Source organism: Malikia sp. (assembly GCF_028687635.1).
Classification (GTDB): Bacteria; Pseudomonadota; Gammaproteobacteria; order Burkholderiales; family Burkholderiaceae_C; genus Malikia.
On record NZ_JAQTZS010000014.1, the window covers coordinates 1 to 57,671 of the forward strand.

The window sequence follows — 57,671 nt, forward strand, 5'->3', positions numbered from 1 at the left end:
CGGGCATGAAGGACTCCAAGGTGATCGTGGCGATCAACAAGGACGCCGAGGCACCGATCTTCTCGGTGGCCGACTACGGGCTGGAGGCCGACCTGTTCACGGCCGTGCCGGAGCTGGTCAAGGCGCTGTAAGCCGCAGCGCGGTCTCGATCACCGCCAGCGCCTGCTGCATGGCGCCTGGCTGGTCGCAGACCACCACGCTGCGCCGCGGCATGCCGCGCAGCCAGGTCAGCTGGCGCTTGGCGAGCTGGCGTGTCGCGAAGATGCCGCGCTCGCGCAGTTCGGCCAGCTCCGACGCGGCCAGTTCCTGGCGCCCCGCGCGTTCGGCGCCGTCCAGCGCCTCCCAGGCCTGGCGGTAGCCGACGCAGCGCATGGCCGGCAGATCAGGCGACAGGTCGCCGCGCGCGCGCAGGGCCTGCATCTCTGCCATGAAACCCTGCGCCAGCATCGCGTCGAAGCGCTCGGCGATGCGGCCATGCAGCCAGGCCCGCTCGACCGGCTCCAGCGAGAACAGCAGCCCGGGCTGGCCGTCGACCTGCAGCGGGCGGTTCGCCTCGGCCGCCTTGTCGCGCGTGTGGAAGGACGAGATCGGCCGGCCGCTGGCGCGCCAGACCTCGAGCGCGCGCCCGATGCGCTGGCTGTCGTTGGGCGACAGTCTGGTCGCCGTGACCGGATCGACTTCGGCCAGCTGCGCGTGCAGCGCGGGCCAGCCCAGTTGTCCGGCTTGCGCCTCGATCTCGGCGCGCAGTTCGGGCTGGGCCGCCGGCATTTCGTCGAGTCCCTCGAACAGCGCCTTGAAATAGAGCATGGTGCCTCCGACCAGCAGCGGCAGGCGACCGCGCGCGCGGATTTCGCCGAGCAACTGGTGGGCATCGCGCACGAACTCGGCCGCGCTGTAGGCCTGCAGCGGGTCGCGGATGTTGATCAGGTGGTGCGGCGCCGAGGCCAGCTCCTGCTGGCTGGGCTTGGCGGTGCCGATGTCCATGCCGCGAAACACCAGCGCCGAGTCGACACTGATGATCTCGACCGGCAGGCGCTGGGCCAGCGCGAGCGCCAGCGCGGTCTTGCCCGAGGCGGTCGGGCCGGCGATCGCCAGCCAGGCGGGCCTGGCATCTGGTGGGGTGTCAGGGGTGCGGGTCATGTCGGGTCGCTTGGGGTCGGATCAGCTGTGACGTTTCAGTGGTGCACGCACCTCGCCGTAGCGCTGCACGGCGGTCCAGGCGTTGAGCGCGACCAGCACGGCCCAGAACAGCACCCCCCAGCCCAGCGCCTGGCGCGGCGTGACCCAGTCGTGACTGATCAACCAGCCCAGCGTCTGGCCGTTGCCGAAGGCCAGCACCATGGCCAGGCAGCCGCTCCAGGCCGAAGCGGCCCCCGCCGCCTGCGGGAAGGGCGCGACCGAGCCGGTCTGGGCGCAGGGCTGGTGGATGCCATGCGCCATGATGTAGAAGCCAAACGGCAGCGCCACCGCCCAGGTCGATGCGAGCTCCAGCCAGGTGCCCAGCGCCAGCCCCAGGCCGCCCGTCAGGCTCAAGGCGGCGGCGACCGCGATGGTGCGGCGCAGCCCCAGCCGCGTCAGCAGCCGGCGGCAGACGAAGGTGCCGGTGATGTAGAGCAGCGACATCGAGAACATCACCAGACCGAAGGCCGACTGGCTCAGGCCGAAGTCGCCGACCAGCACGAAGGACGACAGCGACAGGAAGGCGAACAGGCCGCCGAAGGAGAAGCCCGAGATCATCGCCTGGCACCAGAAGGTGGGGTGGCGCAGGATCACGCCCCAGTTGGTCAGCAGGCGGGCCGGTTGCAGCGCCTCGCGGTCGGGTTGCTCCAGTGTCTCCTGCAGGCGCCACAGCAGCATCGTCAGCACGACGGCGCCAAACAGCGCGACGCCAGCCAGTGCCGCGCGCCAGCCCAGGTGCTGTGCCAGCCAGCCGCCCAGCGGTCCGCTGAAACAGGCGATCAGCCCGAGACCGCCGAGCGCCTTGGACATCACGCGCGCGGCGTCCGCCGGCTGATACAGGTCGCGGATCACGGCGCGGGCGCCCATCATCGAGGCGCCCATGGCCAGGCCCTGCAGGCAGCGCCAGCCGATCAGCGCGTCCATCGAGCCCACCTGCGTCGCGCCGACCGAAGCCAGCGTGAACAGGCTCATGCCGATGATCAGCACCGGGCGGCGACCGAAGCGGTCGGACAGCGGCCCCCAGACCAGCTGCGACAGGCCAAAGCCCAGCAGCAAGGCGGTCAGGGTCAGCTGGGCCTGCGCCATGCTGCCGTTCAGCTGGCGCGTCAGGTCGGGCAGCGAGGGCAGGTAGAGGTCGGTCGCGATCGGCTGCAGCCCCATCAGCAGGGACAGCAGCAGCACGACGAGGGTGGGCGACATGCGCCGGGAGGCTTGGGGGGTCATTTTTCAGCGTCCGCGCAGGAACAGCGCATCGAGTTCGCGCAGGGCGAGCTGGCGCCAGGTCGGGCGGCCGTGGTTGCATTGGTCGCTGCGCTCGGTCGACTCCATCTGGCGCAGCAGGGCGTTCATCTCCTCCAGCGTGAGGCGACGGCTGGCGCGCACCGCGCCATGGCAGGCCATGGTCGCGAGCAGCTCGTTGCGCGCGCGCTGCACCACGGTCGAGGCGTCGTACTGTGCCAGTTCGGCCAGCACGCCGCGCGCGAGCTCGATGATGTCACCCTGCGCCAGCGCGGCGGGCACCGCGCGCACCGCCAGCGTCCGCGGCGAGAAGGGCGAGATCTCCAGCCCCAGCCGGTGCAGCGCTTCGGCGCCGGTCTCGGCGCTGGCGATCTCGGCCGGCGTGGCCGCGAAGGTGGCCGGGATCAGCAGCGGCTGGCTCTGCAGCCCGGCGCCGTCACTGGCGTCGAACTGCTGCTTGAGCCGTTCATAGACGATGCGCTCGTGCGCCGCGTGCATGTCGACCAGCACCAGGCCCTGGGCGTTTTCCGCCAGGAGGTAGATGCCATGCAGCTGGGCGATCGCGCGGCCCAGCGGCCAGTGGCCGGCGTCTGGCGGCTGCGCTGCGTCGGCGCTTGATGCTGGGGTGGCGCTTTCCTGTGCGGGCTTCCAGGCCGTCGGTGGCCGATCGGCCGCCGCGTCTCCGGCTTGTCCGCCTTGTGGTGCTGGAGTCGAGTCCAGAGCGTGCCCAGGCTGCCAGAGCAGTGACAGGTCCTCGACCTTGTGGCCGACCGGCTCGGGCCGGCTCCAGGGGGCATTCCAGTTCTTGCCTGCGGCTGGCGGCGGGTGCTGGATGCCAAGTCCGAGCTGAACCCTAGGCATGGCCAGCGCGGGCGTGGCTGCCGGCGACTCAGCGACGCCGGTGCGGCTCTCCGCTGGAGGGTTCCCGGTCGTCAGGTCATGGCCGGCCTGGCCAGCAGGCTTGTCCGCCGCCGTCGAGCGCGGCGCGGCCAGCGCGTTCTCGATCGCGTGGCGCACCGCCTGATGCACCTCGCGCCCGTCGCGAAAGCGCACCTCGATCTTGGTCGGGTGCACGTTGACGTCGACCCGGGTCGGATCGATCTCGATGAACAGCGCGTAGGCTGGCTGGCGCTGCCCGTGCAGCAAGTCCTCGTAGGCGCTGCGCGCCGCGTGCGCGATCACCTTGTCGCGCACGAAGCGGCCGTTGACATAGGCGAACTGGCGGTCGGCGCGCGCGCGGGCGGCGTCCGGCAACCCGGCGCGGCCCCAGGCCCGGATGCCCTGGCTCCGCCAGTCCAGCGCCAGACTCTGCTCGATGAAGTCCTGGCCCAGCACGTCGCCCAGCCGCTGCGTCAGCGCGGCCTGGGCATCATCCTGGTGGCAGGCGCGCCACTGCTCGACCAGCTTGCCCTCGTGCCAGACCGCGAAGCCCACATCGGGCCGGGCCAGCGCATGGCGGCGCACCGCTTCCAGGCAATGCGCGAGTTCGGTCGCGTCGGTCTTGAGGAACTTGCGCCGCGCCGGCGTGGTGTAGAACAGTTCGCGCACCTCGATCGTCGTGCCGTGGGTGCGCGCCGCCGGCGACAGCTCGCCGGTGCGCCCGTGCAGCATCCAGGCGTGGCCGTCCTCGCTGCCGGCCTCGCGCGACAGCAGGCTGACGTCGGCGATCGAGTGGATCGCCGCCAGCGCCTCGCCGCGAAAGCCCATGGTGTGGACCGATTCGAGCTCCGCCAGGTTGCCGATCTTGCTGGTCGCGTGGCGCTTGAGCGCGGAGCCCAGCTCCTCGCGCGGGATGCCGCTGCCGTCGTCCTCGACCGAGATCAGCCGCACGCCACCGGCCAGCAGCCGCAGCGTGATCTGGCGCGCGCCGGCGTCGAGCGCGTTGTCGATCAGCTCGCGCACCACCGAGGCCGGGCGCTCGACCACCTCGCCGGCGGCGATCTGGCTGATCAGCTCGTCGGGCAGTTCGCGGATCGGGCGGCGCGGTGGCGCGGCGGCGGCAGGGGGGGCAGAAGCGGCAGAAAAGGCTGTGTCTGGCGGGGGGCGGGCGCTGTGGCTGGAATTCACCCCTGGATTGTAGGTGGGCGGCCGCTTCGCTGCCGCCAGCCCGCTTGGAACGGATAATCACGTACCATGGACATCATTCCCTTTCTGATCGATTTCATCCTCCACGTCGACAAGCATCTGCAGGCCTTCGTCGCCAGTTATGGCGCCTGGGTCTATGCCCTGCTGTTCCTGGTCATCTTCGTCGAGACCGGCCTGGTCGTCATGCCCTTCCTGCCAGGCGACTCGCTGCTGTTCATCGTTGGCGCGCTGGCCGGCGCCGGCCTGATCAGCCTGCCGCTGGCGATGGGCCTGCTCGCGCTCGCGGCCATACTCGGCGACCAGCTCAACTACACCATAGGACGCTATTTCGGCCCCAAGGTGTTCCAGTGGGAGGACTCGCGCTTCTTCAACAAGAAGGCCTTCAACCAGGCCCATGCCTTCTACGAGCGCTATGGCGGCATCACCATCGTGCTGGCGCGCTTCATGCCCTTCATCCGTACCTTCGCGCCCTTCGTCGCCGGGGTGGCCGCGATGTCGCGCCCCAAGTTCAGCGCCTACAACGTCGGCGGCGGCCTGCTCTGGGTCTGCGGCCTGACGCTGGCGGGCTACTGGTTCGGCAACATGCCCTGGGTGCAGGCCAACCTGAGCAAGATCATCTGGGCGCTGATCCTGGTGCCGGGGCTGATCGCGCTGTTCGGTGCCTGGCGCGCCAGCCGCCAGCCCGCCTGACCGGCGCATCCACCTTTCACGGGAACGGGTCGGTTCAGGATTTTTCGTCTGTATCTGGCCTGGGGCTAGCGCAGCGGCCCCGATTCCGGTAAGTTATGGCCATCCGATGATCATTTTTGCCTTATCAACCAAGGGGGACGAACATGACAAAGCACCATAGCCCGGCCGACCAGCAGGAGCCGCACGCGCGCAAGGTCGAGAACGACCACAACAAGATGGGCGAGCAGGATGCCACCCAGCTCAACCAGGGCCACCGCACGCCCGAAAGCCGCAGCGACCGCGAGTCGAACGTGGGCGGCAGCAACCAGACGCAATCGCGCCGCCACCCGTCCGGCGGCGGCCACTGATCCAGCCTGTTCAGACGCCAGGGGGCGTGAAACCGAAAGGGGCTGCCGCAGGCAGCCCTCTTCGTTTCTGGCTAGAACCCGCCGAGGTTCTCGATCGCGTCCACCACCATGCCGGTGCCGATGATCAGCAGCAGGATATCGTTGTCCACCCGCACATACTCGTAGCCGGCGGGCGGGCGGCCGAGCTGGCGTCGCAGCTCGACCGGCAGCGGATAGCGCACCAGATCGCGCGGCAGTTGCTGGCCCAGCGCCCATTTCCTGGCCTGGCCGGGCGGCAGGCAGCCGTTGTTCTTCTTGGCCAGGCCGGGCGGACAGCGGCCGGCCCTGACCCGGGGCTCGAAGTAGTCGCGCACCGACTCCCGGTGCCGCTCGCCGAACCGCGCGCCGCTGGCGCCTGGATGGCGCGCGCGGCCATCTTGAGCGTCCTCGCGTCGAGCGTTGCGCCCCCGGTCCTGGTCCGCGCCGTAGCCGGCGGGATCGTGCTCGCGCATCTGTTCTCGCATCTGTTCGCGCTTGTGCCCCTGGCCACCGGCCCAGTCGGGCTTTTCAGCCCAGCTTGAGAGGGTGACGGCACTGGCGCACAGTGCCATGGCGGCGATCTTGGTAAAACTCATGATCTTCCTTCCTAAATAATCAGGCAGGATCATTAGGCCGCAATTGCCGTCCCCGTTCAAGGCCGGAGCGGGTCCTGGCTTCAGTCCCGTCCCAGGGCCTGCAGCACCCGCTTGAAGGCGGCGATGTCGGCCTCGGCCATGCCGTCGAGCTTGTCCTTCATGTAGTGGTTGGCGGAGCCGGCGATCGCGGCCTGGCGCTCACGCCCCGCCGCGCTGAGCTCCCGCAGTCCGTCGGCGCGCAGGCACAGCAGCCCTTGCTGCATCAGTCCAGCCAGTCCGTCCGCGACCTCGTCTTGCTCCAGGTAGGTCGAATGCGCCAGCTCGGCGGTGCTGCAGGGACCTTGCCGCAAGCGGGTGAGCAGGCGCGACATCGGCATCGTCAGACCCAGTGCCTGGCGGTGCGATTCGAAGTCCAGCGAGAGCTGCTGGCTGGCGTAGACCAGCTGGCGCAGCAGCTCGGAGTCGGTCAGGTTCGGGCCGATCGCCGCCTCGGACGAGGCCGCCGCCTCGGCCAGCGCGGGGTGTTCCTGCGCGACCCCGTAGCGGCCCTGCGTGAACAGCAGCGGCGCGCCTTCATGGCGCGCGTAGCGCTCGACATGGCCGACCAGGATCAGGTGGTCGCCGCCTTCGTGGACCTGTTCGAGGCGGCACTCCAGATGGGCGATCGCGCCGCTCAACAGCGGCGCGCCATGCCGGCCAGCCTGCCAGGGCGCGCGCTCGAAGCGCTCGGGGTGCGAGGACCCGAACAGCTGGGACAGCTCGACCTGATCGTCCGCCAGCACGCTGACCGCGTAGTGGCCCGCCCGCAGGAAGTCCGCCGCGCTGCTCGATTCGCGCCGGATCGACCACAACACCAGCGGCGGCGCGAGCGAGACGGCGGCGAAGGAGTTGACGGCCATGCCGACCAGCCGCTCGCCGTTGCGCGCGGTCACGACCGTCACGCCAGTCGGGAACTGGCCCAGGCAGCGCCGCAGCGCGCGCCCGTCGGCTGCCGGGTCGCCGGCCTCGATCAAGCTGCGCGCCGCAGCGTCATGCACCGCTGCATCGCGTGACAAATTTGCGCTGGCCTGGCTCATGGGGTGGTCTCGGTGTCGGGGTGAAGGGGGGGACGGAATCATAGCGGCTGATCCTTGTCCTCCGCAGGCAATGGGCTGCTTGGCTCGGCGCCATACCGCCCCGACTATACTGACGCCCCATGCCTGCCATCGACCGAATCCCACTCGTCAGCGACGAACTCGAACGCCTCGCCGCCGTGGCGCGCTGAACGCCGCACTCCAGCATGGACCTTGCGCAGCAGATCGCCTCGACCGGCCAGAGCCATCGCGTGCTGCGGCGCATGGGCTGGGCCTTCGCTGCCCTGATGCTGCAGTTGCTGCTCGGCACGCTGGGCTTCCTGTACTTCGGCGCCGCGGGCACCGATCCGTTCGACGCCTTCTACATGACGGCGATCACGATCACGACCGTGGGCTACGGCGAGGTGGTCGATCTCGCGCACAGCGATGCCGGCCGGCTGTTCGCCGCCTTCGTGTCCTTCGCGGGCTTTGGCACGCTGACCTTCATCTTCTCCAGCCTGACCGTTTTCTTCCTCGAAACCGACCTCAACGAAGCGCTGCGCCGACGCCGAATGGAAAAAGCCATACTCAAGCTCAAGGATCACTACATCTTGTGCGGCTTCGGCCGTGTCGGGCGCAACGTCGCGACCGAGCTGATCGCCTCGGACCACCGCTTCGTCGCGATCGAGCCCAGCGCCGACGAGCTCGGGCGCTTCCTTGAGCTCCAGCCCGGGCTGCTCTACATCCAGGGCGACGCCTCCAACGACGACTTCCTGCTGCGCGCCGACATCGCCGATGCCCGGGGCGTGTTTGCCGTCACGGGCAACGACAGCCTCAACCTGATGATCTGCCTGACCGCGCGCCAGCTCAACCCGGCCGTGCGCATCGTCGCGCGCTGCCACGAGATGCGCAACGCCGGTGCCGATGTGGTGGTGTCGCCCGACTTCACCGGCGGCATGCGGATCGCCTCCTCGATGATCCGGCCCCATGTGGTGTCCTTTCTCGACGAGATGCTGCGCTCGGAGCTCAACACGCGCATCGAGGAGGTCAGCGTGCCCGAGGGTCACGCACCGGCTCGACTGAGCGAACTGGGCCGGCGCAGCGCGGACTACGTGCTGCTGGGCGTGCGTGTCGGCGGACGGCTCGAACTCAATCCAGGCGACGATTTCCAGCTCGGGCCCGGCCAGGTCCTGCTGATCATGGGCAATGCCGGCGGGCGTCAGGAGCTCGAGCGCAGGCTGGCCCCGCGCTCCTGATCCGCATGAGTCGCCCGCTCGTCGCTTCCAGGCCGGTCATCTGGCTGATCGGCTTCTTTGCCTTCGTCAACGTCTACTCGATGCAGTCGGTGTTGCCGCTGCTGATGGCCGAATTCGATGCCACGCCGGTGCAGGCGGGCTTGACGGTGGGGGCCACCATCCTGGCGGTGGCGCTGCTGTCGCCCTTCATGGGCATGCTGTCGGACGCCTGGGGGCGCAAGGGCATCATCTGCGGCTCGCTGTTCGCCATGGCGCTGCCGACGGCGCTGATTCCGCTGGCCGACAGCCTGCCGCAGATCATCGGGCTTCGGTTCCTGCAAGGGCTCGCGGTGCCCGGCATCGTGGTGGTGGTGCTGGCTTACGTCGGCGAGGAATTCCAGGCCTCGGGCGGTGTGGCGCGCATGATCAGCACCTATGTCGCGGGCAGCGTCATGGGCGGCTTCTCGGGCCGTTTCATCGCCGGCTACGCCGCGCACTGGTTTGGCTGGCAGGGCGCCTTCGTGGCCCTGGCATCGCTGAACCTGGTGGGGGCGCTGCTGGTGCTGTGGCGGCTGCCCCGGTCGCGCCACTTCGTGCCCAGCCGCGACCTGCGCAGCGCGCTGGCCGTGCTGCGCAGCCATTTGAGCAACCCCCGCCTGCTGGCGGCCTGCGCGGTGGGTTTTTGCGTGCTGTTCTCGCTGGTGGGCAGCTTCACCTATGTGAACCTCTATCTGGCCGGCGCTCCATTCAGGCTTTCGCCCGCCGGTCTGGCCAATGTCTTCACGGTCTATCTGCTGGGCGTGCTGGTGACGCCGGTCGCGGGGCGGCTGATGCAGCGCCACGGCTTCCTGCGCGTCCTGCTGATTGCGCTGCTGCTGTCTGCTGCCGGCCTGTTGCTGACGCTGCTGCCCTGGCTGCCGGCGATCATCCTCGGCCTGGCCATATGTTCCTCGGCCATCTTCGTCTGCCAGGCCTCCACCATCAGTTTCATCGCGAGCCAGGTGAGCCAGGGCCGCTCGCTGGCGACCGGGCTCTACAACATGAGTTACTACGCCGGCGGGGCGGTGGGCGCCCTGGTGGCCGGCCTGGCCTATGAAGGCCGGGGCTGGATCGGCGTGGTGTCGGTCATGCTGCTGGTGCAGGCCCTGGCCGCCCTGTGGGCCGCGCTCGGCTGGCGCCAGGCCCAGGCGGCCCGGCCCTGATCCGTGCTCAGGGCCGCTGCTTGAGCTCGGCCAGCGCGGCCGCGAAGTCGAATCCCCGCACGGCCTGGGCCACCTGTTCGTAGCGCTCCCCCAGCGCCGCGCGGATCTGGCCGGCCTGTGCCTCGAACAAGGACAGGCAATCGGTGTCGCAGGCTTCCAGCAGGGCCAGCAGCCGGGCGCGCAACGGTGGCCATTGCGCGGCATCCAGCGTCTCGGCATTCCCGGCCTGCTCCGGTCTGGGCAGGCAGGCCGAAATCGCTGCGTTCAGCTGCGTGAGCTGCTGCACGGCTGGTTGCAGCAACCGCTCCAGCGCGGCGGCGGGCCGGCGTTCCCGTAGCGCCTGTTCCAGGCGCTGCGCTGCCTCGCGCAGCGGCAAGGCGCCGATCTGGGCCGAGACCCCCTTGAGCGTATGGGCCACGCGCTCGGCCTCGCTCCAGTCCGACGCCGCGATGGCCCGCGCCAGCCGGTCCGGCGCGGCGGCCTGATCCGCGACGAACTTGGCCAGCAGGCTGCGGTAGAGCGGCCAGCGCCCGGCGGCCTGGCTCAGCCCGAGCCGGGCATCGAGCCCGTCGACCCGTGCGAGCGCCGTCCAGCCTTCCTTGTCCTTGTCCTTGTCCTTGTCCTTGTCCTTGTCCTTGTCCTTGTCCTTGTCCTTGTCCTTGTCCTGCGCCGGCTGGCGCGTGGCCTCGGCGCTGCGTGCCGCCGCGCTGGCGGCACGCCCGGGCGCGGGCTTGACCCAGCGCCGCAGCTTGGCCAGCAGTTCCTCCGGCGCGATGGGCTTGGCGATATGGTCGTTCATGCCGGCCTCCAGGCAGCGCTGGCGGTCGCTGGCCATCGCGTTGGCCGTCATCGCCAGGATCGGCAGGCCCTGCAAGCCGGGCAGCCGGCGGATCTCGCGCGTCGCGCTCAGCCCGTCCATCACCGGCATCTGCATGTCCATCAGCACGACGTCGTAATCCTGACGCTGGACCTGGCGCAAGGCGACCGCGCCGTTCCCGGCCAGATCCACCCGCAGTCCGAGCGCTTCGAGGAACTCGGTCGCTACCTCCTGGTTGAGCTCGTTGTCCTCCACCAGCAAGGCGCGCGCGCCCTGCAGTTCGGTGGTGGGCGACAAGGCTTGCAGGCCCGTCGGCTCCTGGTCGTGCGCGACCCGGGGCTTGAGTCCGCGCCGTTCGCTCCTGACCCCTGGCCGCCTCGGGCTGGCATGGTCCAACTCCAGGCAGGCGGTGAACCAGAAGGTCGATCCGATGCCGGGACGGCTGTCCACGCCGATCCGGCCTCCCATCAATTCGGTCAGCCGCTTCGAGATCGACAGGCCCAGCCCGGAGCCACCGTACTTGCGGGTGATCGAGCTGTCGGCCTGCTGGAAGGTCTGGAACAGCAGGTCCTGCTGCTGCTGCGACAGTCCGATGCCGGTGTCGCGCACGGCAAGATGCAGCACCACCTCCCCGCGATGGTGCTCCTGCACCGAGACGCTGATCGCGATCTCGCCGCGCTCGGTGAACTTGACGGCATTGCTGACCAGGTTGATCAGCACCTGCTCCAGCCGCAGCGGATCGCCCACCAGGTCCATTGGCACGTCGTCGGCGACCTCGATGATGAGTTCCAGTCCCTTGCTTTCGGCTTTTTCCGCAATGACCGACGCCACGTCGTCGAGCACCTTCTCCAGCCCGAACGCGACCCGTTCCAGCGCCACCTTGCCGGCTTCGAGCTTGCTGATGTCGAGGATGTCGTTGATCACGCCCAGCAGATGCTGGCTCGACGACTGGATCTTCTGCAGGTAGCCGCGCACCCTGGGGGGCGGATCGGCCCTGAGCGCCAGCAGCGTCATGCCCATGACGGCATTCATCGGCGTGCGGATCTCGTGCGACATGTTGGCCAGGAAGGCGCTCTTGGCTTCGCTGGCGGACTCGGCGGCGAAGCGGCGCACCCGTTCGCGCAGGCGCTCGACGCCGAACGCCACGTTGCGAGCCAGTTCCAGCAGCAGTGTGACCTCTTCGGGCGAGAAGGCGTCGGCCTCGCGGGCGTAGAGCATCATGGCGCCGAAAGTACCGACTTCCGGCAGGATCATGGGCAGCGCGATGCTGGACTGGTAACCGTGCCGGATCGCCATCTCACGCCAAGGCGCCATTTGGGGATTGTCCAGGTAGTTCTGGTTGACCTGCGGCAGGCCGCTGCGGATGGCCTCGCCGGTCGGGCCTCGGCCCCAGGGCGAAGCGGCGTCCCAGCTGATCTGGATATCCGCCAGGTAGCCGTCGTTCGCGCCCCAGGACACCAGCGGCCGCACGGTCTTGCCGGCGTCCGGCTCGGCACTGCCGATCCAGGCCATGCGGTAGCCGCCGGACTCGACGACGACGCGGCAGATTTCGGTCAGCAGTTCGGTGTCGGAGTCGGATCTGGCCATGGCGAAGTTGCAGTCGCTCAGCAGGCGCAGGGCGCGCTGCACTTTCTGCTCGGACTGCTCGGCCTCGATATTGCGCGTGATGTCGCGCGCCACCCCGAACAGGCCGATGATCTCGCCGTCCTGGTTGCGGATCGGGTATTTCCGGTTGTCGACCCAGCCGGCTTGGCCGTCCTTGGTGAGGATGCGCTGGACCTCGTGCGCGACAGGCAGGCCGGCGAAGACCTGCTTTTCGAGGCGGTAGTAGCTGTTGGCCAGCGTCTCAGGGAACACGTCGTAGTCGGTCTGCCCGAGCAGGTCGGTCCAGTGCGCGGCCGGACTGCAGATCGTCACCAGCGTCTGGCTGGCGCCGGTGAAGACATGGTTGCGGTCCTTGAAGTAGATGAAGTCGTCGGTGTTCTCCATCATGGCCTGGAAATTGGCCGTCAGCGACGCATCGTCCAGCGTGCGCGGCAGGCTCTTGGCGTCCTGCAGCCGCAGCTCCAGCATGATCCCGCTGTCGCGTGCCGGGGATCTGGCGTAGCTCGCCCTGACGCAGCGGACCCGCCCGCCCGCCTGGCGCAGGCGCAGGCTGAGCACTCCGGACGATCGGCCGCCATCGGCCGAGAACAGCACTGCGGCCAGGTCGCTGTCGTCCGGGTGGATCAGGCCCGGCAACGAGATGCGCCCACTCACGAAATCATCAGTTCCGTAGCCCAGCAGCGGCAAGATGCCTGGGCAGGCTGACAGCACCGACCAGTTCGCGCGCCGCAGCAGGCAGATCTTGACTTCGTTCATAAGATTTTATTTTCACCATCTTCATGGTGGCCGGCTCATTGCGTTCGATCCTGCCTGCTGGCATCGTCGTCGTCAATGAAAACGCTAACGCTGCGGTCTGATCCGGTCCCAGTAGCGCGCGACGGCGGGAGGCAGCCAGGCCCGGTAGTAGGCGGCGGTCTGCTGCTGAAGCGCTGGGTCGTCCATCAGCGCATCGACGCGGCGGATGAAGGCTTCTCCCTCGGGGGAACGCGAGCAGGCCAGGTACGCCGGCAACAGCAGGGGCTGGCCGGCCACCGGCAGGAAGGTAAAAAGGTGGGGGCCGATGTCGAGCTGGCGCACGTAATATTCAAATTCGACCGCATAGCCCAGGTAGCCGTCGAAGTCAGCCCGGTTCGTCGCCATGGCCTTGAGGCTGCTGGTGAGCGTTCTCTGCTGATGCTGCCGTACCACCGCGCGGTCATGGGCCGTCAGTGCCTGGTCGATGGCCGCGCCGTAGCTGCGTTGCACTTGCGCGGCGATGCGAAAGCGCCCCGAGCCGAGCAGCGCGTCGAGCCTGAGCTGGCCGGACTTGTCCAGGAAGGGCTGGAGGAAGTCGAGCTTCGCTTGCGTGGTGATCATCCCGTTGGGCAGCATCTGCAGGTAGGGCCGGCTGTAGACAAACAGCGCCTCGCGCTCCGGCGTCTTGAGGAAGGCCGGCGAGCAGATGTTGGGGCGGGTCTTCATCTCGTCCATCGCGCGCTGGGTCGTGGCGGTGACGTGGTGGTAGCGGTAATCCGGCAACCGGCCCTCGACCAGGGCCAGCCAGCGATCGACGTAGCCCTGATCCTGGTCCGGCCCCTCCACGATGGTGATCGGTGTGAAGCTGCTGCGCATCCAGATGATGCTCTTCGACTCGATCTGCGACTGGCTGGCGCCCGCCGCGAGCAGCAGGGGCAGGGCGATCAGGGGATGCCAGCGTCTCATCGGTTTTTCTTCGGAGCGACCAGGGTGGAATAGCGAATTGAACCTGAGAGCCATCCTAGCAGAGCCGGGTCTGGCAGGGCAGGTCCCAATCCCGCGTCGGCCGTGCTGGAGTGGCGGTATCAGTTAAGCTTCATGTGCAGGGAGGGCCATTTTGCCGGGATCGAAAATCATGGACTTACAAACGCTGTCCAGGCGCATCCTGCGCCGGATCCTGTTGGGCTGCCTGGGCTTGACGCTGGTGCTTGGGCTGGCTCACGCCGGCTGGGAGTACAGCAAGACCATGGGCCGGGTGTCGAGCGAGTTCGAACGGCTCAGCCACTCCTTTGCTCCCGGCCTGGTCGATGCGCTCTGGTACTACCAGGAGGAGCTGGTCCAGACGATGGTGCAGGGCATCGCTGAAAACCCGGTGGTTGGCAGCGTGCGGGTCGAGGATGCCGCCGGCCAGGTGGTCAGCCAGCGTGCCCGGGCTCATGCCAGCATGTCAGACCAGTCATTGTGGGGGCTGCCCGTGGTCTCGGTCGATCTGGGCCGTGATGGCGGCGACGGCTGGCAGAAGCTCGGGCGACTGGTGATCGTTCCCGACGCCGGCCTGCTGCGGGCGCAGATCCGGGACAGCCTCCTGGCCAGCTTGCTGATGGCCGCGCTGTTCACGCTGGCGATCTGGTTGATGGTGCGCCGCATCGTCACCCGCACCGTGGCCGTCCCGCTGGCGCGGCTCACCGGCGAGATCGAGGCCGCCGGCGGCAGTCCCGGGGCGCAGCCGCTGTCCTACCCCTTCCGCGACGACATCGGCGTGCTGGTCGATGCGCTCAACGGCATGCGCGCCCGACTGGTCGCGGCCAACCGCGAGCTGGAGGCCCGGGTCGAGGAGCGCACCCGCCACCTGGCCGAAACCACGGGCCGCCTGCGCGAGAGCGAAAACCGGCTCAACACCATACTCGACAGCGTCGAGGCGTTCATCTACATCAAGGATGGCGACTACCGCTACCGCTACGCCAATCAGCAGACCTGCAAGCTGCTCGGCCGGCCCCTGTCCGAGGTGGTCGGCCACGACGACAGCGAATTCTTCGATCCTGGCACGCAGGCCGCCATCCGCGACAACGACCGCCGCGTGATCGAGCATGGCGAACGGGTCGAAGCCGAGGAGGTGCGGCGGCTCGCCGATGGCGGCCAGGCAGTCAACCTGTCGGTCAAGATTCCCTTGCGCGACGAGTCCGGCCGCATCTACGCGCTGTGCGCCATCTCCACCGACATCACCGAGCGCAAGGCCGCGCAGGAAGCGCTGGCGCAGTATGGTGCCGAGCTGGAGCGCACCGTGGCCGAGCGCACCCAGGCACTCAGCGCGGCGCTCGACGCCGCCGAGCAGGCCTCCAGGGCCAAGGCGGAGTTCCTGGCCAACATGTCGCACGAGATCCGCACGCCGATGAACGCGGTCATGGGCATGACGCTGCTGGCGCTCAGGGCCGATCCGCCGCCCAAGGTGCATGACTACCTGCAGAAGATCCAGTCGTCGAGTCGCCACCTGCTCGGCGTCATCAACGATATCCTGGACTTCAGCAAGATCGAGGCGCACAAGCTCAGCCTGGAGCATGTGGAGTTCGAGCTCGAAAGCGTGCTCGGCGAGCTGGCCAACGTCTGCGCGGAGAAAGCCTTCGGCAAGGGGCTGGAATTCGTCATCGACATCGCGCAGGATATTCCCAAGGCGCTGGTGGGCGATGCACTGCGGCTCGGTCAGGTGCTGATCAACCTCGCGAACAACGCGATCAAGTTCACCGAGCGCGGCGAGGTGTCGATCCAGGTCACCCTGCAGCAGCGCCGCAGCGATGGCGTCCTGCTGCGCTTTGCCGTCCACGACACCGGCATCGGCCTGTCGGAGCCGCAGCGCCAGGGCCTGTTCCAGAGTTTCCAGCAGGCCGACAGCTCCATCACGCGCAAGTTCGGCGGCACCGGGCTGGGGCTGGCGATCTCCAAGCGGCTGGTCGAGCTGATGGGGGGCGAGATCGGCGTCGAGAGCGTTGCCGGCGCGGGTTCCACCTTCTGGTTCACGGCGCACCTGGAGCTGGGAGCCGGGCAGGTGCGGCCTGGCCCGATGCTGCCCGATCTGAGCGGGCTGAAGGCGCTGGTGGTCGATGACAACGAGCATGCCCGCCAGGTGCTGGTCGAGATGTTGCGCAGCATGGGGTTCGACGCGCTGCCGGTGGCCGGAGGCCAATCCGCGCTGGCCGAGCTGGAGCAGGCAGACCGCGCCAGCATGCCTTTTGGTCTCGTGCTGCTCGACTGGCGGATGCCCGGCATGGATGGCATCGAGTTCGCCGCTGCCTTGCGCCGCCTGCCGCTGGCGCAGCCCCCGCTGCTGCTGATGGCGACCGCCTACGACCGCGACGAAGCCCGCCCGCTGGCGGCGGCGGTCGGTATCCGCGAGGTGCTCGCCAAACCCGTGACGCCTTCGGCCTTGCTCGATGCGGTGACGCGGCAGTTCGTCGGGGCGGTGGCCGTCTTGCATCGGCCTGAGCGCAATGAGGCGCGACTCCTGGTCAAGGCCGAGGTCTTGCTCGGCGCGCGCGCCTTGCTGGTGGAGGACAACGAGGTCAACCAGGAGGTGGCGACCGAGTTCCTGCAGGCGCTGGGCCTGCAGGTGGAACTGGCCGGCAACGGCGCTGCGGCGCTGCGCATGGTGCAGCAGGGTGACTATGACGTCGTGCTGATGGACATGCAGATGCCGGTGATGGACGGGTTGAGCGCGACGCGCGAGATCCGCCAGCTGCCTGGCTTGCAGGAGCTGCCGATCCTGGCGATGACGGCCAACGCGATGGCGGGTGACCGCCAGCGCTGCCTCGACGCCGGCATGAACGACCATATCGCCAAGCCGATCGACCCGCGGGATCTGACCGACAAGCTGCTGCGCTGGGTCAGGCCCGACCCTGCGCGTGCCGGACGGGCCAGCGCCGGCGCCCAAGCCATGGTCGTTGCGCCCGTCCGCGCGGACCAGGCCTGGTTGCAGGCGCTGGGTGGCGTCGAAGGGCTCGATACCCGGCTTGGCCTGGGTCAGGCCGGCGGGCGCGAGCCGCTCTACGGCCGGCTGCTGGCCAAGTTCCTCGCGGACCAGGCCGATGTGCCGGACCGGCTGGCGCAGGCCATCGCGGCATCCGACTGGAGCGAGGCCGAGCGCGTGGCCCATACGCTCAAGGGGGTCTCGGCCCAGATCGGTGCCACGGCACTGCGCGACGCTGCCGCCAGCCTGGAGCAGCTGATTCAGCAGCGCGCCTCACCTGCCGAACTCGAACTTCTGCTGGCGCAGGTCGCACAGCTGTTGCCCCCCTTGCTGCAGGCACTGGCCGCCGCGCTGCCACAGGACAAGGCTGATGCCCCAGCCGCCGCTTTCGACCCACGGCAATGGCAGGCGTTGCGCGAGCGCCTGATCGGTTTGCTACAGGAGGACGATACCGAAGCCGTCGCGCTGTTCGATGCCAATACGGCCCTGGCCAGGCAGGGGCTCGGGCCTCGCTTTGACCTGGTGGCTCAGGCCTTGGGCCAGTTCGACTTTGGTGTCGCGCTGGAGGTGATTACGCAAGCCTGACATGGTTCGGAGTGTGCAGTAACACTCGTCATTTCAGCTATATTCGATCCATGAATTTAGTGAAGTCAAAACAACGTGTCGCAGACCACGGTGAGGTATTCACGCCTGCGTGGATGATCGAAGTGATGCTCGACCTCGTGAAGGAGGAGACAGAGCGTATCGACTCTCGCTTCCTTGAGCCAGCGTGCGGGAGCGGCAACTTCATCGCACAAATCCTACGGCGCAAGCTCGCTGCTGTGGAACTCAAATATGGCAAGTCTGACTTCGAGCGGCGGCATTACGCACTGCTCGCGTTGATGTGCATCTACGGCATCGAACTGCTGCCGGACAACATCGCAGAGTGCCGCGCCAATGCGCTGGAAATATTTGCCGAGTACATCAAGCTCAATGAGACAGACGACCTGTATCGGGCTGCATCGCATGTGCTGTCGCAGAACGTCGTGAACGGGGATGCGCTGACCATGCGCGCGCAAGACGGCCAGCCTATCACCTTTGCCGAATGGGGTTACCTGGGAAAGGGTAAGTACCAGCGGCGCGATTTCCGCTTCGACACTTTGACCGGATCGTCGGCTTTCAGCGCTGAGGACTCGCTCTTTGCCCATCTGGGCAAGCACGAAATCTTCACGCCGACAAAAACCTATCCGCCCATGAGCGTGAGCGAACTGGCTGCCGCTGCGCGCGGAGACAGCCCGGTGGAGGGCGCATGACCCAAGCCAGTTTTTCGCTACGTGGTCGCAACCCGGATGTGCTGACCTGCATCGCCAACCTGTCTAACGATGAGGTGTTCACGCCGCCCGAGCTGGCCAACCGCATGCTGGACATGCTGGCGCAGGCCTGGGCTGCCGACCATGATGGCGCCAACCTGTGGGCGGACAAAACCGTCAGGTTTCTTGACCCGTTCACTAAATCGGGTGTATTTCTGCGCGAGATCACCAGCCGCCTTGTCGACGGGCTGGCACAGGAGGTTCCGGATCTGCGGGAACGCGTGAACCACATTCTTGCCAAGCAGGTTTTCGGCATCGGGATCACGCGATTGACCAGTCTGCTGGCTCGGCGCAGCGTGTATTGCTCCAAGCATGCCAATGGTGCGCATTCAGTTGCCAAAGGATTCAGCAGCGAGGCTGGAAACATCTGGTTCGAGCGGACAGAACACACCTGGGCCAATGACAAATGCGCGTATTGCGGAGCAAGCCAATCGAGCTATGACCGTGGACAGAGGCTGGAAACCCACGCTTACGCATTCATTCACACTGACAGCATCAAGACTCGGATGGCCGAGTTGTTTGGAAACGATATGCAGTTCGACGTTATCATCGGAAATCCACCGTATCAACTCGGTTCGGATGGTGGCACACGAGATGTGCCGATTTACCAGCACTTCGTTGAGCAAGCGAAGAAACTCGAACCACGTTTTCTGACTATGATCATTCCGTCGCGGTGGATGGCTGCGGGTCTTGGTCTGAACGAATTTCGCCAAGCAATGCTCGGGGATCGGCATATGCGTGCACTCATCGACTATCCAGCAGCAAGCGAAGTGTTCCCTGGTGTCGAAGTCAAGGCCGGCGTTTGCTATTTCCTGTGGGACGCGGCCCACAACGACGACTGCACAGTGACGACCATACGGGGAGAGGATGTTGTTGGCCCGACAAAACGCAATCTTGGCGAGTACGACGTGTTTGTGCGGGACTCACGTGCCATGTCAATTCTCCGAAAAGTACGTAAGCACGGCGAACCGTCCATCAAATCGATTCTTGCTCGCGACAAGGAGTTTGGCTGGACATCCAACTTCGACGGTTTTCATGAGGTGAATAGCGCAGGCGATTTGCCGCTTTATTACATTCGGACGATGAAACGCAGCGTGGGCTACATTGCTCGCGAGGCGGTTACAAAGAGTACACATCTCATTGATACGTGGAAGGTTCTCGTTCCCAAAGCCTACAACGGCGGCGACGGTGTGCCCCATCAGGTTTTGGGTAGACCACTTATTTCCCCATCGCCGTCGGTTTGTACGCAGTCATTCCTCTTTTTCTATGTCGGTTCGGAGAAGGAGGCGGATAGTCTTCAGTCGTATTACACGACTCGATTCTTCCGTTTCCTGACCTCGTTGCGGAAGATTACTCAGGATGCGACACACTCTGCTTACACATGGGTTCCTATCCAGCAGTGGGATCGCTCATGGACAGATGATGCCCTTTACGAGAAGTACAGCATCACGAAGCAGGAGCAGGCTTACATTGAGTCTCAAGTCAGGGCAATGATTCTTGAGAGTGGCGCTGATGAGTAGGCCCATTGAGGACATCCTCACCCCCAAGCCCGATGCCCGCCCACGCATCTACGCCTACGCGATTGCCGATTCAGCGCACAAAGACCTGCTCAAGGTGGGCCAGACGATCCGGGACGTGAAGCGGCGGGTGGCCGAACAGCTCAAGACCGCCGCCATCCAGAACTTCACCATCGAATTGGAAGAACTGGGAGAGCGAGAAGACGGTTCCATCTTTTCCGACCACGAGGTGCGCGCGGCTCTGGTCAAAAAGGGCTTCGAGAACACCCAGCTGGAGTGGATGCGCTGCACGGTGGCCGACGTGAGAACCGTGCTCGCCGAGCTGCGCACCGGCCAGAAGTTCAGTGGCACGCACCACGAAAGCTTCGGCATGCGCGACGAGCAGGCCGAGGCAGTGAACAAGACGTTTGACTACTACCAGTCGATCTGGGCCGAAAACCCCGACGCCGCGCCGCGCTTCCTGTGGAATGCCAAAATGCGCTTTGGCAAGACTTTCACCAGCTACCAGTTGGCAAAAAAGCTCAACACCAAGCGCGTGCTGGTGTTGACCTTCAAGCCGGCTGTCGAGGACGCATGGCAGACCGACTTGGAAAGCCATGTTGATTTCGACGGCTGGCAATACCTCTCGCGCTCATCGGGCAGCGACCCGACGCAGATCGACCGCAACAAGCCGGTGGTGTATTTCGGGTCATTTCAAGATTTGTTGGGGCGTGATGCTGCGGGTAATATCAAGGCTCGCAACGAGTGGCTGCACACGGTGAACTGGGATCTGGTGGTTTTTGACGAATACCACTTTGGTGCCTGGCGCGACACGGCCAAGGAACTGTTCGAGGGCGAGGACGATGCGGTTGCAAAGAAGGAGGCCAAGCTGGAATACGCCGGTGAACTGGAGGGCGTCAACGAAGACCTGATTGTGTTGTCCGAGCGGGAAGACGAGTTCCTGCCCATCACGACCCGGGCCTATTTGTACCTGTCGGGTACACCTTTCAAGGCGTTGGCCACTGGCGAGTTCATCGAGGAACAAATCTTCAACTGGACCTACACCGATGAGCAGCATGCCAAGGAGGCATTTGCTGCCGAGCATCCTGGCAAGAGAAATCCCTACGGTGCCTTGCCACAGATGCGCCTGCTAACCTACCAGATGCCCGACGAGTTGTTGGCGGTGGCCAGCGGTGGGGAATTCGACGAGTTCGACCTCAACGGGTTTTTCGAGGCAACGGGCACTGGCGCGAGCGCGCAGTTCAAGCACAAAAGCGATGTGCAGAAGTGGTTGGACATCATTCGAGGCGGGCATGCAGCTCACTCGATCGAGTTCCTGAAAGCTGGCACACGGCCGCCATTTCCGTATTCGGATGTGCGCCTGCTGCCCTACCTGCAGCATTCGCTCTGGTTCCTGCCCAATGTGGCAGCCTGCCATGCGATGGCGAATCTACTTGCTGAAAAGCACAATACTTTCTGGTGCGACTACAAGGTCATTGTGGCAGCAGGGTCGTCGGCGGGTATTGGCCTGGAGGCCTTGCCGCCAGTGCGCAAGGCCATCGGCAGCGGGTTCGAGACTAAGACCATCACGCTGTCGTGCGGCAAGCTCACCACGGGCGTGACGGTGCCGCAATGGTCATCCATCCTGATGCTACGTAATCTTAAGTCGCCCGAGACCTACTTTCAGGCGGCATTTCGTGTCCAGTCGCCGTGGTCCATCAAGAACCCCAACGGTGACAACCCGAACGAGGAGGAGATCCTCAAGCCGGTATGCTTTGTGTTCGACTTCGCGCCGACGCGCGCCTTGCGTCAGCTTTCCGAATACGGCATCGGCCTGTCGCCCAACGAGTCCAACCCCGAGAACGCGGTGAAGGATCTTGTGGCCTTCCTGCCGGTGCTGGCCTACGACGGCGCGAACATGACGCAGATCGACGCGGGCGGCATTCTGGACATCGCGATGGCCGGCACCTCGGCGACGCTCCTGGCCCGCAAGTGGGAGAGCGCGCTGCTGGTCAACGTGGACAACGGCACGCTGCGGCGCATCCTCGACAGCCCTGAGGCGATGGCGGCGATGGAGCGCATCGAAGGCTGGCGCTCGCTGGGCGACAACATCATCGAGACCATCATCAACAAGAGCGAGAAGGTCAAGGACCTCAAGAACAAGGCCAAGGACAAGGAACCGTCGAAGCGGGAAAAGAAGGAGCTGACTGACGCGGAGAGGGAATACAAGTCCAAGCGCAAGCTGGTGCAGGAGAAGCTGATCAAGTTTGCGACGCGCATCCCGGCGTTCATGTACCTGACCGACTTTCGCGAGAATACGTTGCAGGACGTCATCACCAGGCTGGAGCCGGAGTTGTTCCTTACAGCGACCGGGTTGACGGTGCAGGACTTCCACCTACTGGTGCGGCTCAAGGTGTTCAACACCGAGCAGATGAACCAGGCGGTGTTTGCGTTTCGGCGTTACGAAGACGCATCACTGCGCTACACCGGTATCGACAGCCACGTTGGCCTCACACACCATGGGCTTTACGACACAGTAGTGGCGCGGGATTGAAAGCCACTGCGTGTTGGATCCAACGGCTGCAATGGTGTGATCGCAGTCTGTAAGTTCACGCCAGCAGGTACCAACGGAAGTACCAACAAACTGTTGGTATGTCGTGCGATGGGATGATACGGCGTGAGACAACAAAAAAGCCGCTGTCCCAGGGGAATCAGCGGCTTATGCGATGTCTTGAGATGGTGTGATGCACCAAGATGGAGCGGGCGATGGGGATCGAACCCACGTCTTGAGCTTGGGAAGCTCAGGTCCTACCATTGAACGACGCCCGCGATGCGTCCTAGTTTACTGCAGAAATCGCCTCACCTGAGGATGTCGCCGATGCAGAGGTACTTGATCTCGACATAGTCGTCCATGCCAAAATGCGAGCCCTCGCGCCCCAGGCCGGACTGCTTGACGCCGCCGAAGGGTACATGCTCGGTCGCCAGGATGCCGACGTTGACGCCGACCATGCCGTATTCGAGCGCCTCGCCGACGCGGTAGATGCGGCCGATGTCGCGGCTGTAGAAGTAGCTGGCCAGGCCGAACTCGGTGGCATTGGCGGCATCGATAGCTTCCTGTTCGGTCTGGAAGCGGAACACCGGCGCGAAGGGGCCGAAGGTTTCCTCGCGCGCGCACAGCATCTCGGGCGTGGCGTCCGCCACCACGGTGGGCTCGAAGAACTGGCCGCTACCCAGGTCGTGCAGGCGCTTGCCGCCGACCAGCAGTCGCGCACCCCTGGCGAGCGCGTCATCGACATGGCGCTGCACCTTCTGCAAGGCGGCTTCCTCGATCAGCGGCCCCTGGTTGACACCTTCGTCAAAGCCGTTGCCGACCTTGGCCGTGGCGACCTTGGCGGCGAACTTCCGCACGAACTCCTCGTAGACGCCATCCTGCACATAGAGCCGGTTGCTGCAGACGCAGGTCTGGCCGGCGTTGCGGAACTTGCTGGCGAAGGCGCCCTCGACGGCGGAGTCGATGTCGGCGTCATCGAACACGATGAAGGGCGCGTTGCCGCCGAGCTCGAGCGAGAGCTTCTTGATGGTCGGCGCGCATTGCGCCATCAGGATGCGGCCGACCTCGGTCGAGCCGGTGAAGCTCAGGTGGCGCACGGTATCGCTGGCGCAAAGCACCTTGCCGATAGCGATCGAGTTCTCGGCATCGGCGGTCACCACGTTGAATACGCCGGCCGGGATGCCGGCACGATGCGCGAGTTCGGCCGCCGCGAGCGCAGTCAGCGGCGTCAGTTCGGCCGGCTTGATCACGACCGGGCAGCCGGCGGCCAGCGCCGGCGCGACCTTGCGTGTGATCATCGCGAGCGGGAAGTTCCAGGGCGTGATCGCGGCGCAGACGCCGATCGGCTGCTTGAGCACCAGCAGACGGCGGTTGTTGTCGAATTGGGGCAGGGTTTCGCCGTTGACGCGCTTGGCCTCCTCGGCGTACCACTCGACGAAGCTGGCGCCGTAGGCGACCTCGCCGCGCGTCTCGGCCAGCGGCTTGCCCTGTTCGGCGGTCATCAGCGTGGCCAGGTCCTCCTGGTGCGCCAGCAGCAAGTCGTACCAGCGGCGCAGGATCTGGCTGCGCTCCTTGGCGGTCTTGTTTTTCCAGGCGGGCCAGGCCGCAGCAGCGGCGGTGATCGCGGCTTGCGCCTCGGCCGGCCCCAGATTGGCGACATCGGCCAGCTTGAGGCCGGTGGCCGGGTCATGCACGTCAAAGCGCGAACTGCCCGCGACCCACTGGCCATCGATGAAGGCGCCGGTCTTGAGCAGGGTGGGGTCTTGCAGTCGGTCGAGCGGATGGTTCATCAGGTTGCGCGGGAAACCTCGGCCTTCAGGCCGGGGAGGCAGAGCGCGTCGTGGATCCGCACGACCCTCTCCCGCATCCTTTCTCGTGATGCTCTGTTGTTGAGAATAGCCATAGCCGTCAGCGCGTTGCAGCACTTGGCAGTAGCGGTGTGAGATACCCTGCACCACCTCGGTGCCGGTCTGGATGTTGAAGCTACCCGTGGCACGGACCGCCACCCGGCCCCGATGCACGCCGGCCTTCTTGCCTTGCGGGACGTCAGCGCGTACCAGATCGCCCGTCTGGAACCCCTTGACCTTCTTGATGCGCGTCAGGTAGCCGCGCGGGAAGCCAAACTTGTCCAGCCGCGTGCGCTGGTAGCTGCCGCGCCCCGTGCACTTGACGACCAGCGTGGGCCGCTGCCAGCCGGTGACGGCGTTGACCTCGCCCACACAGACTGCATCCAGCGCGTGGGTCTTGGGGATCTCTAGCTGGTGCCGGTTGAACTTCGTGCACCCGCCGGTGGTGAGCTCGACCGGAAGCCCTGTGGCCTTCAAGGCGTTGGCCAGTGCCCTGCGGGTGGCGTTGACGGCGGCCGCATCTTTCAGGGGGCGCTTGGCCTGGGCCAATATCCGCGCCAGGCGGGCCGGGTCGTGCGTGAGGAAGTCCTCGATGAGCCGAGCATCCTTGGCCTGGTTGCACGGCCCGCAGGCCAGCGTCAGGTTGCTCACACGGTTCGAGCCGCCCCGAGCTTTGGGGTGGATGTGCTCGACCTGCAGCGGGACCTGCGTCGCATCGCAGTAGGCGCACTTGCGGCCCCACTTCTCGAGCAGGTATTCCTTCACTTCAAAGCCCTGCAGCTCCCCTTGCTGGTATGCCACCCCCGAGATCTCGGGGTTCTGCATGGCCTGCATATCGAAGCGCACCAGCTCGCTCGAGATCGCGGTGACCGGCGCCCAGCGCTGCAGGCGCTTGACCCAGGCCATCGTGGTGTCCACGCGGTGCTGCAGGGAGGGCGCCACCCAGCCTTTCGGCTTGCGCCGGTTCAGGAATCGGGGCGCCCTGTAGCGCAGGTTGCCGCGCCGACGGCGACGCATGGCGCGGCGAGCGGTCAACGCCTCCGAAATCTGCCGCCCCCGATGTACCAGCTCCAGCAGGTTGAGCACGGCGGCCGCGCGCTGGATCTCGCCTATGGACTCGACGACCGTCTCCGTCTCGCGCACCAGTGCCAGTCCTGTGGCTTTGCTGCCAGGGTCGAGCTTGACACGCAGCGTCTGCAGGGCGCAGGTCGCCACCTCGCGGTCGACCAGGCGGATGACGAAGGGCACCAAGCGGTGCACGCGCGCCCGTCCCCGCTCTAGCAGCAAGCGAGCTCGCTTTTCCGTGCAGGGCATCAAAGGCTTCCCGCGCTTGTCCAATACCAGAACTGACACATAAATCCTTTCGCCCTTACGGGCCTGGTAACAGCTACCTCGCGGTAGCGCTCTCCTCGACCATGTTGTGCAGCAGGTGGCGCTTTCGCGCCGGCAGCCGCCCGTTTTGTGCTTACCCGAAGCGTGTCTGCAGCGGCTACTTCCAGGGCCTGGCGCTGAGGCAGCACGCCAGGGTGGGTCTACGGTCTTCTACACAACGCAAGCACCTTGCGGTGCTCGGTCTGGTCAATCTCAGACCAGCAAGGCGTTAACCCTGCAAGCTTCGGCCTTTAGGCCGGGGTGATTGACGGGTTTCAAGCTTACACCGACCAGCTCGATCCATGCTCGGGTACCACGGCGTGCCAGCGCAGTTCGCGCTCGATGCGCTGGCGCAGCGCGTCCGACGCCTCCAGGTCGCCGTGCACGACAAAGGCACGCTGCGGTGTGCCCGGCATCGCGCGCAGCCAGGTCATGAGCTGGCGCGCGTCGGCGTGCGCCGATGCCGACTGCAGCTGCACCACCTCGGCGCGCACCGGCAGGTCCTGGCCGTGGATGCGCACCGTCTGCGATCCGTTGGCCAGTGCCGCGCCGCGCGTGCCGGGGGTCTGGTAGCCGGTCAGCGCCACCATGTTGCGGTGGTCGCCCAGGTATTGCACCAGATGGTGCAGCACGCGCCCGCCAGTCGCCATGCCGCTGGCCGCCAGCACGACCTTGGGGCCGTGCACCGTGGCGATGGCCTTGGACTCGTCGGGCGTGCGCACCATGATGGCCGCGTGCGCCATCTCGCGCACCTGGCCCGCATCGAGCCGGTGCTCGCCGGGGTGATGGACAAAGACCTCGGTGCTGTGGATGGCCATCGGGCTGTCGAGGTAGACCGGCAGGCCGCGCGGCAGCCGGTGCTGCTGCTTGAGCAGCGCGATCGCATGCAGCAGCGCCTGCGCGCGCCCGACCGCGAACACTGGCACCACGGCGGTGCCGCCTCGGGCGGCGACGCGCGCCAGCACCGGGGCCAGTTCGTCGATCAGGTTCTGCTGCGGGTGCTCGCGGTCGCCGTAGGTCGATTCGATGATCACTGCGTCGGCACCGGGCGGGGCTTCGGGCGGCAGCATCAGCAGGTCGTCCGAGCGCCCCAGGTCGCCCGAGAACAGCAGGCGCTTGCCGCCGACCTCCAGCAGCAGACTGGCCGCACCGATGATGTGCCCGGCCGGCTGCAGCCTGGCCTGCCAGCCGGGCAGCGGCTCGAAGGCATGAAACGGTGGCACGGCTTGCAGCCGGTCCAGGCAGGCCTTGGCATCCTGCACGGTGTAGAGCGGCAGCGCCGGGTGGTGCTTGGAAAAGCCGTGCCGGTTGGCGAACGCCGCGTCTTCCTCCTGGATATGGCCCGAGTCGGGCAGCAGGATGGCGCACAGGTCGCGCGTGCCGGGCGTGCACCAGGCCTTGCCCTGGAAGCCCTCGCGCACCAGCAAGGGCAGGTAGCCGCTGTGGTCGAGGTGGGCATGGGTGAGCACCACCGCGTCGATCTGCCCGGGTGCCACTGGCGGCGGCGTCCAGTTGCGCAGCCGCAGCTGCTTGTAGCCCTGGAACAGTCCGCAGTCGACCAGCAGCCGCTGATTCCCATGCTGGATCAGGAACTTGGAGCCGGTCACGGTGCCGGCGCCGCCGAGGAAGGTGATCTGGACGCTCACGGGCTTACCTCCTTGATCAATGCATGGGCCTGATGTCGATATCAGGCCGCTTTCATTATGGCCTCCGCTCTGTCCCGAGGGAAGGCTGAGCGGCCGTTCGGCAGGCCTGAGCCCGTTGCCCGCTGCAGGGTGGCAATATTTTTTGTTTTGCGTTAAATTGAGGTGGTCTTAAAGGAGAGACTGATGACTGCCATGATGAAAGCCGCCGTGTTTGTCGAGCCGGGTCGGATCGAACTGGTCGACAAACGGATTCCCGACGTGGGCCCCAACGATGCCCTGATCCGCATCACCACCACCACCATCTGTGGCACCGACGTCCACATTCTCAAGGGCGAGTACCCGGTCGCCAGAGGCCTGACCATCGGGCATGAGCCGGTCGGCGTGATCGAGAAGCTGGGCAGCGCCGTGCAGGGCTATCAGGAAGGCCAGCGCGTCATCGCCGGCGCCATCTGTCCCAACTTCAACTCCTATGCGGCCCAGGATGGCGTGGCGTCGCAGGACGGCAGCTACCTGATTCCGCAAGGACTGTGCGGTTGCCACGGCTACAAGGCGACGGCGGGCTGGCGCTTTGGCAACCTGATCGACGGCACCCAGGCCGAATATGTGCTGGTGCCCGATGCCCAGGCCAACCTGGCGCCCATCCCCGACGGTCTGACCGACGAGCAGGTGCTGATGTGCCCGGACATCATGTCGACCGGCTTCAAGGGCGCCGAGAACGCCAACATCAAGATCGGCGACACCGTGGTGGTGTTCGCGCAAGGCCCGATCGGCCTGTGCGCCACCGCGGGCGCGCGCCTGCTGGGTGCCACCACCATCATCGCGGTCGATGGCAACGAACACCGGCTGGGGATTTCGCGCAAGATGGGCGCCGACGTGACGCTCAATTTCCACCATTGCGATGTCGTAGGCGAGATCATGAAGCTGACCGGCGGTCGCGGGGCGGACTCATCGATCGAGGCCCTGGGCACGCAGGCCACCTTCGAGTCGGCCTTGCGCGTGCTCAAGCCCGGCGGCACGCTGTCGAGCCTGGGCGTCTATTCGAGCGACCTCACGATACCGCTGTCGGCCTTTGCCGCCGGCCTGGGCGACCACCGCATCAACACCGCCCTGTGCCCGGGCGGCAAGGAGCGCATGCGCCGGCTGATGAACGTGGTGGCGTCGAACCGGGTCGACCTGGGGCTGCTGGTCACGCACCAGTTCAAGCTCGACGACATCGTGGCCGCCTACGAGCTGTTTGCCAACCAGCGCGACGGCGTGCTCAAGGTGGCGATCAAGCCGAACTGATCGAAACCGATCAGGAGAAGAACTCGGTGAACTTCTCGAACCAGCCCTTGTCGTTCGGGCTGTGCTTGTGGCCACCCTTCTTGAACGATTCGTCGAGTTCCTTGAGCAGCTTGCGCTGGTGTTCGGTCAGCTTGATCGGCGTCTCGACATCCACATGGACATAGAGGTCGCCGGGGTAGCTTGAACGCACGCCCTTGATGCCCTTGCCGCGCAGGCGGAACTGCTTGCCGTGCTGGGTGCCCTCGGGGATGTCGATCGCGGCCTTGCCGGCCAGGGTCGGCACCTCGATCTCGCCGCCGAGCGCCGCGGTCGTGACGCTGACCGGCACCTTGCAGTGCAGGTCGTCGCCGTCGCGCTCGAACAGCTCGTGGCGCTTGACGCGGATCTCGATGAACAGGTCGCCGGCCGGGCCGCCGTTGCGCCCGGGCTCGCCGTTGCTGGCCGAGCGGATGCGCATGCCGTCGTCGATGCCGGCCGGGATCTTGATCTCGAGCGTCTTCTGCTTCTTGACCTTGCCCTGGCCATGGCAGCTGGTGCAGGGCTCGGGGATGATCTTGCCGCTGCCGTGGCAGTGCGGGCAGGTCTGCTGCACGCTGAAGAAGCCCTGGCGCATCTGTACCGCGCCGTTGCCGTGGCAGGTGCTGCAGGTCTTGGCGCTGGTGCCGGGTTTGGCGCCGCTGCCGTGGCAGGTGTCGCAGTCCTCCCAGCTCGGGATGCGGATCTGGCTGTCCTTGCCGGCGGCGGCTTCCTCCAGCGTGATCTCCATCGCGTAGGACAGGTCGTTGCCACGGTAGACCTGACGCCCGCCGCGTTGACCGCCGCGCTGGCCGCCAAAGATGTCGCCGAAGATGTCGCCAAAGGCATCGAAGCCGCCGCCGAAGCCCTCGGCGCCGCCCGGGCCGCCGCGCATGTTGGGATCGACGCCGGCGTGGCCGTACTGGTCGTAGGCGGCGCGCTTTTGCGGGTCGCTCAGCATCTCGTAGGCTTCCTTGGCCTCCTTGAACCTCTCTTCGGCGGCCTTGGCGGCGTCACCCTGGTTGCGGTCCGGGTGGTGCTTCATCGCCAGCTTGCGATACGCCTTCTTGATCTCGTCGTCGCTGGCGGTCTTGCCGACGCCCAGGATTTCGTAAAAGTCTCGTTTGGCCATGGTGCTTGCGGGGGGTAGGGCTGATAGTGCGAACGCCGCGCCGGGTCGGCAGACCCGCGCGCGGCGGTGTTCAGGTCAGGTGGGAAGGATCAGTCCTTCTTGACTTCCTTGACCTCGGCGTCGACCACATTGTCGTCGGCCGGACGGGCGGCGCCTTCCGCGCCAGCGGCGGTGGCGCCAGCAGCGCCCTGCTGGGCCTGCATGTCGGCGTACATCTTCTCGCCCAGCTTCTGGCTGACGGTCATCAGCGCTTCGGTCTTGGCTTCGATGGCGGCCTTGTCGTCGCCCTTGATGGCTTCCTCGACTTCCTTGATGGCGGCTTCGATCGCGCTCTTTTCAGCGGCGTCGATCTTGTCGCCGTATTCGGTCAGGCTCTTCTTGACCGAGCTGACCATGGCATCACCCTGGTTGCGTGCCTGCACCAGCTCGACCTTCTTGTGGTCTTCGGCGGCGTTGGCCTCGGCATCCTTGACCATCTTCTCGATCTCGGCTTCCGACAGGCCCGAGTTGGCCTTGATCGTGATCTTGTTTTCCTTGCCGGTGCCCTTGTCCTTGGCGCCGACATGCAGGATGCCGTTGGCGTCGATGTCGAACGACACTTCGATCTGCGGCGTGCCGCGGCTGGCCGGCGGGATGCCTTCGAGGTTGAACTCGCCCAGTGCCTTGTTGCCGGCGGCGATCTCGCGCTCGCCCTGGAACACCTTGATCGTGACGGCCGGCTGGTTGTCCTCGGCGGTCGAGAACACCTGGCTGAACTTGGTCGGGATGGTGGTGTTCTTGCCAATCATCTTGGTCATGACGCCGCCCATGGTCTCGATGCCCAGCGACAGCGGGGTCACGTCGAGCAGCAGCACGTCCTTGCGGTCGCCCGACAGGACCTGGCCCTGGATCGCGGCGCCGACGGCGACGGCCTCATCGGGGTTGACGTCCTTGCGCGGCTCCTTGCCGAAGAATTCCTTGACCTTCTCCTGCACCTTGGGCATGCGGCTCATGCCGCCGACCAGGATCACGTCCTGGATGTCGGAGACCGACACGCCGGCGTCCTTGATCGCCATGCGGCAAGGGGCGATGGTGCGCTCGATCAGCTCGTCGACCAGGCTTTCCAGCTTGGCGCGGGTCAGCTTGATGTTGAGGTGCTTCGGACCGGTCGCGTCCGCCGTGATGTAGGGCAGGTTGATGTCTGTCTGGGTGCTGTTGGACAGCTCGATCTTGGCCTTCTCGGCGGCTTCCTTCAGGCGCTGCAGGGCCAGCACGTCCTGCTTGAGGTTGACGCCCGCTTCCTTCTGGAACTCGGCGATGATGTAGTCGATGATGCGCTGGTCGAAGTCCTCGCCGCCCAGGAAGGTGTCGCCGTTGGTCGACAGCACTTCGAACTGCTTTTCGCCGTCCACGTCGGCGATCTCGATGATCGAGATGTCGAAGGTGCCGCCACCGAGGTCGAATACCGCGATCTTGCGGTCACCGCTGCCGTGCTTGTCCAGGCCGAAGGCCAGTGCCGCGGCGGTCGGCTCGTTGATGATGCGCTTGACTTCCAGGCCCGCGATGCGGCCGGCGTCCTTGGTCGCCTGGCGCTGGGCGTCGTTGAAGTAGGCCGGCACGGTGATGACGGCCTCGGTCACGGCCTCGCCCAGGTAGTCCTCGGCGGTCTTCTTCATCTTGCGCAGCACTTCGGCCGAGATCTGGGGCGGGGCGATCTTCTTGCCGCGCACCTCGACCCAGGCGTCACCGTTGTCGGCCGCCGCGATGGTGTAGGGCATCAGGTCGATGTCCTTTTGCACTTCCTTTTCGCCGAACTTGCGGCCGATCAGGCGCTTGACGGCGTACAGGGTGTTGCGCGGGTTGGTGACGGCCTGGCGCTTGGCCGACGCGCCGACCAGCACTTCGCCATCTTCCTGATAGGCGATGATGGACGGGGTGGTGCGCGCGCCTTCGCTGTTCTCGATGACGCGGGTGGTGTTGCCTTCCATCACGGCCACGCAGGAGTTGGTGGTGCCGAGGTCGATACCGATGATCTTGCCCATGGGGTGCTCCGATGAATCTTGGAAAAAACTGAGAAAAACTGCTTGAGTCTGAGGTGAGGACGCCGGCGGTTTTTTCAAGACCCGAGCGCTCGTCGGGTGCTTGCCGGCGGCCGGCCCCGTGCCCGGTATTACTTGGGCGCGGCCACCGTGATCAGCGCGGGGCGCAGCACGCGCTCGGCGATCAGGTAGCCTTTTTGCAGCACGGTGACCACGGTGTTGGCTTCCTGGTCGGCCGGCACCACGCTGATGGCCTGGTGCTGGTGCGGGTCGAACTTCTCGCCGGCGGCCGGTGCGATCGCGATCACCTTGTTGCGGTTGAGCGCCGACTGCAGTTGCTTGAGCGTGGCTTCGGAGCCTTCGCGGATCTGCTGCACGGTGGCTTCCTGGATCGCCAGGCCGGCTTCCAGGCTGTCGATCACTGGCAGCAGGCTTTCGGCGAAACCCTCGACCGCGAACTTGCGCGCCTTGGTGATTTCGTCCTCGGAGCGGCGGCGGATGTTCTCGACCTCGGCCTTGGCGCGCAGGAACTGCTCGGTCAGTTCGGCGTTCTGCGCCTTGAGGCGCTCGACTTCATTGACCTGGGCGGCGGCATCGGCCTGGGCGGCAACGGCTTCGACTTGCGCTTCGTCGGGGCTGATCGGGGCGGCTTGGCTGGCTTCGGATTGGAGGTCTTGCGGTGCAGACATGGCGGACTGGTTGGGTGGTTAGCGGGTAAACAATTGCTTACATGGTGGGGTCGTGCAGGATTTCAAGTCCCTTCCCGGTGGAAAATTCCGCACTCCCGCGAGCGTGTGTAATAAAAAAGCATCATGAGAACAAATGTCATCGAGCAGGCGGTCAACCAGAGGCTGGACAGCTTCCGCCAGATAAGCCGCGTCAAGGCCGGGTCACTGATCATTTCGGTCTTCGGCGATGCCGTGCTGCCGCGGGGGGGGCAGATCTGGCTGGGCGGCCTGATCAGGCTGCTGCAGCCGCTGGACCTCAACGAGCGCCTGGTCCGCACCACGGTGTTCCGGCTGGTCAAGGACGAGTGGCTCACCACCCAGACCCACGGGCGGCGCACCGACTACATGCTGACAGCGTCGGGGCAGCGCCGTTTCGAGGAGGCCGCGCGCCAGATCTACGCCGCCCACGCCCCCCTTTGGGACCTGCGCTGGCGGCTGATCATGGTCATGGGCGAGCTGTCGGCGCGCGAGCGCGAGCGGCTGCGCCGCGCACTGTACTGGCAGGGTTTCGGGCAGCTCGGGACAAGCTGCTTTGTGCACCCCGGCGCCGATCTGGGTTCTGCCTTCGCTGCGCTGGGTGCCGACGGCATGTCCGATCTGCTGCCCCGGCTCATGCCCCTGGTGGCGGCCAACCCCAGGCTGGGCCAGTCCGCCAGCGATGCCGATATCGTGCGCTCGGCCTGGAATCTGGAGCAGCTCGCGTCCGACTACAGCAGCTTCGTGGCCAGCTACCAGCCCATCCTGGAAGCGCTGCGCCAGTCGGGGGCCGACAGCGTGGACGAGGAGGGCGCTTTCCTGATCCGCACGCTGCTGATTCATGACTTCCGCCGCCTGCTGCTGCGCGATCCGGAGTTGCCCGAGGTCCTGCAACCCGCCGGTTGGCCGGGTCACGAGGCGCGCCGGCTCTGCAAGGAGGTGTACCGGCGTCTGCTGCCGGCGTCGGAGCGGCATCTGGATCGTCATCTCCTGCTGGCGAGCGGGGAGGTACCGCCGGCTTCCAGCATGGTGAACAAGCGCTTCCAGGGCGACGATCCGCTGGCCGAGCCAGCCTGATGGAGCGTGCGCAGAGGCGACCGACCCACTAGGACTTACCCTTGGTTGAGGTCTTAAAGCGATACAAAATGGTTTTTGTTGGGACATAATAAGTAACACATTCTCGGCTGGTGTGGCTTCTTCACGCCGAAATTCCGCTGCCGAGGCTGAAACGGGTGCAAGCCCGCTTTCCTATCCCTGAACCATTACGGAGACGCTGAATGCCCATGCAGATTCATGGCTGCCTTGCCGCCTGCGCGATTCCTGGGGGCGCTGTCTGATGCTGGCCCAGTTCTTGCAGTTCCTGTTCTCGGGCATCACAGTGGGGGCCACCTATGCGCTGGCTGCACTGGGATTCACCCTCATCTACAACGCCAGCAACGTCATCAACTTCGCCCAGGGCGAGTTCATCATGCTCGGGGGCATGCTGGCGGTGTTCTTCACCCATATGGGCTTGCCGCTGCCGGTGGCCTTGTTGCTGGCGATCGCGCTTCCGGCCCTGGTCGGCATCGTGATGGAGAAGGTCGCGATCGAGCCGGTCAAGGGCGCCGAGACGGTGTCGCTGATCATCATCACGATCGGCGCCTCGCTGGTGATTCGCGGTCTGGTCCAGATCTGGCTCGGCAAGGGCACGCACAGTCTGGCGCCTTTTTCGGGCGACGAGCCGATCGAGATCCTGGGGGCCACGCTGCTGCCGCAAAGCCTGTGGGTGCTGGGCGTCACGGCCCTGGTGGTGGCCGCGCTGTGGTACTTCTTCAGCCGCACGCTGACCGGCAAGGCGATGCTGGCGACCTCGTTCAACCGCACCGCCGCCGAGCTGGTCGGGATCAACACCAGCTGGGTGCTGTTCATGAGCTTCGCGATGTCGGCCGGGCTGGGCGCCTTGGGCGGCATCCTGGTCACGCCGATCACGATGACCTCCTATGACGTCGGCATCATGCTCGGCCTCAAGGGTTTCGTGGCAGCCGTCGTCGGTGGCCTGGGCAACGGCCTCGGCGCGGTGCTGGGCGGCCTGCTGGTGGGGGTGCTGGAGGCCATGGGCGCCGGCTATATCTCGTCGGCCTACAAGGATGCCATGCCTTTCGTGCTGATCCTGTTCATCTTGTTCTTCATGCCGCGCGGCCTGTTCGGTGGCAAATCGACTGACCGGGTATGACCATGCAAAAGAACGCTTACATCGGACTGGGCATCGTGGTGGCGGTGCTGCTCGTGCTGCCCTTCGTGCTGCCCAACAGCTACTACATGGATCTGGCGATCCGCATGGCGATCAACGCCATCATCGTCATCGGGCTGAACCTGCTGATCGGCTTTGCCGGCCAGATCAGCCTCGGGCATGCGGGTTTCCTGGGCATCGGGGCCTACGCCTCGGCGGTGCTGCCGACGCATTTCGGCTGGCATCCGCTGCTGGCGCTGGCTGCCGGCGCGGCGGCCACGGCGGTGATCGCCGGCGTGGTGGCGCGGCCCATCTTCAAGCTCAAGGGCAACTACCTGGCGATGGCGACGCTGGGCCTGGGCATCATCATCAACATCGCGCTGCGCAACGAGGCGCAGTGGACCGGCGGCCCGGACGGCATGGCGGTGCCGGCCATGGGGCTGCTGGGCTTCGAGCTCGGCAGCGACCGGCATTGGTACTGGGTGGTGGCGCTGCTGCTGTCGGTCAGCATCTGGGCCTCGCTCAGCCTGATCGACTCGCCTTTCGGCCGTGCGCTGCGCGCGCTGCACGGCTCGGAGGTGGCCTCGCAGGTGGTGGGCGTCAATGTGGTGCGCTACAAGGTGTCGATCTTCGTGTTGTCGGCGGTGTTCGCCAGCATCATGGGCAGCATCACGGCGCATTACGTCGGCTTCGTGACGCCCAACTTCGCCGACTTCTTCCACTCGATCGAGCTCGTGACCATGGTGGTGGTCGGCGGCATGGCGTCGGTGTTCGGCTCCATCGTCGGCGCCATCCTGCTGACGGCCCTGCCGCAGGCGCTGGCCACTTTCGAGGGCTGGGAGACCGTGGTATTCGGCTCGGTGCTGATGCTGTGCATGATTTTCCTGCCCAAGGGCCTGGTGCCCACGCTGGCAGCCAGATTCGGTAAGGGGGAGTGAGCAATGGCGTTGCTGGAAGTCAAGGACCTGTCGATCCACTTTGGTGGCGTCAAGGCGGTCCAGAATGTGTCGTTCAACATTGACGCGGGCATTGTCTATTCGGTGATCGGCCCCAACGGCGCGGGCAAGACCACGCTGTTCAACCTGATCACGGGGGTCTACAAGCCCACCACGGGCGAGATCCGGCTCGACGGCGAGCCCATCCAGGGCAAGTCGCCCAACGAGCTGGCCGAACGCGGCGTGGCGCGCACGTTCCAGAACCTGCAGGTCTGCATGAACATGAGCGCGATCGAGAACGTGATGGTGGGGGCGCACCTGCGACTCGACCGCAACCTGCTCAAGGCCGCCCTGCGCTGGCCCAGCCTGCGCCGCCGCGACCGCGAGCTGCGGGTCGAGGCGGCCGAGCTGATGCGTTTCGTCGGACTCGAGAACTACATCGACGCGCGCGCCGACACGATGTCCTACGGGGTGCTCAAGCGGCTGGAGATCGCCCGTGCCCTGGCCATGAAGCCGCGCCTGATCTTCCTGGACGAGCCGGCTGCCGGCCTGAACCCGAAGGAAACCATCGAGGTCGACCAGCTGGTGCGCAAGGTGGCCGATTCCGGCATCACGGTGGTGCTGGTCGAGCACGACATGAAGATGGTGATGAACCTGTCCGACCGCATCCTGGTGCTCGACTACGGCAAGAAGCTCACCGAGGGCACGGGCGCGGAGGTTCGCAAGAACCCCGACGTGATTGCAGCTTATCTGGGCACACACGCCTGAGGGGGAGACATGGAAGCATTGCGCATCATTTCCGACGAGCACAAGAATTTCTGGCGCATCGCGGTGACGCTGGAGCAGGTGGCCGACGAGCTCGACGCCGGCGGGCCCGTGGACCCGGAGTTTTTCCGGGCGGTGTTCGACTACATCGAGCAGTTCGCCGACCACGCCCACCATCTGAAGGAGGATGACCACCTGTTCCGGCTGATGCGGCTGCGCTCGGCCGAGGCAGCGTCGCTGATCGACGCGCTGGAACAGGATCATCGCCTGGCCAGCGAGCATCTGGTGCAGTTGCGGGCCGAGTTTGCCCAGGCGACTGCGGGCCGCTCGAGTGCGCTGGCGGCCTCGCTGCGCGACTACGTCAAGCGCCTGAAGACGCATATCACGACCGAGGAAACCGAGGCGATGCCGCTGGCGCGCCGTATCCTGACCGAGTCGGACTGGGCCGAGATCGACGCCTGCTTCTCGGACAACCAGGACCCGGTGTTCGGCGAGCAGGCGCGGGCCGAATACCGCGAGCTCTACCACCGGGTGGTCAGCCTGGCGCCCGAGTCGGTGGGCCTGGGCGGCCACAGCAGCGGCTCCCTGGACCGTTCGGCCGCCCCCGCCGTCGGCGACCTGCTGTTGAAGGTCTCCGGGCTGGAGAGCAGCTACGGCCGCATCAAGGCGCTCAAGGGCCTGAACCTGGAAGTGCGCCGGGGCGAGACCGTGGCGCTCGTCGGCGCCAACGGCGCGGGCAAGACCACCTTCCTGCGCACCCTCTCGGGCGTGCAGCCGATGGGGGCGGGGCAGCTCTGGTTCGATGGCGAGGACATCTCGAAGCTGCGCTCGGACCGACGCATGCGGCGCGGCATCTGCCAGAGTCCCGAGGGCCGCCAGGTGTTCGGGCCGCTGTCGATCGAGGACAACCTGCTGCTCGGGGCCTATACCCAGCCCAAGCAGCAGGTGCCCGACGACCTGGAGCGGGTCTTTTCGATGTTTCCCATCCTGAAGGAGAAGCGCAAGCTGCCGGCCGGCACCCTGTCGGGCGGACAGCAGCAGATGCTGGCGATCGGTCGCGCACTGATGGGACGGCCCAGGCTGCTGCTGCTCGACGAGCCCTCGATGGGCCTGGCCCCCCTGCTGGTCGAGGAGGTGTTCAACGTCGTCAAGGCGCTCAAGCGCCAGGGCATGACGATCATCCTGGCCGAGCAGAATGCCTTCGCGGCGCTGGCGATTGCCGATCGCGGCTATGTGCTTGAAACCGGCGAGATCACCCTGACGGGAAGCGGACAGGAGCTGATTCGCAACGAGCGGGTCAGGGCAGCCTACCTGGGCATGTAATTATTGAGTGGACTGAATTTCAGCCTTCAGAAGAAAAGATCTCGGGAAAACCCGGATCTTTTTTTTCGACTTGATGTGATACATTTTTATGTGTAGAAGTTGAAATTTTGTAATGTTTTGCGGCGGTGGTCCCGGACCCGTGTCGCCATCCCGAGTCCTTCACGCCTGTTTTTTCTGGAAACGATCGATGTCTCATCCCCTGTTTGAAAAGCACCGTGCCACGCTTGATGGCGCCCTCCATGCCATCGCCACCCGTGGCTACTGGTCGCCCTACAGCGAAATGCCCAGTCCCAAGGTCTATGGCGAGCACGCCGCCGCCGACGGCAAGCAGGCTTTCGAGGCCCACCTGGGCAAGAGCTTCGAGCTCGACCAGCCTGCTCAAACCGGCTGGGGTGGCAAGGAGTCCTCGCCCTACGGCATCGCGCTGGATGTGCGCTATCCGGTCTGCGACCACGAGGCGCTGGTCGCCGCCGGCCAGGCCGCGATGAAGGGCTGGCAGGCCGTCGGCGCGCAAGGCCGCACCGGCATCTGCCTGGAGATCCTGGACCGCATCCACCAGCAGAGCTTCGAGATGGGCCACGCGGTCATGATGACCACCGGCCAGGGCTGGATGATGGCCTTCCAGGCCGGCGCCGCGCACGCGCTGGACCGTGGCCTGGAGTCGGTCGCCTACGCCTGGCGCGAGCAGGGCTTCGTGCCGGCCGAGTCGCACTGGGAAAAGCCCCAGGGCAAGAACCCGGCGCTGGTGATGAAGAAGCATTACGAGATCGTCGGTCGCGGCGTCGGCCTGGTGGTCGGTTGCGGCACCTTCCCGACCTGGAACACCTATCCCGGCCTGTTCGCCGCGCTCGCGACCGGCAACGCCGTCATCGTCAAGCCGCACAGCAACGCCATCCTGCCGGTCGCCATCACCGTGCGCGCCATCCGCGCCGTGCTGGCCGAGAACGGCATCGATCCCAACCTGGTGACCCTGTGCGTGGCCGAGCAGCGCAGCGTGACCCAGGCGCTGGCCACCCATGTCGGCGTCAAGTCGGTCGACTTCACCGGCAGCAACGTGTTCGGCCAGTGGTTGATCGATAACTGCAAGCAGGCTCAGGTCTATGCCGAGCTGGCCGGCGTCAACAACATCGTGATCGACTCGACCAGCGCCTACAAGGCGATGCTGGGCAACCTGGCGTTCACGCTCTCGCTCTACTCGGGCCAGATGTGTACCACCAGCCAGGCCATCATCGTGCCGGCCGGCGGCATCGAGACCGACCAAGGCCACAAGAGCTACGACGAGTTCTGCGCCGATCTGGCCGCGGCGATCGAGCGCTTCCTGGGCAAGCCCGAAGTGGCGTTCGCCGTGCTGGGCGCGATGCAGTCCAGCGCCACCGCCGAGCGCGTCGAGCTGGCCAGCGGCGGCAGCCTGGGCCGTGTCGTGCTCGCGTCCAAGAAGCTCGACAACCCCGAGTTCCCGGGCGCTGATGTGCGTACCCCGGTGCTGCTGGCCTGCGACGCAGCCGATGAGGCCGCCTACATGGAAGAGCGCTTCGGCCCGATCAGCTTCGTCGTCAAGGCTGCCGACACGGCGGCCGCGATCGCGTTGTCCGAGCGCATCGTCAACACCCATGGCGCGCTGACCGTCGGCTTGTACTCGACCCGCCAGGACGTGATCGATGCCATGACCGAGGCGACCTGGCGTGGCAAGGTCGCGCTGTCGATCAACCTGACCGGCGGCGTGTTCGTCAACCAGTCCTCGGCCTTCTCCGACTACCACGGCACCGGCGGCAACCCGGCGGCCAACGCGTCCTACGCCGATTCGGCCTTCGTGGCCAACCGCTTCCGCGTCGTGCAGCGTCGCTACCACGTCTGAGGCCGGCTGCCATGAGCTACCAGCACATCCTGTTCGACTTGAATGACGCCGGCGTGGCGCGGATCACGCTGAATCGTCCCGACAAGATGAACAGCTTCACGGCCGCGATGCATGCCGAGCTGCGCGATGCACTCGACGCCATCCAGGTCAATCCGGCGGTACGCGTGCTGGTGCTGACCGGCGCCGGCCGTGGTTTCTGCGCCGGCCAGGACCTGGCCGATGACGGCGTGCGCTTCACGCCCGGCGAGATGCCGCCCGACCTCGGTGACCTGGTCGAGCAGCATTACAAGCCCTTGGTCCAGCGCCTGGCCAATCTGCGGGTGCCGACCGTCGCGGCGGTCAACGGCATCGCTGCTGGCGCCGGTGCCAGCGTCGCGCTGGCCTGCGACCTGGTGGTGGCAGCGAAATCGGCGTCCTTCCTGCAGGCCTTCAGCAGGATCGGCCTCATCCCGGACACCGGCAGCACCTGGCTGCTGCCGCAGCGCGTCGGCATGGCGCGCGCCATGGGCCTGGCCTTGCTGGCCGACAAGCTGTCGGCCGAGCAGGCCGCCGCCTGGGGCCTGATCTGGGCCGTGCACGATGACGCCGCCTTTGCCGTCGAGGTCGATGCGCTGGCCGCCAGGCTGGCCGCCATGCCGACCAAGGCCCTGGTGCGCACACGTCAGCTCATGCACGCGGCGCCGACCCATACGCTGGAGCAGCAGCTCTCGATGGAGGGCGGCTTCATGCGCGAGCTCGGCCGCAGCGCCGACTATGTCGAGGGCGTGAGTGCCTTCCTGGCCAAGCGCGCGCCGCGCTTCACGGGAGCCTGAGCATGAGCAGCAAGGCATTGTCCCTCTCCACCCCGGTGGCCGTGGTCGGCGCTGGCGCCATGGGCGCCGGCATCGCGCAGGTTGCCGCCGTTGCCGGTCATCCGGTCCGGCTGCTCGACAACCGCCCCGGCGCCGCCGAACAGGCCATTGTCGGCATCCGTGCCCAGCTGGCCAAGCTGGCCGACAAGGGCAAGCTGACGGCCGAAGCGGCTCAGGCCGCTGGCGAGCGCCTGTCCGCGGCCGCTTCGAGCGCCGAACTGGCCGGCTGTGGCCTGGTGGTCGAGGCCATCGTCGAGCACCTCGAAGTCAAGCGCAGCCTGTTCCGCGAGCTCGAAGCCATCTGCGGCGCCGACTGCATCCTGGCGACCAATACCTCGTCGATCTCGGTCACTTCGATCGCGGCTGGCCTGCAGGCACCTGGGCGCCTGGTCGGCATGCATTTCTTCAACCCGGCGCCACTGATGGCGCTGGTCGAGATCGTCTCGGGCCTGGCCACCGACCGGGATCTGGCCGCCGTCCTGTTCGACACCGCAGCCGCCTGGGGCAAGACCCCGGTGCGCGCCAAGTCGACGCCCGGCTTCATCGTCAACCGTGTCGCGCGTCCCTACTATGCCGAGGGCCTGCGCCTGCTGCACGAGGGCGCGGCCGACTGCGCCACCATCGACGCCGTGATGCGCGAGGCCGGCGGTTTCCGCATGGGTCCGTTCGAGCTGATGGACATGATCGGCCATGACGTCAACTTCGCCGTGACGAAATCGGTCTGGAACGCCTTCTACAACGATCCGCGCTTCCTGCCTTCGCTGATCCAGCAGGAGCTGGTCGATGCCGGCTTCATCGGCCGCAAGAGCGGGCGTGGCTTCTACGACTACCGCGAAGGCGCCGAGCGCCCGCAGCCTCAGACCGCCGCTGCAGCTGGCCTGCCGGCCGGTATTGCCGTCTGTGGTGACAGCCCGCTGGCGCAGGCCCTGGCCGCGCGGCTGCAGGCCGCTGGCGTGGCGTTCGCTCGCCGCGACTCGGCCGACGGCCGCATCGCCGAGGCCGGCGCCGCCGTGCTGTTTCAGACCGACGGCCGCAGCGCCACCCAGCGCGCCAGCGAGAGCGGCATCGCCAACCTGGTGCTGGTCGATCTGGCGCTGGACCATGTCAAGGCCACCCGCCTGGCCCTGGCCTGTGCCCGCCAGTCCGGCACCGAAGTGCAGGCAGCTGCCGTCGGCCTGCTGCAGGCGGCCGGCTTCGCGGTCTCGCTGCTGCGCGATGTGCCGGGGCTGCCGGTGATGCGCACGGTCGCGATGCTGGCCAACGAGGCGGCCGATGCGGTCAACCAGGGCGTCTGCGACGCCGCCGCCGCCGATGCCGCGATGCGCCTGGGCGTGAACTACCCGCGCGGGCCGCTGGCCTGGGCCGATGCGGTCGGCGTCGGGCAGATCCGTATCGTGCTCGCCAACCTCGCCGCCTTCTACGGCGAGGACCGCTACCGCGTCTCGCCGCTGATCCAGCAGGCCGTTTATGCCGGAAGAAGAATCCATGACTGAAGCCCTCCTTGCCCCCGAGCAGGCCCAGGCGCTGGCCGATGCCGCCGCCGATGCCATGTGGTCGCGCGACTCCGCGGCCCGGGCGCTGGGCATGGAGCGCGTCGAGGTCGCGCCCGGCCGCGCGACGCTGCGCATGCGCGTGCGCCCCGACATGGTCAACGGCCACCATATCTGCCACGGCGGACTGATCTTCACGCTGGCCGACACCGCGTTTGCCTACGCCTGCAACAGCTACAACCTCAACACCGTGGCGTCGGCCTGTCATATCGACTTCCTGGCTCCTGGCCGCGAGGGCGATCTGCTGGAGGCGCAGGCCATCGAGCGCTCGGCAGCGGGCCGCACCGGCGTCTACGACGTCGCGGTCAGCGTCGTCGGCGGCAAGACCGTCGCGCTGTTCCGCGGCAAGAGCTACCGCATCAAGGGCGAGGTGACGGCCAGCTTTGCCGACGCGCAGTAAGCCCCGTCCCGCAACAACCACCACAAGAATCGACAGAGGAAACATATGACCGTCAAGAAACCCCTGCCCGGCGAACTCGATGCGATCGAAACCGCCAGCCGCGACGAGATTTCCGCGCTGCAGCTCGAGCGCCTGAAGTGGTCGGTGCGCCATACCTACGACAACGTGGCTCCCTACCGCGAGAAATGCGTGGCCAAGGGCATGCACCCGGACGACCTCAAGACGCTGTCCGACCTGTCCAAGTTCCCCTTCATGACGAAGCTGGACCTGCGCGACCATTACCCCTTCGGCCTGTTCGCCGTGCCGCGCCACAAGGTCGCTCGCCTGCATGCGTCGAGTGGCACCACCGGCAAGTCGGTCGTGGTCGGCTACACCAAGCAGGACATCGACAACTGGGCCGACCTGATCGCGCGTTCGCTGCGCGCCGCTGGTCTGCGCGCCGGTGACATGGTGCAGAACTCCTATGGCTACGGCATGTTCACCGGCGGCCTCGGCGCCCATTACGGCATCGAGCGCCTGGGCTGCACCGTGGTCCCGATGTCCGGCGGCCAGACCGAGAAGCAGGTCCAGCAGATCATGGACTTCAAGCCCGAAGGCATCATGGTCACGCCGTCCTACTCGCTGGTGATCGCCGAGGAATTCGAGCGCCAGGGCATCGCGCCCGAGGACATCTCGCTCAAGATCGGTGTCTTCGGTGCCGAACCCTGGGGCGAGGGCATGCGTGCCGAGATCGAGAAGAAGCTCGGCATCGACGCGATCGACATCTACGGCCTGACCGAGGTCATGGGCCCGGGCGTCGCCTGCGAGTGCATCGAGACCAAGGACGGCCCGGTGATCTGGGAGGACCATTTCTACCCCGAGATCATCGACCCCGAGACCGGCGAGGTGCTGCCCGATGGCGAGGAAGGCGAGCTGGTCTTCACCTCGCTCACCAAGGAGGCCTTCCCGGTCATCCGCTACCGCACTCGCGACCTGACCCGCCTGCTGGCGCCGACTGCGCGTTCCTTCCGCCGCATCGGCAAGATCACCGGCCGCTCGGACGACATGCTGATCGTGCGCGGCGTCAACGTCTTCCCGACCCAGGTCGAGGAGCAGATCCTGCGCGACCAGCGCCTGTCTGGCAACTACCAGATTCACCTGGCGCGTGACGGCCATCTCGACCAGGTCGAGATCCGGTGCGAACTGCAGCGTTCGCTGTCGGGCAAGCTCGGCGCGAGCGAGACCCAGCAGATCGCCAAGGAGCTGCAGCATCACATCAAGACCATCGTCGGCATCTCGACCCAGGTCAGCGTGCTGGATGCCGATGCGCTGCCGCGCACACTGACCGGCAAGGCCAAGCGCGTGTTCGATCAGCGTCCGAAGCAACTCTGAGGAACAGGCCATGACACAGGCTTTCATTTGTGATGCGATCCGCACCCCGATCGGCCGCTACGGCGGCACGCTGGCGGCGGTGCGCGCCGACGACCTCGGTGCTGTTCCGCTCAAGGCGCTGATGGAGCGCAACCCGCAGCTCGACTGGGCGGCGGTCGAGGACATCATCTACGGCTGCGCCAACCAGGCCGGCGAGGACAACCGCAACGTGGCGCGCATGTCCGGCCTGCTGGCCGGCCTGCCAGTCGAGGTGCCCGGCACCACGGTCAACCGCCTCTGCGGCTCCGGCATGGATGCCGTCGGCCTGGCGGCGCGTTCGATCAAGGCCGGCGATGCCGACCTGATGATCGCCGGCGGCGTGGAAAGCATGAGTCGTGCGCCCTTCGTGATGCCCAAGGCGGAGTCCGCCTTCAGCCGCAGCAACGCGGTCTACGACACCACGATCGGCTGGCGCTTCATCAATCCGCTGATGAAGCAGCGCTACGAGACGCATTCGATGCCGCAGACGGCCGACAACGTGGCGGCCGATTTCGGCATCGGCCGCGCCGACCAGGACGCCTTTGCCGTGCGCTCGCAGCAGCGCTGGGCCGCGGCCCACGCCGCCGGTCGCTTTGCCGACGAACTCGTCAGCGTGATGATCCCGCGCAAGAAGGGCGAAGCGCTGCGGTTCGACACCGACGAGCATCCGCGTCCCGAGACGACGCTGGAGATGCTGGCCAGGCTCAAGGGCGTCAACGGTCCCGAGCTCAGCGTGACCGCTGGCAACGCCTCGGGTGTCAACGACGGCGCCTGCGCGCTGCTGCTGGCGTCCGAGTCCGCCGTCAGCCGCCATGGCTTGCAGCCGCTGGTGCGCGTGGTCGGCATGGCCAGCGCTGGCCTGGCGCCGCGCATCATGGGCTTCGGCCCGGCACCGGCCGTGCGCAAGGTGTTGGCCAAGACCGGCCTGACGCTGGACCAGATGGATGTGATCGAGCTCAACGAAGCCTTCGCGGCGCAGGCGCTGGCCGTGACGCGCGATCTCGGCCTGGCCGACGACGAAGCGCGCGTCAACCCCAACGGTGGCGCCATCGCGATGGGCCATCCGCTGGGCATGAGCGGCGCGCGCCTGGTCACTACCGCGGCCTACGAACTGCGCCGCCGCAACGGCCGCTACGCGCTGTGCACCATGTGCATCGGCGTGGGGCAGGGCATCGCGCTGGTCATCGAGCGTGTTTGAGTTGACAACGGAGACAAAACCATGAAATTCGCCATGAAGAAAATTGCCCTGGGCGCAGCGCTGACGCTGGGTGCGATCGCCGCCTTCGCGGCCGATCCGATCAAGATCGGCTCGGTGCTGTCGGTGACCGGGCCGGCCGCCTTCCTGGGCGACCCCGAGCTCAAGACGCTGCAGATGTACGTCGAGGACCTGAACAAGAAGGGCGGCGTGCTCGGTCGTCAGCTCGAACTGGTGCATTACGACGATGGCAGCGATGCCAACAAGGCCAACGGCTTCACCAAGCGCCTGCTCGACGACGACAAGGTGGACGTCGTGATCGGCGGCACCACCACCGGTGCCACCATGTCCATGGTGCCGCTGGTCACCAAGGCCGAAGTGCCGTTCATTTCGCTCGCCGGTGCCGTGGTGGTGATCGAGCCGGTCAAGAAATGGGTGTTCAAGACTCCGCATACCGACCGCATGGCCGCCGAGAAGGTGTTCGAGGACATGAAGAAGCGCGGCCTGACCAAGGTGGCGCTGCTGTCCGAGACCTCGGGCTTTGGCCAGTCGGGCAAGAAGGAAACCGAAGCGGTCGCTGCCAAGTACGGCATCACGCTGGTGGCCAGCGAGACCTACGGTCCCAAGGACACCGACATGAGCCCGCAGCTGACCAAGATCAAGAACAGCGCCGGCGTGCAGGCCGTGTTCGTGTTCGGTCTGGGTCAGGGTCCGGCGATCGTGACCAAGAACTACAGGCAGCTGGGCATCAACCTGCCGCTCTACCAATCGCATGGCGTGGCATCGGACGAGTTCCTCAAGCTCGCCGGCCCCGCCGCCGACGGCGTGCGCCTGCCTTCGCCAGCCCAGCTGGTGCCGGATCAGCTGCCAGCCAACGACCCGCAGAAGGCCGTCGTGCAGGCCTATGACAAGGCCTACAAGCTGCGCTACAAGGCAGAAGCCTCCACCTTCGGCGGCTACGCCTATGACGCGCTGATGCTGACGGTGGATGCGATGAAGCGCGCCAACAGCACCGACAAGGCCAAGGTGCGCGATGCCCTTGAGGCGACCAAGGGCTATGTGGCCACCAGCGGCAGCTTCAACCTGTCCGCCACCGACCACATGGGCCTGAGCCTGTCGGCCTTCCGCATGCTCGAAGTCAAGGGCGGCCAGTGGTCCCTGCTGCCCTGAGCACATCATCATGTACCAGACCCTGAGTATCGAGCGCCGAGGCCGCGTCGCCACCATCTGGATGGACCGCCCCGAGGTGTTCAATGCCTTTGACGAACAGCTGATCGCCGAGCTGGGCGCGGCCTGCGCCGAGCTCGACGCCGATGCCTCGGTGCGGGTGGTCGTGCTGGGCGGTCGCGGCAAGCATTTCTCGGCCGGTGCCGACCTCAACTGGATGAAGCGCGCCTCCGCCTTCAGCGAGCAAGAGAACCGCACCGATGCGCGCCGCTTCGCCGGCATGCTGCGCGCCCTGTCCGCCATGTCCAAGCCCACCATCGCGCGCATCCAGGGTGCGGCGCTGGGCGGTGGCACCGGGCTGGCGGCAGCCTGCGACATGGCCGTGGCCAGCCGTGATGCCTCGTTCGCGACCTCCGAGGTCAAGTTCGGCATCATCCCTGCGGTCATCAGCCCCTATGTGCTGCGTGCCATCGGCCCGCGTCAGGCGCTGCGCTACTTCCAGAGCGGCGAGCGCTTCAGCGCCCAGCGCGCCTACGAGATCGGCCTGGTCAACGAGGTCTGCGAGCGCGACGAGCTCGACGCGACGCTGGACCGCATGATCGAGCCGCTGATCGCCGGCGCGCCGCAGGCGCAGCAGGCCGCCAAGGATCTGATCGCGGCGATCCACGGTCGCCCGATCGATGACGACGTGAGCGAGGAAACCGCTCAGCGTATCGCCCGCCGGCGGGCGACTGACGAAGCCCGCGATGGCATCGCCGCTTTTCTCGACAAGCGAACCCCGAGCTGGCTGCTCTGACCGGCCTGGCACGCAACCGCTTCAACCCCAAGGAGTAATCCCCATGTACACGCAATCCTTCAGCGTATCGGACGAGCCGGGCAAGCCGCTCAAGCCGGTGGCTTCGACCGAGCCGGCCGAGCTGATGGCCAGGTTCGATGCCCGCATCGACGCCGATGGCCGCATCGAGCCGCAGGACTGGATGCCCGAGGCGTACCGCAAGACCCTGGTGCGCCAGATCAGCCAGCACGCGCACAGCGAGATCGTCGGCATGCTGCCCGAGGGCAACTGGATCAGCCGTGCCCCCAGCCTCAAGCGCAAGGCGATCCTGATCGCCAAGGTGCAGGACGAAGGCGGCCATGGCCTGTACCTCTACAGCGCCGCCGAAACGCTGGGCACCAGCCGTGACCAGATGCTCGAAGGCCTGCACAGCGGCAAGGCCAAGTACAGCTCGATCTTCAACTACCCGACCCTGAACTGGGCCGATGTCGGCGTGATCGGCTGGCTGGTCGATGGCGCCGCCATCATGAACCAGGTGCCGCTGTGCCGCTGCTCCTACGGCCCCTATGCCCGCGCCATGGTGCGAGTCTGCAAGGAAGAGTCCTTCCACCAGCGCCAGGGCTACGAAGCGCTGCTGGTGATGATGAAGGGCACCGAGGAGCAGCGTGCCATGGTGCAGGACGCCGTCAACCGCTACTGGTGGAAATGCCTGGCCATGTTCGGTCCGCCCGACGCCGACAGCCCGCACAGTGCGCAAGGCATGCGCTGGGGCATCAAGCGCATCAGCAACGACGACCTGCGCCAGAAGTTCATCGACGCGACCGTGCCGCAGGCGAAGGTGCTGGGTGTGACCCTGCCCGACCCGGACCTGAAGTGGAACGAGGCGCGCGGCCATCACGACCATGGTCAGATCGACTGGGACGAGTTCTGGCAGACCGTCAACGGCAACGGCCCTTGCAACAAGGAGCGTCTGTCCACCCGCGTGAAAGCGCACAACGATGGCCAGTGGGTGCGCGACGCCGCGCTGGCCCACGCCCGCAAACAGCAACAACGTGCAATGAAGGAGGCAGCATGAACGCAGCATTGAAGGAATGGCCCCTGTGGGAAGTTTTCGTCCGCAGCAAGCAGGGCCTGGAGCATAAGCATTGTGGCAGCCTGCACGCGTCCGACGCGCAGCATGCGCTCGAGATGGCGCGCGACGTCTATACCCGTCGCCAGGAAGGCGTGAGCATCTGGGTGCTGCCGTCGGCGCAGATCACCGCCAGCAACCCGGACGACAAGGGCGAACTGTTCGACCCGGCGGCCGACAAGATCTACCGCCATCCGACCTTCTACGAAATCCCGGAAGAAGTGGGGCACATGTAAATGAGCGCGATCGCCAACTACCTGCTGCACCTGGCTGACAATGCCGTGGTGCTGGGCCAGCGCAACGCCGAATGGTGTGGCCATGGCCCCGTGATCGAGGAAGACATCGCGCTGGCCAACGTCAGCCTGGACCTGATCGGCCAGGCCCGCATGCTGTACCAGCAGGCGGCGACCGAGCTCGGCGGCGACGCCACCGAGGACCGGCTGGCCTATTTCCGCGACGTGCCGGATTTCCGCAACTACACCCTGCTGGAATTGCCGCACCACGGCGCGCTGGTCGGCTACGCCAAGTCCGACCTGGACTACGGCACCACCATCGCGCGCAACTTCCTCTACAGCGCGCTGATGGTGCTGGTGTGGGAGCAGCTGCAGCAGTCCAAGGACGAGCAGCTGGCCGCGATCGCCGCCAAGTCGCTGAAGGAAGTGCGCTACCACCTGCGCCACTCGCGCGACTGGCTGGTGCGCCTGGGCGACGGCACCGATGAATCGCATGTCCGCGTGCAGGCCGCGCTCGACCACCTGATGCCTTACACCCAGGAATTCTGGACTGGCAGCAGCATGGAAGCGGCTGCCGTGGCCGCTGGCGTCGGTGTCGATGTCGCCGCGCTCAAGTCCGATTGGGACCAGCTGGTCGACGACGCGCTGCTTGAGGCCACCCTGCAGCGCCCGAAGGGCGAGGGCTATGTGACCCAGGGCAAGAACGGCCTGCATTCCGAGCACCTCGGCTTCCTGCTGTCCGAGATGCAGGGCCTGGCCCGCTCCCATCCCACCGCCACCTGGTAAGCCCATGAGCGCCGTCGTCCCTACCGATGCCGTGCAAGCGGCCTGGATCGCACTCGATGTGCTGACCGATCCCGAGATCCCGGTCGTGTCGCTGCGCGAACTCGGCATCCTGCGCGATGTGCGCCTGGGTGCCGACGGCCTGGAGGTGGTGATCACACCCACCTACAGTGGCTGTCCCGCCATGGGGCAGATCGAGGACGACGTGCGCGCCACCCTGCAGGCCGCCGGCCTGCAGGGCCGTGTCATCACCCAGCTCGCCCCGGCCTGGACCACCGACTGGATGACCGACGAGGCCCAGGAAAAGCTGCGCGCCTACGGCATCGCGCCGCCGCAGAACCGCTGCGCCAGCCACCCGCCGACCGGCGAGAGTCCGCTGCGCTTCGTGCGCCAGGCCGCCCGGCCCGAGGTTGTGCCTTGTCCGCACTGCGGCTCCAGCCATACGGTGGAGTCGTCGCATTTCGGCTCCACAGCCTGCAAGGCACTCTACAAATGTCTGGACTGCCAAGAGCCGTTCGACTACTTCAAGCCGTATTAAGTTTTACCGGAGACACCCGCATGTCTGCCCCCCGTTTTCAAGAGCTCAAGGTCAAGCAAGTCAGCCCGGAAGCGGCTGGCTCGGTGGCCATCACCTTCGACATTCCCGCTGATGCACGTGAGGACTTCCACTTCGAGCCCGGCCAGTTCCTGACCCTGCGCGCCGAAGTCAATGGCCAGGACCTGCGCCGCAACTACTCGATCAGCAGTCCGCGCAGCCGCCTGCACCAGAGCGGCGAACTCGAAGTCGGCATCCGCCCTGTCGAGGGCGGCCTGTTTTCCAACTGGGCCGCCACCGCCCTCAAGGCCGGTGACCGCATCAGCGTGCTGCCGCCCGAGGGCCGCTTCACGGTCAAGAAGGCACGCGCGATCCACCGCGTCGGCTTCGCCGCCGGCTCCGGCATCACGCCGATCCTGTCGATCGCCGCGACCACGCTCGAGGAGCAGCCCGAGTCCAAGTTCACCCTGGTCTACGGCAACCGCCGCATGTCCAGCGTGATGTTCAACGAGGCGCTGCAGGACCTGAAGGACCGCTTTGCCGGCCGCTTCACCATGATCCACATCCTGTCGCGCCAGGCGCAGGAGGTCGACCTGCTGCAAGGCCGCATCGACGGCGCCAAGGTGCGTGCCATCATCGACTCGCTGCTGCCGGCCAAGAGCATGGACGAGGTCTTCATCTGCGGCCCCGAAGCCATGATCGAAGTCATCGAGCAGACGCTGATCGAAGCCGGCGTGCCCGAGAGCCGTGTCTACAGCGAGCGCTTCGCCAGCTCGGCGGCGCAGGCCGCCAAGGTGCAGGCCGATACCGACGCCGCCAGCGCCAAGTCGGCTGCTGCCAAGGAGGTGCAGATGACCGTGGTGGTCGATGGCAAGGAATTCGAGATTCCGGTCAGCCGTGACGAGCACCTGCTCGATGCCGCGCTCAACGCCGGCCTGGACCTGCCGTTCTCCTGCAAGGCCGGTGTCTGCTGCACCTGCCGCTGCAAGGTGGTCGAGGGCAGCGCCACCATGGACAAGAACTACACGCTGGAGGCCGACGAGGTCGCGCAAGGCTATGTGCTGAGCTGCCAGGCCCGCGCCGCCGCCGACACGATGAAGTTGGTGCTGAGCTTCGACCACCGCTGATCAGCCGGGCGTAAGTCGCCCGCTGTAAGCTGCCGCCGCCACTGGGCCGGACCGCAAGTCTGGTTATAGTGAGGCGGCTTTTTTTCTTCAGGAATATCCATGATGTCGACTCCCGAATTCATCCAGATCCGCACCGAAGGCCGCGTCGGCATCGTCACGCTCAATCGGCCCAAGCAGCTCAATGCGCTCAACGACCAGCTGATCGACGAGCTCGTCGCCGCGCTCAAGGTCTTCGACGCCGACGACGGCATCGGCTGCATGATCGTCACCGGCAGCGAAAAGGCGTTCGCCGCTGGTGCCGACATCGGCGCCATGGCCAGCTACAGCTTTTCCGATGTCTACAAGAGCGAGTACATCACGCACAACTGGGATCTGATCCGCTCGATCAGGAAGCCCGTCATCGCCGCCGTCAGCGGCTTCGCGCTCGGTGGGGGCTGCGAGCTGGCCATGCTGTGCGACTTCATCATCGCGGCGGACAACGCGAAGTTCGGCCAGCCCGAGATCAAGCTGGCGGTGATTCCTGGCGCCGGTGGCACCCAGCGGCTGCCGCGCGCGGTCGGCAAGTCCAAGGCGATGGACCTGGTGTTGACCGGGCGCATGATGGACGCGCAGGAGGCCGAGCGCGCCGGGCTGGTCAGCCGCGTGGTGCCGCTGGACAAGCTGATGGACGAGGCGCTGGGCGCGGCGCTGATGATCTGCAACTACTCGCTGCCGAGCGTGATGGTGGCCAAGGAGGCGGTCAACCGCGCCTTCGAGGGTTCGCTGACCGATGGCGCGATGTTCGAGCGCCGCATGTTCCATGCGCTGTTCGCCACCGCCGACCAGAAGGAGGGCATGACCGCCTTTGTCGAGAAGCGCAAGCCCGAATTCAAGCATCGCTGATCCGGCGCTGCCGCACCGGCGCGCGTGCTCATTCCTGCAGCGGCTTGAGCACCCGCTTCAAGTCCGGCCCGTCCGGATGCGGCAGCACCGAGAAGCCCAGGCTGGTCATCAGGCGCAGCATCTTCTCGTTGTCCGCCAGCACGTCGCCGACCATGTAGCGGTACGATTTGTCGCGCGCGCAGTCCATCAGCGCGCCCATCAGCCGCCGGCCCAGCCCGCTGCGTTGCCAGCGGTCGTCGATCACCAGCGCGAACTCGACCGATTCGCCATCGGCGGTCAGCGTATAGCGCGCCGCGCCGATCTGCTGCGTCACACCGTCCTCGTCGGTCAGCGCGACCAGCGCCATCTCGCGGTCGTAGTCGACCTGGGTGAAGCGCGCGACCAGTCCTGGCGGCATTTCCTCGATCCGCTCCATGAAGCGGTAGTAGCGCGCCTCGGGCGACATGCGCTGGAAGAAGTCCAGCATCAGCGCCGCGTCCTCCGGCTGCACCGCGCGCACCGTGACCCGGCGGCCCTCGCGCATCGGCCATTCCTGCGTCAGGTGCGACGGGTAGGGGTGGATGGCCAGGTGCGCATAGCGCGCCTTGCCCGCGCCGAGCGCCGGGTCCATCGTGATGCGCGCGCCCACCGCGGTCGCCCCGTCCTCGTCCGCCAGCAGGTCGATCGACAGCTCGCGCAGCCAGGGCAGCTCGCAGGCCAGGTTCGAGACCGCGAGCAGCGTGTTCTCGATCGCCTGTCGGTCCACCGGCGGCAGCTGGCGGAACGCGTCCAGCGTGCGCGCGACGCGCGTCGACTCGATCAGCCGCTGCGCCAGGAAGCGGTTGAGCGGCGGCAGTGCGAATGCGCGGTCCTGGAACACGTCCATCGGGTCGCCGCCGGCGCCAAAGGCGATCACCGGACCGAACACCGCATCGCGCAGCACGCCGACGCTGAGCTTGCGCGCGCGCGGCTGCTCGCGGTGGCGCTCGAGCGCGACGCCACCGACATGGCCGCTGGGCTGAGAGGCGCGCGCGGCCTCGACGATGTCCTGATAGGCCAGCCGCACCGATTCCAGGCTGCTCAGGTTGACGCGCGCCAGCGCCGCGTCGGCGGCCAGGTCCTGACCTTCGAGCCGGATGTCGACCGGCAGCCCGAGTTGCTCGGCCATGAAGATCGCCTCGCTCGCCGAGCGCGCGATCGCCACCGGCGGCACCTCGATGCCAAAGCTGCGCAGCAGCGCGCGCGTCTCCAGCGCCGAAGGCACGCGCCGCTGCTCGGCCAGCAGCTGGTCGGCCAGCACGCGCGCGTTGCCGCTGCCGGCGCGCTCGTAGTCCTGGTCCGGGCTCGGTGCCTGCAGCAGCAGGTTCTGGTTGTCGTAGTAGCCCGAGATGTCGCTGAACAGCTCGACCGCGGTCTCGGGCGTGCCGAACACCGGCACGCCAGCTTCCTCCAGCCGCTGGCGCGCTGCGGTGACCTGCGCGCCGCCCATGAAGCAGCAGCAGATCGGCACCCGCGTGGTGCCGGCCAGCTCGGCTATGCCTGCTGCGACGCGTTCGGGCTGCACCATCGCCAGCGGCGAGAGCACGACCAGCACCGCGCCGACCGATTCGTCGCTGCGCAGTGCGGCGATCGCCTGCAGGTAGCGCTCTGGTGTCGCATCTCCGCCGAGATCGATCGGGTTGGCGCCGCCCCAGTCGCGCGGCAAGAAGGCCTTCAGCGCAGCGACGGTCGCATCCGACAGCGCAGCGAAGGGCACGCCGAGCGCGCGTGCCTTGTCCACGGCCATCGCCGCCGGCCCGGTGCCGTTGCTGACTACCGCCAGCCGCCCACCGCGCGGCCGAAACCCGGTGGCCAGCGCCTTGGCCGCGTGAAACAGCTGGTTGATCCCGCGCACGCGAACCACGCCGGCGCGGCGCACGGCGGCGTCGAACACGGCGTCCGAAGTCGCGTCGGCCGCTGGGGCGTCGAGTTCGCCCGATTTGAACAGGATCACCGGCTTGCTGCGCGCGGCAGAGCGCAGCGCGCTGACGAAGCGGCGCGCGTCGCGCACCCGCTCGACATGCAGCAGGATGTAGCGCGTGCGGTCGTCGTGGACCATGAAGTCCAGGATCTCGCCGAAATCGATGTCGAGCGCGTTGCCCAGCGAGACGACCGATGAGACGCCGATGCGGTTCAGCGTGGCCCAGTCGAGCACCGAGGCGCACATCGCGCCCGACTGCGCGACCAGTCCGAGATCCCCCGACAGCGGTGAGGTGTCGGTGAAGGTCGCATTCAGCGCCAGTCTGGGGCGCACGATGCCGAGCGACTTCGGACCCAGGATCCGAACGCCCCAGTGCCGCCCAGCGTCCGCGATGCGCTTGTCGATCGAGGTCTGGCCGACGGTCGCCGGGCTGGTCACTATGACCAGATGCCGGATGCCGGCCTGCGCGCACTGCTCGATGATCAGCGGCATCGTTCGCGGCGGCGTCGTCACGATGGCGAGATCGACGCGCGCGCCGATCTGCTCGACCGATGCGACGCAGGGCTGGCCGAGCACCTCGCTGTACCTGGGATTGACAGCCCAGACCTTGCCCTTGTAGCCGCCAGCGATCACGTTGCGCAGGATCACATGGCCGATCGCATCGGGTTTGTCGGATGCGCCGATGATGGCCAGGCTTTGCGGTTCAAGCAGCGGCTTGAGGTAGTGGTTATTCGACATGGTGGCAGGTGTTGGGGCTCAGTCCTTCACGATACCACCAGCAGGCTGCGGCTCAGCCGCGCGCCGGCAGCACGGTGCCGACGCAAGCGCCAAAGCCGATGCGCGCCGCGCCCGGCTGCTCGCACCAGCCGCGGATGACGACCGCGTCGCCGTCCTCCAGCCAGCTGCGGACTTCGCCATTGGCCAGCGTGACCGGGTTCTTGCCGCCGCTGGTCAGCTCGATCAGCGCACCGGCCTGGTCCAGTGTCGGACCCGACAAGGTGCCGCTGCCGAACAGGTCGCCGGGCTGCAGATTGCAGCCGTTGACGGTGTGATGCGTCACCATCTGTGCCACGGTCCAGTAGGCGTGGCGGTAGCTGGTCCGCACCAGCGGCGCGCCGCCCTGGCCCTGAGCGCGCATGGCCGGCGTCTGCAGCAGCACCTCCAGCTGGATGTCGAGCGAGCCGGCCTGGCGGTTGGCGGCTGAATCCAGGTAGGGCAGCGGTTGCGGGTCGGACTCGGGGCGCAAGAACGCGACGCGGTAGGGCGCGAGCGCCTCCAGCGTCACGATCCAGGGCGAGATCGTCGTCGCGAAGTTCTTCGACAGGAAGGGACCCAGCGGCTGGTATTCCCAGGCCTGCAGGTCGCGCGCCGACCAGTCGTTGAGCAGGCAGAGGCCGAACACATGCTCCTCGGCCTCGGTGATCGGCACCGGCTCGCCGAGTGCGTTGCCACTGCCGATGAAGATGCCGAGTTCGAGCTCGATGTCGAGCTTCTGGCTCGGGCCGAACGACGGTTCGGTCGCACCGGGTACAAAAGTCTGGCCCTGCGGACGGCGGAAGGCCTGGCCCGAGACACCGATGCTCGACGCACGGCCGTGGTAGCCGATCGGCACCCATTTGTAGTTGGGCAGCAGCGGGTTGTCCGGACGGAACAGCTTGCCGATATTGGTCGCGTGGTGGACCGAGGTGTAGAAGTCGGTGTAGTCGCCGATGCGGGCGGGCAGGCCGTATTCGGCCTCGGCCTGCGGCACCAGGCAGGCCCGCAGCGCGGCCTGCTCCGGCGCGCCGGCGCGCAGCGCGCGCGACAGCGCCAGGCGCAGCGCGCTCCAGGCCGGCTGGCCCAGCGCCATCAGGGCGTTGAGCTGGGGCTGGGCGCCGGCCTGGGCCGCCACGGAGGCCTCGCCCGTGAACAGGCCCGCTGCCGCCACTGCCGCCAGATCGACGATCTGGTCGCCGATCGCGACGCCGCCACGGAAGGGCTCGCTGCTACCCTGGCGGCGGAAGGACGCGAAGGGCAGGTTCTGGACGGGGAAGTCACAGCCGGCCGCGTTGGCCGAGGCTACCCAGCTGTGCAGCGCCGGATCGTGGGTTTCGTTGATTAGATTCATCTTTTAGTCCAGCGCCTTGAATTCCTGGTCGTGCATCCAGGCGGCGTGCTTGGGTGCCTGCCTGGTCTGGGCCCATTCGTTGAGCATGTCCCACTTGACCGCGTCGAGCTTGGCGTACATCTCGGGGGTGCCGACATCGGCGGCGAGCTCCAGCCGGTGGCCGTTGGGGTCGAAGAAGTAGATCGACTTGAAGATGGTGTGGTCGGTCGGGCCGACGACCTCGATGCCGGCGGCCTGCAGGCGCTCCTTGGTCTCGATCAGGGTCTGGACGCTGTCGACCTTGAAGGCGATATGCTGGACCCAGTTCGGGGTGTTCTCGTCGCGGCCCATCGCGGGCGAGGTGGGCAGCTCGAAGAAGGCCAGCACGTTGTCGCCACCGGCGTCGAGGAAGACATGCATGTAGGGGTCGGGCGCCTTGGTCGAGGGCACCAGGTCCTCGGCGATCGCCAGCACGAAGCCCATGTTCAGGTGCTTGACATACCACTCCACGGTTTCCTTGGCGTCCTTGCAGCGATAGGCGACATGGTGGATGCGTTCGAGTTTCATCAGATCTTCTCCAGAAAATAAGGGCCGACTACCTGTTTTACCGCATGGGGCGGGAGCCGGCCAGTGGAATCACAGGTCGAGCAAGGCGGTCTTGAGCTGTTGCTGGAACAGTTCGGCGTCGCCCAGCGCATGGGCGTTGAGCAGCGCGAGCTTGACCAGGAACAGTTCGGTCTTGTCCTTGCCGGCCTGGTCGATGGCGGTGGCCAGGGTGTCGTAGACGGTTTCCAGGCCGGCTATGGTCAGGGCGTTGGGTGCGGTCATGGGGTGTTCTCCGGTTACTGGGGCAGGGCGGCGTTGAGCGCGGCTTGCAGGCGCACCGCGTCGAGCGTGAGCCAGCGCGCGCAGACATGCTGGTCCGGGCGCAGCAGATAGGCCGCGCCGCTGGCCTGCACGCCGTAGCGGGCGCGCAAATGGCCATCGGCGTCGGCGAAGGTCTGGTCGGCGCCGGCCACCGGCCGGGCCGCGCCGACGGCGGTCACGCGCAGCGCCACGCCCTTGGCGCGGGCGGCGTTGATCACGGCCTGCAGCGCGGCGGGGATCGCCTCGCTTTCGGTGAAATAGAGCAGGTCAAAGCCGCCGCCCAGGTGGTCGAGCAGGAAGTCGTTGGCCGCCAGGCGCACGTTCTGCGGCGGCGCGCCGTGCGCCGGGCCGGCGCTGAACAGGCCGTTGTCGTCGCCGCGGCTGTTGAGCATCGAGTGGCTGTACTCGTGCGGCCGCGAGGTGCGCCAGTGGTAGAGCGGGCGCACGAATTCCTGCGTCAGCGACAGCGACAGCACCGCGTCGCGCAGCAGCTGGAAGCCGCCAGCCGGCGGCGTCATGAAGCGGGTGCTCTTGCCGGCCTCGGCGATGATCTCGCGCGCCGCGCCGACGCGCTCGGCGCTGTAATTGGCCAGCAGCTGCTGGCCGCCCAGACCCTTGACCACATGGGCCAGTTGCCAGCCCAGCGACTGCGCGTCCTGGAACGCGGTGTTGGCGCCGCGCACGCCGAAGATCGGCAGCAGGTGGGCGGCGTCGCCGGTGAAGATCACGCTGCCATGCACATAGTCGGGCAGGGTCAGGGTGCGGGCCGAGTAGACCGAGCTCCAGTCCATCTCCCAGGGCGTGCCGCCAAAGCCGATCATCTCAAGCTGGGCGTCGATGCGCGCCTTGAGCGATTCGGGGCGCAGCGCTTGCTCGGGCGTCTCGCCAACGGGCAGCTGGTAGTCGACGCGCCAGATGCCGTTGGGCTCGCGGTGCATCAGGATGGTGTTGCCCGGGTTCCACTCGGGGTCGAAATAGGCCAGGCGCTCGGTCGGCAGCGGCAGGTCGATCCTGATGTCGGCGATCACGAAGAAGCCTTCGTACGACGCCCCTTCCATCTCCAGGTTCATGGCGGCGCGGATGCTTGAGCGCCCGCCCGAGGCATCGACCAGCCAGGTGGTTTCGAGCCGGTATTCGCCTTCCGGTGTGTCGACGGTCGCGACCGCGTAGCCGTCCCGCTGCTCGACCTGGACCACCTTGTTGCCCCAGCGGAAGTCGATCAGCGGATTCGCCTGGCAGGCGTCATGCAGGTATTCCTCCATGTACTGCTGCTGCACGTTGATCAGCGGACCGAAGCGGTCGTCCGGGTCGTGCGGTGCCTCCATGCGGAAACAGCGCTGGCCGCCGTAGAAGGAGTTGCCGAAGCGCCAGGGCAGGCCGCCCTCGGTCATGCGGTCGGCCACGCCAACCTGCTGCAGGATCTCCATCGAGCGGCGCGTGAAGACGATCGCGCGGCTGCCTTGCGAGAACTGCAGCTCGGCGCTCAGCACCACGCTGGCCACGCC

General features: G+C 66.6%; 45 protein-coding genes, 1 tRNA gene and 3 pseudogenes (1 of these 49 running past the window's edge). 30 read left to right on the forward strand and 19 right to left on the reverse strand.

The annotated features are described in order from the left end of the window. Window positions 1–131, forward strand: a pseudogene (locus PHR85_RS09810) (electron transfer flavoprotein subunit alpha/FixB family protein); the annotation flags it as partial. Here the strand turns inward: PHR85_RS09810 and miaA are convergent. The 3 genes from miaA to mutL are packed head-to-tail and all read right to left on the reverse strand — an operon-like array spanning window position 118 to window position 4,392. Continuing rightward, window positions 118–1,140 carry a tRNA (adenosine(37)-N6)-dimethylallyltransferase MiaA gene (miaA, locus tag PHR85_RS09815; RefSeq protein WP_300053678.1) on the reverse strand — a complete coding sequence of 341 codons (1,023 nt, stop codon included), beginning with the start codon at window positions 1,138–1,140 and terminating at the stop codon, window positions 118–120. The pseudogene PHR85_RS09810 and the gene miaA sit on opposite strands and share 14 nt — an antisense overlap. A 21-nt stretch (window positions 1,141–1,161) precedes the next feature. Further along, complete coding sequence (locus tag PHR85_RS09820; RefSeq protein WP_300053681.1) at window positions 1,162–2,379, reverse strand: Bcr/CflA family efflux MFS transporter; 1,218 nt, start codon at window positions 2,377–2,379, stop codon at window positions 1,162–1,164. A gap of 27 nt (window positions 2,380–2,406) precedes the next feature. Next, complete coding sequence (gene mutL / locus PHR85_RS09825) at window positions 2,407–4,392, reverse strand: DNA mismatch repair endonuclease MutL (protein WP_300053818.1); 1,986 nt, start codon at window positions 4,390–4,392, stop codon at window positions 2,407–2,409. Between the two features lie 159 nt (window positions 4,393–4,551). Between mutL and PHR85_RS09830 the strand changes: the two genes are divergently transcribed. After that, window positions 4,552–5,193 carry a DedA family protein gene (locus tag PHR85_RS09830; protein WP_300053684.1) on the forward strand — a complete coding sequence of 214 codons (642 nt, stop codon included), beginning with the start codon at window positions 4,552–4,554 and terminating at the stop codon, window positions 5,191–5,193. Between the two features lie 143 nt (window positions 5,194–5,336). Beyond that, window positions 5,337–5,540 (forward strand): hypothetical protein, encoded by a 204-nt coding sequence (locus tag PHR85_RS09835; RefSeq protein WP_300053687.1) that lies wholly within the window; start codon window positions 5,337–5,339, stop codon window positions 5,538–5,540. 71 nt (window positions 5,541–5,611) lie between these two features. Here the strand turns inward: PHR85_RS09835 and PHR85_RS09840 are convergent, their stop codons facing one another. Continuing rightward, the gene (locus tag PHR85_RS09840) at window positions 5,612–6,154 is read right to left on the reverse strand and encodes an RcnB family protein (RefSeq protein ID WP_300053690.1); all 543 of its coding nucleotides are present in this window, start codon (window positions 6,152–6,154) and stop codon (window positions 5,612–5,614) included. Window positions 6,155–6,234: 80 nt separating this feature from the next. Then, a complete protein-coding gene (locus tag PHR85_RS09845; protein ID WP_300053693.1) occupies window positions 6,235–7,230 on the reverse strand; it encodes a flavin reductase family protein in 996 nt (331 codons plus the stop codon). Window positions 7,231–7,433: 203 nt separating this feature from the next. Here PHR85_RS09845 and PHR85_RS09850 point away from each other — a divergent pair, with 203 nt between their 5' ends. Both PHR85_RS09850 and PHR85_RS09855 read left to right on the forward strand, forming a co-directional pair. After that, on the forward strand, window positions 7,434–8,462 hold the full coding sequence (locus PHR85_RS09850) for a TrkA family potassium uptake protein (RefSeq protein WP_300053695.1): 1,029 nt from the start codon (window positions 7,434–7,436) through the stop codon (window positions 8,460–8,462). A 5-nt stretch (window positions 8,463–8,467) separates the two neighbouring features. Further along, on the forward strand, window positions 8,468–9,643 hold the full coding sequence (locus tag PHR85_RS09855; RefSeq protein ID WP_300053697.1) for an MFS transporter: 1,176 nt from the start codon (window positions 8,468–8,470) through the stop codon (window positions 9,641–9,643). A gap of 7 nt (window positions 9,644–9,650) precedes the next feature. On the opposite strand, the gene PHR85_RS09860 is transcribed toward PHR85_RS09855, so the two are convergent. Both PHR85_RS09860 and PHR85_RS09865 read right to left on the reverse strand, forming a co-directional pair. Beyond that, the gene (locus PHR85_RS09860) at window positions 9,651–12,821 is read right to left on the reverse strand and encodes a response regulator (protein ID WP_300053699.1); all 3,171 of its coding nucleotides are present in this window, start codon (window positions 12,819–12,821) and stop codon (window positions 9,651–9,653) included. An 84-nt stretch (window positions 12,822–12,905) separates the two neighbouring features. Beyond that, the gene (locus tag PHR85_RS09865; protein ID WP_300053701.1) at window positions 12,906–13,766 is read right to left on the reverse strand and encodes a TIGR02285 family protein; all 861 of its coding nucleotides are present in this window, start codon (window positions 13,764–13,766) and stop codon (window positions 12,906–12,908) included. A 169-nt stretch (window positions 13,767–13,935) separates the two neighbouring features. Here PHR85_RS09865 and PHR85_RS09870 point away from each other — a divergent pair, with 169 nt between their 5' ends. Genes PHR85_RS09870 through PHR85_RS09885 form a run of 4 tightly spaced genes read left to right on the forward strand, consistent with a single transcriptional unit; the run spans window position 13,936 to window position 22,157 of the window. After that, window positions 13,936–17,343, forward strand: coding sequence for a response regulator (locus PHR85_RS09870; RefSeq protein ID WP_300053710.1), 3,408 nt, complete (start codon window positions 13,936–13,938; stop codon window positions 17,341–17,343). Window positions 17,344–17,393: 50 nt separating this feature from the next. Next, entirely contained in the window at window positions 17,394–18,050 is a 657-nt protein-coding gene (locus tag PHR85_RS09875; protein ID WP_300053711.1) for an N-6 DNA methylase, read from the forward strand. Beyond that, window positions 18,047–19,627, forward strand: a complete 1,581-nt coding sequence (locus tag PHR85_RS09880; RefSeq protein ID WP_300053713.1) for an Eco57I restriction-modification methylase domain-containing protein — start codon at window positions 18,047–18,049, stop codon at window positions 19,625–19,627. The genes PHR85_RS09875 and PHR85_RS09880 overlap by 4 nt, the downstream gene beginning before the upstream one ends. Further along, window positions 19,620–22,157 carry a DEAD/DEAH box helicase family protein gene (locus PHR85_RS09885; protein ID WP_300053714.1) on the forward strand — a complete coding sequence of 846 codons (2,538 nt, stop codon included), beginning with the start codon at window positions 19,620–19,622 and terminating at the stop codon, window positions 22,155–22,157. Before PHR85_RS09880 ends, PHR85_RS09885 begins: the two co-directional genes overlap by 8 nt. 201 nt (window positions 22,158–22,358) lie before the next feature. Here PHR85_RS09885 and PHR85_RS09890 read toward each other — a convergent pair. The 4 genes and pseudogenes from PHR85_RS09890 to PHR85_RS09905 all read right to left on the reverse strand — a co-directional run bounded on the left by PHR85_RS09890 (window position 22,359) and on the right by PHR85_RS09905 (window position 27,018). Beyond that, window positions 22,359–22,432, reverse strand: a tRNA-Gly gene (locus tag PHR85_RS09890). Between the two features lie 30 nt (window positions 22,433–22,462). Continuing rightward, entirely contained in the window at window positions 22,463–23,944 is a 1,482-nt protein-coding gene (locus PHR85_RS09895; RefSeq protein WP_300053821.1) for an NAD-dependent succinate-semialdehyde dehydrogenase, read from the reverse strand. 483 nt (window positions 23,945–24,427) lie between these two features. Next, window positions 24,428–25,315, reverse strand: a pseudogene (gene iscB / locus PHR85_RS09900) (RNA-guided endonuclease IscB); the annotation flags it as partial. Between the two features lie 338 nt (window positions 25,316–25,653). Beyond that, a complete protein-coding gene (locus PHR85_RS09905) occupies window positions 25,654–27,018 on the reverse strand; it encodes an MBL fold metallo-hydrolase RNA specificity domain-containing protein (protein WP_300053715.1) in 1,365 nt (454 codons plus the stop codon). 183 nt (window positions 27,019–27,201) lie between these two features. Here PHR85_RS09905 and PHR85_RS09910 point away from each other — a divergent pair, with 183 nt between their 5' ends. Continuing rightward, window positions 27,202–28,302: an NAD(P)-dependent alcohol dehydrogenase gene (locus tag PHR85_RS09910; protein ID WP_300053716.1), complete on the forward strand. Its 1,101-nt coding sequence runs from the start codon at window positions 27,202–27,204 to the stop codon at window positions 28,300–28,302. Window positions 28,303–28,312: 10 nt separating this feature from the next. On the opposite strand, the gene dnaJ is transcribed toward PHR85_RS09910, so the two are convergent. The 3 genes from dnaJ to grpE all read right to left on the reverse strand — a co-directional run bounded on the left by dnaJ (window position 28,313) and on the right by grpE (window position 32,156). After that, complete coding sequence (dnaJ, locus tag PHR85_RS09915; RefSeq protein ID WP_300053718.1) at window positions 28,313–29,449, reverse strand: molecular chaperone DnaJ; 1,137 nt, start codon at window positions 29,447–29,449, stop codon at window positions 28,313–28,315. An 89-nt stretch (window positions 29,450–29,538) separates the two neighbouring features. Then, entirely contained in the window at window positions 29,539–31,470 is a 1,932-nt protein-coding gene (gene dnaK / locus PHR85_RS09920; protein ID WP_300053720.1) for a molecular chaperone DnaK, read from the reverse strand. Between the two features lie 128 nt (window positions 31,471–31,598). Continuing rightward, window positions 31,599–32,156, reverse strand: a complete 558-nt coding sequence (gene grpE / locus PHR85_RS09925; RefSeq protein ID WP_300053722.1) for a nucleotide exchange factor GrpE — start codon at window positions 32,154–32,156, stop codon at window positions 31,599–31,601. Between the two features lie 123 nt (window positions 32,157–32,279). On the opposite strand from grpE, the gene paaX reads away from it, so the two are divergent. The 20 genes and pseudogenes from paaX to PHR85_RS10025 all read left to right on the forward strand — a co-directional run bounded on the left by paaX (window position 32,280) and on the right by PHR85_RS10025 (window position 51,274). Beyond that, window positions 32,280–33,248, forward strand: a complete 969-nt coding sequence (gene paaX / locus PHR85_RS09930; RefSeq protein WP_300053724.1) for a phenylacetic acid degradation operon negative regulatory protein PaaX — start codon at window positions 32,280–32,282, stop codon at window positions 33,246–33,248. A gap of 262 nt (window positions 33,249–33,510) precedes the next feature. Beyond that, a complete protein-coding gene (locus PHR85_RS09935; RefSeq protein WP_367278727.1) occupies window positions 33,511–34,383 on the forward strand; it encodes a branched-chain amino acid ABC transporter permease in 873 nt (290 codons plus the stop codon). A gap of 2 nt (window positions 34,384–34,385) precedes the next feature. Next, a complete protein-coding gene (locus PHR85_RS09940) occupies window positions 34,386–35,318 on the forward strand; it encodes a branched-chain amino acid ABC transporter permease (protein WP_300053727.1) in 933 nt (310 codons plus the stop codon). A 3-nt stretch (window positions 35,319–35,321) separates the two neighbouring features. Continuing rightward, window positions 35,322–36,083, forward strand: coding sequence for an ABC transporter ATP-binding protein (locus PHR85_RS09945; protein WP_300053729.1), 762 nt, complete (start codon window positions 35,322–35,324; stop codon window positions 36,081–36,083). Between the two features lie 9 nt (window positions 36,084–36,092). After that, window positions 36,093–36,485, forward strand: a pseudogene (locus tag PHR85_RS09950) (hemerythrin domain-containing protein); the annotation flags it as partial. Window positions 36,486–36,701: 216 nt separating this feature from the next. Next, window positions 36,702–37,403, forward strand: coding sequence for an ABC transporter ATP-binding protein (locus PHR85_RS09955; protein WP_300053824.1), 702 nt, complete (start codon window positions 36,702–36,704; stop codon window positions 37,401–37,403). A gap of 187 nt (window positions 37,404–37,590) precedes the next feature. Beyond that, window positions 37,591–39,258: a phenylacetic acid degradation protein PaaN gene (paaN, locus tag PHR85_RS09960; RefSeq protein ID WP_300053731.1), complete on the forward strand. Its 1,668-nt coding sequence runs from the start codon at window positions 37,591–37,593 to the stop codon at window positions 39,256–39,258. Between the two features lie 11 nt (window positions 39,259–39,269). Further along, window positions 39,270–40,070, forward strand: a complete 801-nt coding sequence (paaG, locus tag PHR85_RS09965; RefSeq protein ID WP_300053734.1) for a 2-(1,2-epoxy-1,2-dihydrophenyl)acetyl-CoA isomerase PaaG — start codon at window positions 39,270–39,272, stop codon at window positions 40,068–40,070. Window positions 40,071–40,072: 2 nt separating this feature from the next. Further along, window positions 40,073–41,602 (forward strand): 3-hydroxyacyl-CoA dehydrogenase PaaH, encoded by a 1,530-nt coding sequence (paaH, locus tag PHR85_RS09970; protein WP_300053736.1) that lies wholly within the window; start codon window positions 40,073–40,075, stop codon window positions 41,600–41,602. Then, entirely contained in the window at window positions 41,595–42,059 is a 465-nt protein-coding gene (paaI, locus tag PHR85_RS09975; protein WP_300053739.1) for a hydroxyphenylacetyl-CoA thioesterase PaaI, read from the forward strand. Before paaH ends, paaI begins: the two co-directional genes overlap by 8 nt. Window positions 42,060–42,104: 45 nt before the next feature. Next, window positions 42,105–43,430, forward strand: a complete 1,326-nt coding sequence (gene paaK, locus PHR85_RS09980; protein ID WP_300053742.1) for a phenylacetate--CoA ligase PaaK — start codon at window positions 42,105–42,107, stop codon at window positions 43,428–43,430. A gap of 10 nt (window positions 43,431–43,440) precedes the next feature. Beyond that, a complete protein-coding gene (gene pcaF, locus PHR85_RS09985) occupies window positions 43,441–44,646 on the forward strand; it encodes a 3-oxoadipyl-CoA thiolase (RefSeq protein WP_300053745.1) in 1,206 nt (401 codons plus the stop codon). Between the two features lie 33 nt (window positions 44,647–44,679). Next, window positions 44,680–45,813 (forward strand): ABC transporter substrate-binding protein, encoded by a 1,134-nt coding sequence (locus PHR85_RS09990; RefSeq protein ID WP_300053748.1) that lies wholly within the window; start codon window positions 44,680–44,682, stop codon window positions 45,811–45,813. A gap of 10 nt (window positions 45,814–45,823) precedes the next feature. After that, a complete protein-coding gene (locus PHR85_RS09995; protein ID WP_300053750.1) occupies window positions 45,824–46,606 on the forward strand; it encodes an enoyl-CoA hydratase/isomerase family protein in 783 nt (260 codons plus the stop codon). Between the two features lie 43 nt (window positions 46,607–46,649). After that, a complete protein-coding gene (gene paaA / locus PHR85_RS10000; protein ID WP_300053752.1) occupies window positions 46,650–47,660 on the forward strand; it encodes a 1,2-phenylacetyl-CoA epoxidase subunit PaaA in 1,011 nt (336 codons plus the stop codon). After that, window positions 47,657–47,950: a 1,2-phenylacetyl-CoA epoxidase subunit PaaB gene (paaB, locus tag PHR85_RS10005; protein ID WP_300053754.1), complete on the forward strand. Its 294-nt coding sequence runs from the start codon at window positions 47,657–47,659 to the stop codon at window positions 47,948–47,950. Before paaA ends, paaB begins: the two co-directional genes overlap by 4 nt. Beyond that, complete coding sequence (gene paaC, locus PHR85_RS10010; protein WP_300053756.1) at window positions 47,951–48,733, forward strand: 1,2-phenylacetyl-CoA epoxidase subunit PaaC; 783 nt, start codon at window positions 47,951–47,953, stop codon at window positions 48,731–48,733. Window positions 48,734–48,737: 4 nt separating this feature from the next. Continuing rightward, window positions 48,738–49,268 carry a 1,2-phenylacetyl-CoA epoxidase subunit PaaD gene (gene paaD, locus PHR85_RS10015; RefSeq protein ID WP_300053758.1) on the forward strand — a complete coding sequence of 177 codons (531 nt, stop codon included), beginning with the start codon at window positions 48,738–48,740 and terminating at the stop codon, window positions 49,266–49,268. A 20-nt stretch (window positions 49,269–49,288) separates the two neighbouring features. Further along, window positions 49,289–50,392: a 2Fe-2S iron-sulfur cluster-binding protein gene (locus tag PHR85_RS10020; protein WP_300053760.1), complete on the forward strand. Its 1,104-nt coding sequence runs from the start codon at window positions 49,289–49,291 to the stop codon at window positions 50,390–50,392. A gap of 99 nt (window positions 50,393–50,491) precedes the next feature. Next, the gene (locus PHR85_RS10025) at window positions 50,492–51,274 is read left to right on the forward strand and encodes an enoyl-CoA hydratase (RefSeq protein ID WP_300053762.1); all 783 of its coding nucleotides are present in this window, start codon (window positions 50,492–50,494) and stop codon (window positions 51,272–51,274) included. A gap of 28 nt (window positions 51,275–51,302) precedes the next feature. On the opposite strand, the gene PHR85_RS10030 is transcribed toward PHR85_RS10025, so the two are convergent. The 5 genes from PHR85_RS10030 to PHR85_RS10050 form a co-directional block, all read right to left on the reverse strand. Continuing rightward, window positions 51,303–53,951: a GNAT family N-acetyltransferase gene (locus PHR85_RS10030; protein ID WP_300053765.1), complete on the reverse strand. Its 2,649-nt coding sequence runs from the start codon at window positions 53,949–53,951 to the stop codon at window positions 51,303–51,305. Window positions 53,952–54,003: 52 nt separating this feature from the next. Beyond that, window positions 54,004–55,320: a fumarylacetoacetase gene (fahA, locus tag PHR85_RS10035; protein WP_300053768.1), complete on the reverse strand. Its 1,317-nt coding sequence runs from the start codon at window positions 55,318–55,320 to the stop codon at window positions 54,004–54,006. Window positions 55,321–55,323: 3 nt separating this feature from the next. Next, a complete protein-coding gene (locus tag PHR85_RS10040; RefSeq protein WP_300053770.1) occupies window positions 55,324–55,866 on the reverse strand; it encodes a VOC family protein in 543 nt (180 codons plus the stop codon). Window positions 55,867–55,935: 69 nt separating this feature from the next. Continuing rightward, the gene (locus PHR85_RS10045; RefSeq protein ID WP_300053772.1) at window positions 55,936–56,127 is read right to left on the reverse strand and encodes a DUF2783 domain-containing protein; all 192 of its coding nucleotides are present in this window, start codon (window positions 56,125–56,127) and stop codon (window positions 55,936–55,938) included. A 14-nt stretch (window positions 56,128–56,141) separates the two neighbouring features. Continuing rightward, window positions 56,142–57,671 carry the 3' portion of an FAD-dependent monooxygenase gene (locus tag PHR85_RS10050; RefSeq protein ID WP_300053775.1) on the reverse strand. 162 nt of this gene lie beyond the right edge of the window, so 1,530 of the gene's 1,692 nt are visible here — the last part of the coding sequence; its start codon lies off the right edge, out of view — the gene reads right to left on this strand; the stop codon is at window positions 56,142–56,144.

Coding starts and splice junctions, on each gene's coding strand:
- PHR85_RS09860 (WP_300053699.1), bottom strand. CDS start 12,821: ATGAACGAAGTCAAGATCTGCCTGCTGCGGCGCGCGAACTGGTCGGTG.
- PHR85_RS09895 (WP_300053821.1), bottom strand. CDS start 23,944: ATGAACCATCCGCTCGACCGACTGCAAGACCCCACCCTGCTCAAGACC.
- paaA (WP_300053752.1), top strand. CDS start 46,650: ATGTACACGCAATCCTTCAGCGTATCGGACGAGCCGGGCAAGCCGCTC.
- fahA (WP_300053768.1), bottom strand. CDS start 55,320: ATGAATCTAATCAACGAAACCCACGATCCGGCGCTGCACAGCTGGGTA.
- PHR85_RS09855 (WP_300053697.1), top strand. CDS start 8,468: ATGAGTCGCCCGCTCGTCGCTTCCAGGCCGGTCATCTGGCTGATCGGC.
- paaN (WP_300053731.1), top strand. CDS start 37,591: ATGTCTCATCCCCTGTTTGAAAAGCACCGTGCCACGCTTGATGGCGCC.
- PHR85_RS10020 (WP_300053760.1), top strand. CDS start 49,289: ATGTCTGCCCCCCGTTTTCAAGAGCTCAAGGTCAAGCAAGTCAGCCCG.
- PHR85_RS10045 (WP_300053772.1), bottom strand. CDS start 56,127: ATGACCGCACCCAACGCCCTGACCATAGCCGGCCTGGAAACCGTCTAC.
- PHR85_RS09835 (WP_300053687.1), top strand. CDS start 5,337: ATGACAAAGCACCATAGCCCGGCCGACCAGCAGGAGCCGCACGCGCGC.
- PHR85_RS10040 (WP_300053770.1), bottom strand. CDS start 55,866: ATGAAACTCGAACGCATCCACCATGTCGCCTATCGCTGCAAGGACGCC.
- PHR85_RS09910 (WP_300053716.1), top strand. CDS start 27,202: ATGACTGCCATGATGAAAGCCGCCGTGTTTGTCGAGCCGGGTCGGATC.
- pcaF (WP_300053745.1), top strand. CDS start 43,441: ATGACACAGGCTTTCATTTGTGATGCGATCCGCACCCCGATCGGCCGC.
- dnaK (WP_300053720.1), bottom strand. CDS start 31,470: ATGGGCAAGATCATCGGTATCGACCTCGGCACCACCAACTCCTGCGTG.
- PHR85_RS09830 (WP_300053684.1), top strand. CDS start 4,552: ATGGACATCATTCCCTTTCTGATCGATTTCATCCTCCACGTCGACAAG.
- paaH (WP_300053736.1), top strand. CDS start 40,073: ATGAGCAGCAAGGCATTGTCCCTCTCCACCCCGGTGGCCGTGGTCGGC.
- PHR85_RS09940 (WP_300053727.1), top strand. CDS start 34,386: ATGCAAAAGAACGCTTACATCGGACTGGGCATCGTGGTGGCGGTGCTG.
- miaA (WP_300053678.1), bottom strand. CDS start 1,140: ATGACCCGCACCCCTGACACCCCACCAGATGCCAGGCCCGCCTGGCTG.
- PHR85_RS10030 (WP_300053765.1), bottom strand. CDS start 53,951: ATGTCGAATAACCACTACCTCAAGCCGCTGCTTGAACCGCAAAGCCTG.
- PHR85_RS09845 (WP_300053693.1), bottom strand. CDS start 7,230: ATGAGCCAGGCCAGCGCAAATTTGTCACGCGATGCAGCGGTGCATGAC.
- PHR85_RS09850 (WP_300053695.1), top strand. CDS start 7,434: ATGGACCTTGCGCAGCAGATCGCCTCGACCGGCCAGAGCCATCGCGTG.
- paaK (WP_300053742.1), top strand. CDS start 42,105: ATGACCGTCAAGAAACCCCTGCCCGGCGAACTCGATGCGATCGAAACC.
- paaX (WP_300053724.1), top strand. CDS start 32,280: ATGAGAACAAATGTCATCGAGCAGGCGGTCAACCAGAGGCTGGACAGC.
- PHR85_RS09995 (WP_300053750.1), top strand. CDS start 45,824: ATGTACCAGACCCTGAGTATCGAGCGCCGAGGCCGCGTCGCCACCATC.
- PHR85_RS09865 (WP_300053701.1), bottom strand. CDS start 13,766: ATGAGACGCTGGCATCCCCTGATCGCCCTGCCCCTGCTGCTCGCGGCG.
- paaB (WP_300053754.1), top strand. CDS start 47,657: ATGAACGCAGCATTGAAGGAATGGCCCCTGTGGGAAGTTTTCGTCCGC.
- PHR85_RS09880 (WP_300053713.1), top strand. CDS start 18,047: ATGACCCAAGCCAGTTTTTCGCTACGTGGTCGCAACCCGGATGTGCTG.
- PHR85_RS09945 (WP_300053729.1), top strand. CDS start 35,322: ATGGCGTTGCTGGAAGTCAAGGACCTGTCGATCCACTTTGGTGGCGTC.
- dnaJ (WP_300053718.1), bottom strand. CDS start 29,449: ATGGCCAAACGAGACTTTTACGAAATCCTGGGCGTCGGCAAGACCGCC.
- PHR85_RS09840 (WP_300053690.1), bottom strand. CDS start 6,154: ATGAGTTTTACCAAGATCGCCGCCATGGCACTGTGCGCCAGTGCCGTC.
- PHR85_RS09990 (WP_300053748.1), top strand. CDS start 44,680: ATGAAGAAAATTGCCCTGGGCGCAGCGCTGACGCTGGGTGCGATCGCC.
- PHR85_RS09820 (WP_300053681.1), bottom strand. CDS start 2,379: ATGTCGCCCACCCTCGTCGTGCTGCTGCTGTCCCTGCTGATGGGGCTG.
- PHR85_RS10025 (WP_300053762.1), top strand. CDS start 50,492: ATGATGTCGACTCCCGAATTCATCCAGATCCGCACCGAAGGCCGCGTC.
- PHR85_RS09885 (WP_300053714.1), top strand. CDS start 19,620: ATGAGTAGGCCCATTGAGGACATCCTCACCCCCAAGCCCGATGCCCGC.
- paaD (WP_300053758.1), top strand. CDS start 48,738: ATGAGCGCCGTCGTCCCTACCGATGCCGTGCAAGCGGCCTGGATCGCA.
- paaC (WP_300053756.1), top strand. CDS start 47,951: ATGAGCGCGATCGCCAACTACCTGCTGCACCTGGCTGACAATGCCGTG.
- PHR85_RS09875 (WP_300053711.1), top strand. CDS start 17,394: ATGAATTTAGTGAAGTCAAAACAACGTGTCGCAGACCACGGTGAGGTA.
- grpE (WP_300053722.1), bottom strand. CDS start 32,156: ATGTCTGCACCGCAAGACCTCCAATCCGAAGCCAGCCAAGCCGCCCCG.
- paaI (WP_300053739.1), top strand. CDS start 41,595: ATGACTGAAGCCCTCCTTGCCCCCGAGCAGGCCCAGGCGCTGGCCGAT.
- PHR85_RS09870 (WP_300053710.1), top strand. CDS start 13,936: ATGGACTTACAAACGCTGTCCAGGCGCATCCTGCGCCGGATCCTGTTG.
- paaG (WP_300053734.1), top strand. CDS start 39,270: ATGAGCTACCAGCACATCCTGTTCGACTTGAATGACGCCGGCGTGGCG.